This is a genomic window from Streptosporangium sp. G11, from assembly GCF_051192615.1.
Lineage (GTDB): Bacteria > Actinomycetota > Actinomycetes > Streptosporangiales > Streptosporangiaceae > Streptosporangium.
In genome coordinates this window covers 1-56,129 of record NZ_JBPJUQ010000024.1, presented here as the reverse complement: position 1 = coordinate 56,129, position 56,129 = coordinate 1, and the positions used below count along the sequence as shown (strand labels likewise).

Sequence of the window (56,129 nt, the reverse complement as noted above, 5' to 3'; positions counted from 1 at the left end):
CTCGCCGCCCTCCCGCCGAACCTCGCCGTCCTCCCGCCGGGCGCCGCCGTCCTCCCGCTCTCCGCGAGGCGCCCCCGATGGATCTGACGTCGCTGCTCATCCTGGCCGGGCTCGGCGCCTTCCACGGCCTGAACCCGGCCATGGGCTGGCTCTTCGCGGTCGCGCTCGGGCTGCAGGAACGCTCGCGCGACGGGGTGCTGCGCGCGCTGCCGCCCATCGTGCTCGGTCACGCGGGCTCGGTGCTGATCACACTCGGGCTGGTGTCGGCGGCCCGGCTGGCCGCCCCGCCGAAAGCGGTCTCGTACGGCGTGGCCGCCGTGGTGTGCGGGTTCGGCCTCTGGCGGTTGCTGAGGCGGCGCCATCCCCGCTGGGTCGGCATGAAGGTGACGAAGTGGCAGCTGGCCGGGTGGTCGTTCCTGATGGCCACCGCCCACGGAGCCGGGCTGATGGTGCTCCCGGTCACCCTGCACGACGGAAGCGGCGGACACAGCGGGCACGGCGGGCACGGGGGCCACGAAGGACACGACGCCGCCGCGCTCGCCTCGCAGAGCCTGCTGGCGACCGGGGTGCACACGATGTCCATGCTGGTGATGACCACCGTTCTGGCCCTGGTCGTCTACGAGCGGCTGGACGTGGCGGTGCTCCGTAAGGCGTGGTTCAATCTCGACCTCGCCTGGGCCGTCGCCCTCATCGGGGCGGGCGCCTTCGCCGCGCTCACCTGATGCCGCCCGGCACGCGAACCGACCGGCGCGCGAGCCGCGTGAACCGCCCGGCGGCGGCGTACGTTTCAGGAGCATGCGCCGACTGTTACCCGCCCTGCTGGCCGTCGCCGCCCTCTCGGCGTGTGCCATGACCGAGTCCAGCGCGATCACCGCGAAGGGGGTGAAAAGGGAGGTCCCCAAGAACCCGCCGGTCGCGGAGACCGTGCGCGGTCTGACCTCCTTCGGACACGCCCTGTTCACCGCGACCGCGAAACCCGGGGCCAACACCGTCCTGTCGCCCCTGAGCATCGGTTACGCCTTCGGCATGGCGAGGGCGGGAGCCGCCGGAGACACCGCCACCGAACTCGACGAGGTCTTCGGCTTCCCCTCCGGCGGGCCGCACACCTCCCTCAACGCGCTCACCCGGCAGATCGCCACCACCGACGACCCGCCTCCCCTCACCGAACCGGACGCGGAACGGGACGCCCAGGAGCGCACCCCCGAGCCACCGGTCGTGGGCATCGCCAACGAGTTGTTCACCCAGAAGGGGCTGAGCGTCAAGCCCGAGTTCCTGCGTACGCTCGCGGCGCAGTACGGCACGGGCGTGCGCCAGGTGGACTTCGCCGGGAACGCCACGGAGGTCATCGACGCCTGGGCCGAGGAGCGGACCGCCGGGCGGATCAAGAAGGTGTTCGACAACCTGCCCGCGAAGACCAAGCTGGTCATCGCCAACGCCGTCTACCTCAAGGCCGACTGGACGACGCCGTTCACCGACCCACCGGAGGAGGGCGCCACCTTCACCCGCGCGGACGGCACGACGACACGCACGGCCCTGATGCGCCGCGACGACTTCCTCCCGTACGCGGCGGGATCCGGCTGGCAGGCCGTGGAGCTGCGCTACGCCGGAGACGAGCTGGCCATGTGGGTCCTCGTGCCGCGAGCGGGCGGCTCCCCCGGCGACCTGCTCTCCCCCGCCGTGATGGCGGAGGTGGCCACCGGGCTCGGGGAGCGTCCGGTGCGGCTCGCCATGCCCCGATGGGACTTCTCCGCGAGCCTGGACCTGGCGGAGTCGCTCGCGAAACTGGGGCTACGGGAGACCGACTACTCGGGGATCACCGATGGAGTCTTCCTCGAACAGGCGATCCACCGCGCCAACATCACCGTGGACGAGTGGGGTACCGAGGCCGCCGCCGTCACCGGTCTCGCCTTCGCCGTGTCGGCACCGGCCCCGCCGGAGGCCGAGGTCCGCGCCGACCATCCGTTCGCTTTCGCGATCGTCCACCGGCCGACGCTGACCCCGCTGTTCATCGGCCAGGTCGGCGACCCTTCCGCGAGAAACTGAGCCGGACAGCCCCGCGAGGCGGGCTCAGCCGGAGAGGGTGAGCAGGCCGTTGTCCACCACGGCCCGGCCGAAGGCACGCGCCAGCTCGGCCAGGCGGGCAAGCTCGTCGTCGGAGAGCGCGGCGTACGCGGGCAGCGCCAGCTCGTCGGTGCGGTCCTCGATCCGCTGCCTGAGCGCCGCGCCCTCCTCGGTGAGCCCGTCACCGGCCAGCAGGCCGCGCCCGCGCAGCCTCTCCTCGGCCGCGGTCCACTCCTCCTCGGGCCAGTCGCGGCTGTACTTGAGGAACACCGTGGGGACGTGGCCGGTCGCGGCGTGCAGGACCAGCGCGTCCAGCGGGCCGACGTCCTCGGTCAGCAGGGTCGCGACGTGCCCGTCCCCCCGGAACTCGCGAAGCAGCGTCTGGGCGTGCCAGAGCCGCAGAAGCGGCTCGGAGGGCCAGGGCAGCGCGGCGTGCGCGGCGAACAGCGGGCGCCCCTGGGGATGCTCGCACGCCCGCTCCGCGGCGCGGGCGGCGAGTTCCACCGTCTCGGCGAGGGTGTCGATCTCGTGGATCCCGGCCCGGCGCAGGGCCGCTCCGGCGGCTTCGAGACGGGCCTCGAGCAGCTTCTCCGGAGTCGTGACCTGCCACGCGGCGGGGAGCGCACGCCGTACGAGGGCGGGGTGGAAGTTGTAGAAGGTCGCGATGACCAGCTCGGCGGAGGCGGTGCCGAAGGCCGCGGCGCGGGAGGCGAAGTAACCCGCGCGGCTGTCGAGGCCGAGCGCGGCGTAGCGCTCGGTGGCCTCGGGCACGAAATAGATCATCCCGTGGACGGGCTCCAGGCGGCGCCAGGATTGACGGGCAAGCCGAACGTCGGTCATCACGCCTCCGGGAAGTCAACGAAGCGGGTCGTACCGGCCGGTGGCCCTGATCTTCGACCTCGCGCCGGGCGAGGCCGACAACCGACCGGTCGGTATCCGGAAACTTATTCCTACCCGCCAGTAGCCGTCAACGCCGACGCGCCACGAAGACCCCCCAGCCGAGGTATCGCCTGCCGTACTCGACGTGCGAACGACGCGCGCGCTCCAGGAAGTCGCGCACCTCGCCGACCTCGGGGTCGTCGGGGTTGTCGCGCAGCCAGTCGCTGAGCGTCCACCACTGGCTCGCCACGTAGCGGTCCCAGCTGTCCTGGTCGGCGAGGACCATCTCCAGCACCTCGACCCCCGCCGCCTCGAACCGGTCGAACGTCCCCGCCAGCGAGGTGAAGTCGTCCGGGCCGAAGCCGAACGACTCGTACGCCCCGGTGGGCGGCTCGGAGTTCCAGAACGGCTCACCGACGAGGAGGATCCCGTCGTTCTTCAGCGCGGGGAGCATCAGCTTGACCGTTCCCTCCAGCCCGCCGCCGATCCAGGTCGCGCCGAGGCAGGACACGACGTCGAACGCCCCCGCCTCCGCCCGGTAGGCCCCGGCGTCGCCCTTCTCCAGGCGGACGCGGCCGGCCACCCCGAGTTCCTCGGCCCTGGCGCGCGCCGCGTCGAGGAAGACGTCGCTGATGTCGACGCCGACCCCTTCGATCCCGTGGCCGAGCGACCACTGGCAGAGCATCTCCGCCTTGCCGCAGCACAGGTCGAGCAGGCGCGCTCCCGGCCGGAGCCTGGCGACCTCGCCGAGCAGCGCCAGCTTGTCGTGGGTGAACGGGTTGAGGATGCGATGACCGCCCTCGGCGATCTCGTGAAAGCGCAGTGACATGGCCGCCATGCTTGTCCGGCACGGCGCCGCCGGACAACCGGTTATCGCCGGGCGCGGGCCCCGCCTCCGCCGGCTCGCGGGAGCGCGACCCTGCGGGGGCGGGGCCCGCGAGGTCCGGGGGGACTCGGGGCACGCTCATCCCGGACGCGAGACGGCCCGGCCGAGACGGGGTCCGGGGGGTTGCGGCTGACACCGTGTCAGCCCCTATACCTGAGAGCACCATGTTCAGTATCGGAGAGTTCTCCCAGCTCGGCCAGGTGTCGGTGCGCATGCTGCGCCACTACGACGCGATCGGCCTGCTCCGGCCCGCCCATGTCGACCCGGGCAGCGGACACCGCTTCTACCGGGCCGACCAGCTGTCGCGGCTCAACCGCGTCATCGCCCTGAAGGACCTCGGCCTCACCCTGCGCCAGATCGGTTCGATCCTGGACGAGCGGGTCGACGCCGCGGAGCTGTACGGGATGCTGCGGCTGCGCCGCGCCGAGCTGGAGGAGCGGATCGCCGCGGACACGGCCCGGCTCCTCCGAGTGGAAGTACGGCTCACGACAATCGCCAAGGAAGGTCACATGCACCCCGAAGAGGTTCTCCTCAAGCCGATCCCCTCGACACGCGTAGCGGAGCTCACCGCCGTCGCGGCCAGCTACGAGGGCGAGGACATCGGCCCCGTCATCCAGCCGCTCTTCGCCGAGCTGTGCCGGCGTGTCGACGCCGCCGGAGTGAAGGTCGCCGGATACGGCATCGCCCGCTACGAGCCCGAGGCCGACGGCCGGGTGACCGTGCACGCAGGGCTGGAGGTCTCGGCGGAGACGGGCGGCGACCACGACTTCGCGATCGTGGACCTGCCGGAGATCGAGCGGGCCGCCACGATCATCCACCGCGGTTCGATGGAGGAGGTGGGCCCGACGTTCCAGACACTGGCGCACTGGATCGACGAGCACGGCTACCGCGGTGTCGGGCTGGCCAGGGAGGTCTCCATCGACTGCCCCGAGGGCGACTACGACAACTGGGTGACCGAACTGCAGATGACGGTCACGCGGGCGTGACGACACCGCGGCCGACCATACGGACGACCACGCCGCGAGCCGCAGCCACCCGAACACGGTCACCACGAACGGCGGCCACCCGAACGCGATCACCGCAGGCCGCGGCCACCCGAACACGGTCACCGCGATGACCGCGGACGGCGGTCACTGATGAAACGACATCACGAACGGCGGCCGGGCGGGACGGTCGCCACCCGTGGACGACGTCACGCGCCCGTGGTGACCAGGTCGCCGAGGCGGCGGACGTTCTGCTGGAGCCTGCGCCTGAGCATGCGTTCGAGAAGGGGGGCGCGCAGGCGCAGCAGGCCCGGGAGCTTGACCCCGAACCACATGGTCACCTGGCACCGGTCGTCGTCCAGGGGAACGACCGACCTGCCGCCCTCGACGTCGATCCCCGACGTCCCGCGCCAGGCGAACTCCCTCCCGGGCACCACCGAGGTCACCAGACCGCTGATGTAGTAGGCACGTCCGGCGAAATACATGACCTCGTCGGTGGTGGTGCCCGGCACGACCAGTCCCGGCGGGTCGGGCGCCATCGTGGTCACGCCCGCCCGCCACCGGGGGTCCTGACCGAAGTCGGCGACGATCCGCCATATCTCGGCCGCGGGACGGGCTATCTCGACCGACACCCTCAGCTCGATCACAGCCCGTACACGGTCCCCGTCGGCCGCTCGGCCTCCACCCGCGAACGGGCCCGGACGGCGGCGTCGTGCGGGGCGGAGCCGGCACGGACCCGGACGGAATGGCCGCGTAACCCGTACGGCCCCGACCGGCCGGGGACGTCGGCCTCCGTCCAGCGATTACCGGTCATCGCCCCGCTCTTTTCCACTAAGCGAAATTAGTCGATAAACCATACTGAATCTACATTTGTCATGAATACCGACTGAAAGGGAGTTTTCAGAATGGGGCCGACGGCGGTACCCGGACTCCGCGCACCGGCCGTGCGCGGCGACCCGCGATCACGACCGGCCGGAACCGGTGTCCGTGGGTCACAGCCGGCCGGAACCGGTGTCCGGAGGCCCGGTGGAGCGGCGACCCGCGATCACGACCGGTCGAAGTCGGTGGACTCGGGGACGCGGATGGTGATGCCGCCGGGCACGACCTTGGCCTTGAGCTCGGTGACGGTGCCCTTGGCGCCGCCGTCCAGTTCGTAGGTCATGGGACTGCCGAACGTGGCGGTCACCTTGCGCGCCCGGGACATCCGGACGAACGGCGACTCGTCGGACCGCCCCACGCTCATCCTTCCGAGCACGCGGGCCCACTGGATCGGCCCCGTCGCCGTGGTCACACCGATCTCCAGCCATCCGTCGTCGGGACGGGCGTCGTCGAACGCCTCGATGCCGCCGGTGATGGTACCGACGTTGCCCAGCAGCAGGCAGCTCGCCTCGCCCTCGAACCACGTCACGCCGTCGATCTTGACCTCCATCCGCACGAGCTCCCCCCGGACGTGACGCAGTCCCGTCCAGACGTACGCCGCGCGCCCCAGGCGGTCCTTCAGCCCACGGTCGGCGTCCTCGATCATCGCCGCGTCGAAGCCGACCCCGGCCATGACGGCGAAGTGCTCCCCGTTGACCTTCCCGAGATCCAGCTTCCTGCTCTCGCCGTGGAAGGCGATGTGCACGGCCTTGGGCAGGTCCTCGGGAATGCCCAGATTCTGCGCGAAGAGGTTGGCCGTCCCCGCGGGGAGGATGCCGACCGTGACGCCGGAGCCCGCGAGCGCGTCCACGCAACGCTGAACCATGCCGTCGCCACCCCACACCAGGACCAGGTCGGCCCCTTCCTTCAGTGCCTTCTTCGCCTTCTTCGGCGCCTTCTTGCTCTTGGGCACCTCGTACCAGAGCAGCTCGCCGACACCCTCGTCGGCGAGGAGCCTGCGCAGCTCGTCCAGCCCTCCGCCGAATGTCTTCTTCTGGTGGGCGATCACCGCGACCGTGCCGACCTTCTGCTTGCGGGGCAGCATCTGACCTCCTGTAGCACCGCGTCGGGTACGTTCAACAGCACCGCGTCGGATACGTCAACGGCTGCCCCCACCTCGGAGCGACAAACGTCGCCCCCTCGGCCGGGGAACGCGCGCCCGCCACCGCACGCGCCCAGCTCGTGCCGCCTTTCTCCCGTTTCCGGACGCTCATTCGTTCGGCCAATCGGTGATCAACAGATCCGGGAAGTCACTATCGTCACACCCATGGAGCAACTGGCGTTCGCCTCGACCACCCTGGTCACCTTCAAGGACAGGACCTACCGCTGGGTGGACGTGAAGCACTTCCGCGTCACCGCCTGGCAGGACGACGAACCGCTGCTCACCTCGCTGCTCACCCACCAGCTGTACCGGGACGACTATCTGGGCTCCGACCCCGAGAAGGAGGGCGAGGCGGTGCACGGACCCTACCGCCTCGACGCGCTCTCCGCCGCCTCGTTCGAGGAGGTCGACGAGGAGACCGCCCGCGCCACGATCCGCACCTGGGCCGGCAGGTACGCCGACCTCCCCGAGACGGTCGCCCGCGACCTGGAGGCGGAGGTCTATCCGCTGATCCGCGCGGCCACCTCCCGCTACCGCCTCCGCGACCTCGACGAGGCGGCCCGCGACGACGACCTGGGATGGATCCTCGGCGAGTTCCACGAACTCGTCCTGATCAACCGGAACGACGACTCCCTGACCGTCATCGTCGCCTCCGACGACTGACCCGGCCCCTCGTCCGTGGTTTCCGCTCACCCCCGCCCGGATCGCTTCCAGACATCAGGAGCGCCGGCCAGCGGTTTTGTTGCCCACGAGCCCGGCGGATTGGATCCGCACTCCAGGCAAGATTCTGAAACCGCCCAGCCCACGAGGCGCCCCCGAGCGAAGCGAGAAAAGGGGGCGCGGGGGCGAAGCCCTCGCACCGGGGGGCTCGGGGGGTCGTCCCCCCATGTGAACGACGAAGGGGCCCGCCGGAAGCAGGCTTTCTACCTGCGAACAGCGGACCCCAGTCACCGAAGTGGAGCTATGGGGATTCGAACCCCAGACCTCCTCCATGCCATGGAGGCGCGCTACCAGCTGCGCCATAGCCCCTTGCGATGCAGATGAAATCCTAACCGACCCGGGACACCTCTCGCGCCATCATTCCGGTGACGAGCGCGACGGCCGCGGAGCCCACGGCGCTCGCGGTGATGATGCCGAAGGAGATCACGTACGCGTCGCGGGAGGGAACGGAGGTGCCGGCGATGGTGATCGAGGTGAGGAGGGCCGAGGTCGCGGCACCGGAGACGCTGCCGCCGATGGAGCGGACCAGGGAGTTGATGCCGCTGGCGATGCCGCTCTGGTCCATGGGCACGTGCTGCACGGCGAGCGCCCCCAGCGCGGCGTAGCCGATGCCGAACCCCAGACCCTGCACGGCGTTGGAGCCGATCAGATGGAGCACCGAGTCGTTGAAGAAGGTGAACCAGCCGAATCCGGCCGCGCACAGGCCCGCGCCGAGGGCGAGGGAGTAGGCGGGGCCGAGCCGGGTGGAGAGACGGCCCGCCGTGAAGGAGGCGAGCAGCATGGTCACGGTGCTGGGCAGGGCGTAGAGGCCGACGTCGAGGACCGACCCGCCGAAGCCGTACCCGGCGGACGGGGGCGTCTGGATGAAGCTGGAGATCAGGGTGAAGGAGCCGAACATGGCGAAGCCGAGGAGCATCGAGGCCAGGTTGGCCGGCAGGGACCGGCGGCCGACGAGCAGGTGCAGCCGTATCATCGGCGCCCGCAGCCGCATCTGGCTGAAGACCCACGCGGCGCAGAACAGGACCGCGCCCGCGAACAACCCGGCGACGGTCCCCGAGCCCCAGCCCCAGTCGTTGCCCTTGGAGATCGCCAGCAGCAGGCAGACGAGCCAGACGGACAGCAGCGCCGCGCCGACGAGGTCGGGGCGGCCTCCGGCGCCGGTACCGCTGTCGTGGGCGCTGAGCGCGATGAGGACGACCGCGGCCACGCCGAGTCCCGCGGTGATCCAGAAGACCGGGTGGTGGCTGGGGGTTCGGTCGGCGATCAGGCCGGTGACGATCATGCCGAGGCTGCCGCCGACGCCCATGGTGGCGCTGACCACCCCGATGGCCGTCATGACCCTGGCGGGCGGGAAGCTGTCCTTGATCATGCCGATGGCCAGCGGGATCAGCGCGGCCGACGCGCCCTGCAGCGCCCGCCCGGCGATCAGCACGGGAAGGGAGCCGGACAGGGCGCAGACGACCGAGCCCAGGACGAGCAGGCCGACGGTGAACAGGATCATCCGCTTCTTGCCGTACATGTCGCCGAGGCGTGACAGCAGCGGCGTGGCCACCGCGGCGGCGAGCAGCGAGGCGGTGAAGACCCAGGTGACCTCGGCCACCGACACGCCGAAGGTGGTCATCAGCCGGGGCAGCAGCGGGATGACCACGGTCTGCTGGACGGACACGACCATCCCGGCCGTGGAGAGCGCCACCAGGGTCAGCCAGAGATGCCTGCCCTGCCGCTGGGCGCCCGGTTCGGCGAGGATCGTTCCCGTCACTGCTCGCTCCTTCGCTGCCGGCCACCGCCGGCTTCCGCCCTCGCATGGTAGAGGATTGCTGTAAACAGTTGTTTACCAGGTCATGTCACATCAGGGCATCCGTGATACGTCTATGTCCCTATGGCCGTTGAGCGTTTCGAAGAGCACCGCGACCTGCTGACCGGCGTCGCCTACCGGATCCTGGGAAGCGTGACCGACGCCGAGGACGTCGTCCAGGAGGCGTGGCTGCGCTGGTCGGGGGTGGACGTCTCCCGGGTGGAGGACGATCGGGCATACCTGGTCAGGGTGGTGACGCGGCTCTCGATCGACCGGCTGCGGCGGGTGAAGGCGCAGCGTGAGGCCTACGTCGGGTCGTGGCTGCCGGAGCTGATCGTCACCCCGGACGTGGCCGAGCACGCCGAGATGGCCGACTCGGTGGAGCTGGCGCTGCTCGTGGTGCTGGAGACCCTCTCCCCGCTGGAGCGCGCGGTGTTCGTGCTGCGGGAGGCGTTCGGCATGCCGTACGCGGAGATCGGCGAGATGATCGACCGCAGCGAGGCGGCGACCCGGCAGCTCGCCAGGCGCGGCAGGGAGCACGTCCAGGAGGGCAGGCCGAGGTTCGAGGTGGACCGGGGGCTGCGGCGCAGGCTCACCGAGCGGTTCGCCGAGGCGGCCGTGGGCGGGGACCTGGGGGCGCTGACCGCGATCCTCGCCGAGGACGCGTCGCTGATCAGCGATGGCGGAGGCAGGGCAAAGGCCCCGCTGCGGGTCATCACGGGCGCGGCCAGGGTGGCGCGTTTCCTGTCCTCGATCGCGTCCGTGGACCGTCTGCGGGCCTTCATGGAGAGCATCGGCGCCGAACCGGTCTCCGGCTTCGGCGCGGAGATCGCGGAGGTGAACGGCGGGCCCGCCCTGGTGGTGACCGCGGGCGGGCGGCCGATCACGGTGTTCTCGCTGCTCGTCGAGGACGGGCTGATCAGGACCATCTTCCTGGTGGCGAATCCGGAGAAGCTCTCCCGTCTCTGATATCACCCCCGGCGAGAACCCGGTGATGATGTCACGAACGGCGTCCACCGATCCGTCGTACGGGCATGACACGAGAGACGCGGGACATCAGCGGCGGCAACGACATCACCATCGTCGGCGGTGGGCTCGCCGGCCTCACAGCGGCCATCGCGTGCGCCGAGGGCGGCGCGCGGGTCACCCTCCACGAGGCCCACCGGGAGCCGGGCGGCCGGGCCCGCAGCACCGCCGCGCCGTACGTCGCCAACGAGGGCACCCACGTCTTCTACTCCGACGGCCGGCCGTGGCGCTGGCTGGCGGCCAGGGGGCTGGTGCGGCCGTACGCCAGGCTCACACCGGGCATGCTCGCCAGGAGCAGGTTCCGCCACGGCGGCCGGCTGTCGGGCACGCCACCCCGGTCGCTGCTGAAGGCACTCACCAGGCGGCGCCTGCGGGCACCGGTGGACGAGACCTTCGGGACCTGGGCCACCCGCCGGTTCGGCGAGGAGGGCATGCGGGCCGCCTCCGGACTGGTCGGCGTGATCACCTATGACGCGGACCCCGGGCGGCTGTCGGCGGCGTTCGTCTGGGAGCGGGTGCTGCGGGCGACCGCGCCGAGGTATCCGGCGCCGCGCTACGTCATCGGCGGCTGGGGGCGGGTGATCGACCGGATGGCCGTCCACGCGCGCGGCCTGGGCGTGCGGATCGAGACCGGCTCGCGGGTGGACCGCCTGCCCGAGGACACCCCCGTGATCGTGGCGACCTCGCTGGACGCCGCCAGGACACTGCTCGGCGACGAGTCGCTGCGCTGGGAGAGCGGCAGGGCCGTCCTGCTCGACCTCGGCCTCCGCGGCAGCGCCGGCGACCTCTTCCTCGTCTCCGACCTCGACGAGGGGGGCTTCATGGAGCGATACAGCCTGCCGGATCCCTCGCTCGCCCCTGACGGGCACACCCTCTGCCAGCTGCAGATGCCGGTCAGGCCGGGCGAGACGAGGTCGGAGGCGATCACCAGGGTGGAGCGGGTGGCCGACCTCGGGCTTCCCGACTGGCGGGAGCGGACGACCTGGCGGCGGGAGGCCACGTGCAACGGCCGCACCGGCGCCCTGGACTTGCCGGGGGCCACCTGGCGGGACCGGCCCGCGATCGACCGGGGGGACGGCGTCTGGCTGGCCGGCGACGCGGTGGCGGCTCCCGGCCTGCTCAGCGAGGTCTCCTCGCACAGCGCCCTGATCGCGGCGGACGCCGCCCTGCGTGCCCTCTCCGGAGCGGGCCGCTCAAAGCCGCGCCTGACCGCGTAGCCGTGTGACCGCGTGGCCCTTCACCGGCCGCCCGCCTCTCACGAGGGCCCCTGCCCGTCGGGACCCTCGGCCGATCCGGCGTACGGATGACCGGCGGAGCGGCGAACCGGCGGACCTCAGGAAACCCGCGCCCTACGAACCGTCGCCGTGCGGGCCGGTGGCGGTGCGCATGGTCAGCTCGGAACCGTCGGCGGATAGGTCCAGGGTGACGGCGACCGCGCCGAGCTCGGAGGTGCGCGACAGGTGCGTACCCCCGCAGGGGATGGAGACCTCGGCCTCCGGCAAGGCGCAGTGCCAGGTGCGCCGGGCGGTCAGCTCGGGGCCGGGGCTGTCGATCCCGACGGCGGCGTCGGCCGCGATCCACGCCTTGAGACGGTCGCCGACCAGGTGGGCGATCTCCGGGAGCTCCTCGGCCAGCCCTTCGGTGACGAAGCCCTTTCGGCGCAACGACTTGCCCAGCCGGTAGACGTCGAGGCTGCCGCCGGGAAGGATCCGCGAGGAGGTGATGGCGGTCTGGTCGAAGTCGGGGTGGCCCAGCCCGTCGGCGGGCACCTCCTTGCGCCACCGTCCGGCCAGCGCCGCGTTGAGCGCGAGGGCGGCGAGGTGGCAGGCGGTGTGCCCCGCCGAGAGCGCGCGGCGGTTCGCGGCGTCGACCACCAGCTCGACCTCGCCGCCGAGTCCGGCACTACCTGATCCACCACCGTCGGCCCCGGCACCCTCAACCCCGGTGTACCCGCCACCTGTGCGCCCGCCACCGCCGCCCACGACGGGTTCGGCGGTGACGTGGACGACCAGCCAGTGCCAGCCGGGGGTGCCCCGGCGCACCGGGATGTCCGCGCCGAGATGGACGGTCTCCCCGCCCTCCTCCACGGCCCCGGTCACGCAGTCGGTCACCGCGCGCCCGCCGATCGTCCCCGCGTCGGCGGGCTGGTCGGGCCAGGTGTGGTCCAGCGGGTGGAAAGGGGTCTCGGCCACGACGGTCCCGTACCCGTCCGCGACCGGCACGGTGGCGACGACGACCGAACGCCCCCTGACCTGTCCGTCCGGGTAGGTGACGCGCGTCGAGTCCGTGATCGGCATCACCCCATTATGCCGGTACGGCCTGCGCCGCCCCCGATGGGGCGCAGGCCGTACCGGCACGCAAGGTCAGCGCGCGACGGCCCGCTCGTCCTCCAGATAGCCCGGACGGCCCGCGTACCAGCCGGCCATGAGCTGGACGGCGACCACCACGAGCAGCAGCAGGAACGGCAGCGTCCAACCACCGGTCGACTCGTGCATGACGCCGACGACCAGGGGCCCCGCGCCCGCGATGAGGTATCCGGTGCTCTGCCCGAAGGCCGACAGCGCGGCCGTCGCCTCGGAGGTGCGGGTACGCATGGCGAGCATGGTCAGCGCGAGCGGGAACGACCCCATGCCGACGCCGACCAGGCTCGCGAAGACCCATGCCAGGCTGGAGGGCCCGAGCCAGAGGCCGAGGAAACCCGCGGTGTAGAAGACGACGAAGGCGACCACCACGGGCCTCTGGTCGGAGAACCTCGACGCGATCGAGGGCACGACGAGCGAGACCGGGATGCCGATCGCGGTGAAGACGCCCAGCACCAGGCCCGCCTGCCCGGTGGTGTAGCCGCCGTCGGTGAGCATCTTCGGCAGGAAGCCGAACATGATGTAGGCGACCATGCTCTGGGTGCCGAAATAGGCGGCGACCGACCAGGCCAGCCTGCTGCGGAGCAGGGCGCGGGCACCTGTTCCCCCGCTCGCGCCGTGCCGCTCCGGCTCACTGCGCGAAAGCGCAAGCCACGGAATGGCGGCGACGGCGGCGAGCGCCCCCCACACCCCCAGGGCAACGTGCCAGTTGCCGTCGGTGGCCCGTTGGATCGGCACGGTCGCGGCGGCCGCGAGCATCGTGCCCACCGCGAGGGCGGTGGTGTAGACGGTGGTCATGGTCCCGGCCCGGCCGGGGAAGTGACGCTTGATCAGGCTGGGGATGAGCACGTTGCCCACCGCGCCGCCCGACAGCGCCAGCGCGCTGCTGTAGAGGAACACCTCGGCCGAGCCCACCATCGAGCGGATGAGCAGGCCGGTGCCGAGGACGAGGAGGGAGAGGAGCAGAAGACGGTGCTCTCCGACCTGCCTGGCCAGCGCGGGCGTCAGTGCGCCGACCGAGGCGAAGATGAGCACGGGGAGCGTGGTGAGCAGCCCGGCTCCGACGGCGGTCATGCCGAGGCCGGAGGTTATCTGGTCGAGAACCGGTCCGACGCTCGTGACGGCGGTACGCAGGTTCAGCGCCGCGAGAACGATTCCCAGCACGAGTAACCAGGCGAGAGAGCCTGTGGTTCCACCGGTGCGGCCCCTGGTCTGATGGGTGAGCACGCTCATGCTGGTTTCAGTCCTCCTCAGTGGTTTCATCCAATCGTAGGATGATTGGCTGACCCCGACTCTAACAGGAGTGAAACCTCAGTTTGTTCCTGACCAGATGTGGCGGGCCGGAATGACCGCGAATCGCTGACAACATGAAAGCCGGGCCACGTTCCGCTTTACAGAACGTGACCCGGCTCTCTCACGCACCGGCGCGATTTCCCGGCTCCGGTGCCCGGAATCCCGGACGGTTCCGGGCACCGGACGCCCGGGGTGCGCCGGGCGCGCCTGCGTCGGACGCGCGGCCGGGCCGATCGGCACCGGCCGCGCGTCTCGGACGGCATCCACCGCACGGATCCGGCGATGTGCGGTCAGGTACGCGCCCCTGGCGGGCGAGCGTCAGATACGCGGATCCGGGGCGAACGGCGGCTCCTCGCCGGGCCTGCGTCCGGCCGGGGGCAGCGGCTCGCCACCGGGCGGAGGAAGCGCCGAGTCCGGCGGGTAGGGCCGGCCCACCGTGCGCGGAGGTGCGGGCTCGCCGAGACCGTAACCGCCTCCCGTGCCGGTGCCGTGCTGCTCGCCCGGCCTCAGGTCACCGGCGTCACCCGTGCCGGCGGCTTCGCCGTGGCGCTCGTGCGGGCCGGGGACCTCGCCGCGCCACGCGCCGGTCTCGTCGCCGCGCGACTCGATGAAGGTCTTGAAACGCTCCATGTCGCCGCGGACGCGCAGGCGGACGATCTGCAGCCAGTCGCCGACGGTCTCGACGACCCCCTCGGGGTCGTACTCCATCTGCAACGTGACCCGGGTGGTGTCGGGGCCAAGGTGGTGGAAGGTCACCACGCCCGCCTGGTGCGGCCGCTCGACCGACTTCCAGGCGACCCGCTCGTCGGGGTGCTGCTCGGTGATCTCCGCCTCGAACTCCCGGCGGACTCCCGCGATCTCGACGACCCACGCCGTGCGCGTGTCGCTCAACTGCTTGATCGACTCGACGCCTTCCATGAACTCGGGAAAGCTCTCGAACTGGGTCCACTGGTTGTACGCGGTCCGGATCGGGACGTTGACGTCGACGGACTGTTCAATCGAGCTCATGACCGTGCCTCCCTTGTGGTTTGGTCGGTTCGGGAAGCAGACCTGCCCGATGAGGCACGGGCCTAACTAACGGCGCCGCAAAAGCCAGTAAAGGCCCAGGACCGGAAGCACAAGTGGGATGAAAAGGTATCCACTTCCGTAACCCGACCAGACCGTGGCCCGCGGAAAGGCCTCGGGGTCGGCCATGCTGAGCGTGCCCACGACGAGCACCCCGGCCAGCTCGATACCGCAGGCGATCAGCGCCAGGGCCCTGTTCCCCCTGGCCAGCGCCACGGTGAGCACGATGTAGACGGCGGCGGCGAAGGCCGACAGCGAGTACGCCAGCGGGGCCTCCTGGAACCGGGTGGCGATCTGCACGGCGGCACGCGCCCCCGCGGCGAGGGCGAACACCCCGTAGACCGCCACCAGCGCGCGTCCGGGCCCGCTGCCGATCGCCGGCTCGCTCACGGCAGTCCCTGCCAGACCTGGAGCATCCGCCCGACCATGCCGGGGATCGCGAAGCCCGCCACCGCGATCACCGCGGGACCCCAGCGCGAGCGCTCGCCGAACCCCCAGAACGCGGCCACCGGCGGGATCACCAGGCTGCCCGCCAGGTAGCCGATGAGCGTGGCCGTCTCCGCGGGCCCCTCGCCCCTCACCAGCGCGGCGATCACGAACCCGGCCTGGACGAGCAGGCCGAGCTCCAGCACGCCGAGCATGACGAGGAGCGCTCTGCCCATCGCCCTGTTCCTGGCCGTGCTCACGAGGCTGAAGATCCCGATCGCCAGCGACAACAGGATCAGGCCGGTCGCGAGCGGGCCGATCATCGGGACCTCAGGGGATCGAAAAGCATGGGCAGCAGGGTACTGCCCGGCCCCCTCGCCCCCCACGCCGCGCCACGTACTCTGGGGTCGTGGAGAGGATCCTGGTCAGCGCCTGCCTGATGGGGCGGAAGGTCCGTTACGACGGAGCCGCCAAGACGAGCGGCGACGCGCTGCTGGCCGCGTGGCGGCGGGAGGGACGGCTCGTCCCGTTCTGCCCCGAGGTCGAGGGCGGCCTGCCCGTCCCGCGCCCGGCCGCGGAGATCGAGGGCGGCGCCGGGGGCGAGGCGGTGCTGTCCGGGGCGGCCCGGGTGCTGACCGCCGGGGGCGTCGACGTCACGGAGGCCTTCCTCGCCGGTGCGCGGGCGGCGCTCGCCGCCGCGCGGGCCCACGGCGTGAAGGTGGCGATCCTGAAGGAGGGCAGCCCTTCCTGCGGCAGCCTGACCGTCTACGACGGCGCCTTCGGCGGCCGGCGCGTGCCCGGTCACGGGGTCACCACCGCCCTGCTCGAACGGCACGGCGTCGCGGTCTTCGGTGAGGATCGCGTCGCCGAGGCGGCCGCCCGGCTGCGCGAGATCGGCGACCCCGGCGGCCTCGCCGACCCCGACCGGCACCCGGACCCGCCCGGAGAGCACCCCCGCGGCCCCGACGCTCCCGGCGGCCGGCTCTAGTAGACCTCGCTCCTGTTGTTGACGATCTCGTCGAGCAGGGCGGTGGTGTCGGCGTAGCGCTGGGCCGTCGAGCTGTTGACCGGCAGGTCCAGCGTGGCGAAGCCGTACCGGACGGCCTGTCCGACCGTGGTCGTCCCGAGCGCGCGGGTGAGCTTGCTGTCGATCTTCGTCGAGGCGTTGATCTGCCGCGCGGCCAGGTCGAACAGAGTCGCCAGCAGCTGGAACCTGGCGGGACCAGGCTGTGAACCGCCGGCCGAGAGCACCGCGTCGGCCTCGGTGTTGTCGAGCGCCCCGTTCGCGGAGCTGTCGAACTGCTGGTAGGTGGCCTGGACCCGGGCCAGCAACTCGGCTGTGCGGGCCTCGGGGTGGGTCTTCCAGTAGCCGTGCGAGCGCGGGTCACGGGTCGGCGTGACCTCGGTGATCGTCGTGGTGGCCGACGCGGCCACCGGCTCGTAGGTGCAGCCGTTGGCGTTGCCGTACGCCACGGAGGCGTGGTCGGTCAGCTTGTCCCCGGCGACGAACAGCAGGCTGGGCCTGGCCGTGAACTGCACCGACTGGTCACCGCTCGCGGCCAGCTCGCCCAGCGACCACGTCAGCGTCGTCGTCCCGTCGGCGTTGCGGGTGACCCCGGTCGGCTTGGGGCCCGTGCCCTGGTCGAGGGCCTGGCTGTAGTAGACCTCCTTGGGGAGCGTGTCGGTCAGGACGACGCCGGTGGCCTTGCCACTGCCGACGTTGGCGACCTTCAGGTCGACCGTGATCGCCTCGCCCGCGTTGACCGTGGCGGTCGCGCGCTTGTCTAGGGTGAGCTTGGGCGCGTGAACCTTGGTCGAGGCGGTCGCGGAGTTGTTCGCCGTGTTGGCCTCGGCTCCACCGGCGAGGTCCTTCGCGGTCACCTCGGCCTTGTTGGTCAGGACCTTCGCGTCCTCGGTGTCGCAGGGGATCTCATAGGTGAATGCCTCGGTCTTCGTGCCGCCTGCACCGAGCTGCCCGACCTGACGCGTCTGGACGTCGCCGGTCGGCGGGGTGTCCTTCACGCTTGTCTGGGTCGCTGCGCCTGTGCCGATGTTGTCCAGCTTGACCTGATAGGTGAGGGTGTCGCCGGGCTCGGCGTCGGCCTTGTCGACGGTCTTCTCGATGGCCAGGTCGGGGTTGTAGAGGTTGAAGAAGGACATCTCCTGCCGGATCGCGGTGTCGAAGGTCAGTTCCGGCTCCACGTCGCCCCCGGCGCCTCCGCAGGTGGGCGCGCCCGCGGGCCAGGCACTGCAGGCCCAGCCGACGCGGTCGGGGGACTGTGCCCTGAACCTGATCGCGGGCCAGTCGTTGTGGTCCGTGAGCGTGGTCAGGCCGCCCGCGTCGTTGATGTTCACCGGCTGGTTCGTCGTGTCGATGATCGGGACGTTGGTGCCGGCCGTGCGGTTGTCGTTCCAGTTGAGCGGCCCGTTGCCGGCGCCGGCTCGGATCACGGGGTCGCCGCCCGGGTTGGCGACGTTGGGGGCCCACCAGAACGTCCAGTCCGTGCCGTCGCTGATGCCCGCTGTCTCGTTCAGCCCGCCTTCGACCAGCTGGGGCAGCCCGCCGTCGGACAGGTCCAGCCGCACTGCGCCCACCCTCCAGTCGCGGAACTCGTCGACCAGCAGCGGCGGCGCGCTGTTGGGGATGCCCGTCTGGAAGAAGTAGTTCATGACGCTGAGGTAGTTGGGCTTGTTGTTGACGTTCTCGTTGCCGCCGTGCCGCAGGGCCATGGCGTGGAAGAGCTCGTGCAGGATGGTGCCGGCCTGGTCCTGGTCGGTGCCGACATTGGCGTCGACATCGCCCGTGCCCCGGGTGAGCACCTGCACGTCCGTCGTGTGGGCGCTGGTGGTGTCGCACCTGCGGTTGTTGCCGACGTGGATCTGGGTTCCGGTGGTGACGTCGTCTCCGGCCGCGGCCGTCTGCAGCATGCCGTCGCCGTCGTAGTCGGCGGTGAAGTCGGCCACGCACATGGTCCGCCAGTCGCCGAGAGTGACGATGAAGTCCTTGTTGTTGTCACGGACGGGTTCGCAGCACTGGCCGGAGGTTCCGACGGCGTTCAGCAGGCGGTGCGCGAAGATCCCGTAGTGCGCGTAGGGGGCGAGCTCGGCCGGGAAGTTGGCGGTGCGCGCGTTGCGGAAGTCATTGGTGTTCAGGCCCAGCTGGGCCTGTTCGGCCAGTTGCGCGCCCTCCCGGTAGATGAAGTCGATGCCGTCCTGACGCGTCCCCGGATAGGGGCAGGGACTCGTGGCCGCGATGGGCGCGTCCTCCAGGGCGTTCTTGACCAGGGTGATCGCGCCCGCCTTGGGCTCGTGCGAGTGCCTGGTGGCGGGGGCGGCGTCCTCCATGTAGTCGAGCTGCAGGATGACCGTCTTGCGGCACGGGTCGGCGCCGAGCGCGGGCAGATCGACGAGCACGTCACCGGCCGCGTTCCTGATGCCGGACAGCTCGATGAGGTCCGGGATGCCGTCGAGGTCGGTGTCCGGCATCTCGGCGCTGGCGGTGATACCGATCTTGGTGATCCGGCCGTCGTTGTTGCGGGGGATGCCATGGTCGCCGTCGCCCTGGATGCAGGACTGGCCCTTGGCCGTTCGGCCGTCGGACCAGACGCACGGGGTGCCGAAGACGAGCTGGTCGCCCGAGAGTGTGCCCGAGCGCAGGTCGTAGGTGAGGTTCAGCTCCCAGTCCTCGTTGTTGGGGCTGATGTCCATCCGGTCGGAGTTGGCGTTGAAATCGCTGTCGTAGTCCCACATCGCGACCGTGATGTCCACGGTGGGCTTGTCGCCGGGCCAGTTCTCGTAGGTGAAGGTCCAGCCGCCGGGCGCCTCGGGCAGGCCGCGGGGCTCGAACTCGTCGTCCTCGATGCGGGGGCCCGTCACCAGCGGGCCATCGGCGATCTTCACCCTGGGGAAGTAGTCGCCGTCGCCCACCCCTCCGCTGTCCGGGTCCTCGACCTGGAAGAGGTACTCGATCTCGAAGATGATCTTGATGCCGGGGGGCGCCGCCGCCGCAGGAGTGGCGATGAGCGGTATGGAGGCCAGGAACAGCGCCAGCATCGCCGCGAATGACAGACCAGCCTTCGTTCTTAAGCCCATGATGTCCTCCCCTGGAGTGCTGCCAGAAGAGCATCGTTCGTCGTGGGCTGGTCCGGCGCCTGAGTACCCCCGTACCCGAATCTCACTGGTTGCGCATGGTGTCCACGTAGAGGTCCCAGAAGCGCTTGGTGTCGATGTCGAAGACGATCGTGGCCTTCTGCGTGCCGGCCGGGTTGCCGGGCGCCTTGAATTCGCCCAGGTTGTAGCCGAGGGAGCGGCCGTAGTTGGGTCCCATGCCGGTGTCGATGTCGATGTATCGCTCCTCCGACCGCTTGACGAGCGTGCGGTCCAGGAAGACTCCGGCGGCGATGGCGTCCCAGACGAAGGTGCCCTGGCCGCGCTGGACGTCCTTGAACATCTTCTTGATCGGGGTCTCGGCTCCGGCGACGATGCGGTCGTACTGGGCGCGGCCGTAGGCGACCTTGAGCGCGACGTCGTGGGGGACGATGGTCTGCTTCTTGAAGGGCGTGCGAAGGACGATCTTGGCGGCCTCGGGGTCGAACCACCAGTTGAACTCGGCGCCCGGGGTGACGTTGCCCGGGGTGTCGAAGGCCCCGCCCATGTAGATGACCTCCTTGACCAGGGGGACGATCTCCGGGTGGGTCTTGACGGCAAGCGCGATGTTGGTGGCGGGGCCCAGGACGAAGAGGGTGACCTTGCCGGGGTTCTTCTTGACCTGGTCGGCGATGAAGTCGGCGGCGGGGCCGGGGGGGCGGGCTCCGCCGTACGTCTCGACGTCCCAGTGGGACTTGGGGCGCGGGCCTTCCCAGGCGCCGGTCCAGGGGGCCTTGCCGTACAGGTGGTTCTCGCCCTTGAGCCCGTCGAGGCGGCCGGGCATGAGAGGTTCACCGGCGCCGGGGACGACGGGGATGTCCTTGCAGCCGATGAGTTCGAGCTGGCGCAGGGCGTGGGCGGTGCCCTCCTCGACCCAGGTGTTGCCGGTGACGACGGTCAGGCCGAGGATGTCGGCCTTCTTCCTGGCGGTGAGCATGAATGTGGCGACGGCGTCGTCGTTCAGCTGGCCCATGTCCACGTCGAGGATGACCTGCTCGCGCTGTCGAACCCGCCGATCACGGGCTGGGCCGCTCCCGGGGCGGGCTGACCACCAAGCTGCACCTGGCCGTCGAGCAGGGCCAGAAGCTGTTGTCGCTGATCATCACCGCTGGTCAACGTGGAGACTCTCCGCAGTTCCAGCCCGTGCTGGAGCGAATCAGCGTGCCTCGGCTCGGATCGGGACACCCGCGCAAACGCCCCGACAAGGTCCGTGCCGATAAGGCGTACGGCTCCCGCGCCAACCGCGCCTACCTGCGTAGACGCGGTATCAGCTGCACGATCCCGGAGAAGACTGACCAGATCGGCCACCGCAAGAACCGGGGCAGCCGTGGCGGCCGGCCACCCAAGTTCTGTAAGAGCGACTACCGGGAGCGTCATGCCGTGGAATGCGGCATCAACCGGCTCAAACGCCACCGAGCCGTCGCGACCAGGTACGACAAGCTCGCCGTCCGGTACGAGGCTACCGTGACCATCGCCGCCATCAACGAGTGGCTGTGATCAACTTATGAAACAGGCCCTAGTACTCCCACAGGTCGGTGCGGCCCTCCGCGCCGATGCAGAAGACCGCCGAACCGTGCTGCCCCTGGACGAGATCGACCCGGATCCAGCCGGTGGCCGAGGCGACCTTGGCCTCGTAGCCCGCGTTGGGCGCGGCGGCGATCAGGCGGCACACGCCGTTCTCGATGGCGAACGAGACCGAACCGCCCTTGACGTTCACCACGCGCAGGTTCTCGGTGGAGACCGATCGGGTTCTGGTGGCCGTCGCCTTGGGCGCGGCGGACGACGAGGCCGCGGGGGCGGCCTGGGTCGCGGCCGGCCTGGAGGCGGACCTGGACGGGGACGGCCCGGAACGGGAGAGCCCGGCGTCGCGGGTGCGTACCGGCGCCGCAGCGGTCCTCGACGGGGAACGATCCGGTCGCGGCCGGGCGGTGTCCCGCGCCGGCGGGGTGAGACGGAGCGCCGGGGTCCGGCTCGGCGTGGAGGAGGAGCCGGCGGTCGGCGTGCCGATGGCCTGCGGTCCCGTGGGCGCCCCCGAGGGGAGTCGCGAGTCTCCCGTACGGCCGATGGCGGCGTTGAGGGGTTCGATGCTCGCGTCGTCGAAGACCTCGCTGCGGAGCACGTCGCGGACGCCGAACCAGGCGACCGAGATCGCCAGGACGGTGGCCCCGCACCACACCGCTATGAACCCCAGCGTCTGCCGCATGTCGTGAATTATTACGCCATATGTCTCATTGTTCACTACCGTTACATGGCATGGCGACGGTTCTAGTGGTCGAAGACGACGAGTACGTACGATCCGCGATCATCCAGGAACTCAGCAGGCGCCAGCACGCCGTGCGCAGCGCGGGACGTGCGCTCGACGCCCTGAGGGAGATCACCCAGAACCCCCCGGACGCGGTGATCCTCGACCTCGGGCTGCCCGACCTGGACGGGGCGGAGGCGCTCAAGATGGTCCGCAGCGTCTCCAGCGTCCCGGTCATCGTGGCCACGGCCAGGGACAACGAGGCGGAGATCGTCCGCCTGCTCCAGGCGGGAGCCGACGACTACCTGGTCAAACCGTTCTCCGGCGACCACCTGAACGCCCGCCTGGACGCCGTGCTGCGCCGGGCGCGGAGCGCGACCCCACCCCCGGTGCTGTGCGTCGGCGCGCTGTCGGTGGACCTCAACCGGCGCGAGGCCGGGCTGGACGGCGCCCCGCTCACCCTCACCAGGCGCGAGTTCGACCTTCTCGCCTATCTCGCCGCCCGCGCCGACCGGGTGGTCTCCCGCAAGGAACTGCTCACCGAGGTGTGGCAGCAGTCCTACGGGGACGACCAGACGATCGACGTCCACCTGTCGTGGCTGCGGCGCAAGCTCGGCGAGAGCGCCTCCTCCCCCCGCTACCTGCACACCGTACGCGGCGTGGGGGTCATGCTGATCACCCCGCCGTGAGGCGGACCCTGGCCCTGCTCACCGTCGCGGGAACCTCGATGGTCGCCCTGGCCTTCCTGATCCCGCTCGGGCTCATCGTCAGGGAGATCGCCCACGGCCGGGCCATGGCCGAGGCGGAGCGGCAGGCGTCGGCGCTGGTCCCGGTGCTGGCCATCACCGTCGATCCCGACCGGCTGACCCACGCGCTGCTCAGCACCGGCGCGCGGGACCGTATCGCGGTCCACCTGCCCGGTGGCGGTTCGGCCGGTGCCGTCAGGGCCCCCGCCGAGACCGTGGCCGCGGCCTCCCGGCTGACCCGGGCCATCACCGCGGAGATGGACACCGGCTATCTCCTGCTGCGCCCCGTCGCCCTGGACGGCGGCAGGACCGTGGTCATCGAGATCTTCATCCCGTCGGACGACCTCACCCGGGGCGTCGCCTCGTCGTGGGCGGTGCTGAGCGGGGTGGCGGCGGCGCTCGTCGCCGGATCGCTGCTGGTCGGCGACCGGCTGGGCGTGCGCGTGGTGCGCTCGGCCCGGCGGCTGGGCCGGGCGGCGAGCGCCCTGGGCGCCGGGGACCTCAGCGTCCGCATCGAGCCCGAGGGCCCGCCCGAGCTGGTCGCGGCCGGCGAGGCGTTCAACAGCATGGCCGACCGCGTGGTCCAGCTGCTGGCCGCCGAGCGGGAGATGGCCGCCGACCTGTCGCACCGCCTGCGCACCCCCCTCACCGCGCTCCGGCTCAGCCTGGACCACCTGGGGCCCGAGGCCGAGCAGAGCAGGAGCGCGCTGAGCCGCCTGGAGACCGAGGTGGACCAGATCATCGCGGCGGCCAGGCAGCCCTCCCGCGCGCCGGAACTCGTCCACTGCGACGCCGCCGAGGTGCTGCGCGAGCGGCTGACCTTCTGGTCCGCGCTGGCCGAGGACCAGCAGCGCCCCTGGGAGCTGATCGGCGCCTCGGCGCCCGCGCGGGTCCCGGTCGCGGCCACCGAGCTCAGTGCCGTGCTGGACGCCCTGCTCGGCAACGTCTTCCGGCACACCCCCGAGGGCACGGCGTTCACGGTGACCCTGCACCAGGGCTCGGGCACCGTCGGCATGCTGATCGCCGACGCCGGTCCCGGCATCCCCGACCCCGAGGCGGCACTGCGGCGCGGGGCCAGCGGGGCGGGGTCCACCGGGCTCGGCCTGGACATCGCCCGCAGGCTCGCCGAGTCCTCCGGCGGCACACTGCGGATCGACGCCTCCTCCCTCGGGGGCGCCAGGATCCAGCTCTGGTTCCGTACCGACCCGCACGACCGGCCCTCCCGTACCGCCCGGCGTCTGGTCGGCGACCGCTGGCCCCGCAGGAACGCCGCGCGCTGAGGGACGCGCCGGTACGGGGTGTCTCGGGACGTTGGTTAGATCACGCGTAAGCCGACCTTAAGCGAGGCTAAAGCGCGCCGTTTCACCGTTCCGGCTGCTCGATCATGAAGGAAGGCGCGGGCGTCACCCCACGTCCGTGGTTCCCGGCCCGCCCTACCGTGCCGGCCTCGCGTCCAGACGGAGGAGGCGCGGCCGGCGCGGCAAGGTGGGCCGGGAACCCGCCTCCACCGCCTCGCCCGATAATGCCTGGCATGCGCGCGAGCCGTCTCATCTCCCTGCTGATGCTCCTGCAGACCCGGGGCAGGATGACCGCCCAGGAGCTGGCCGCCGAACTGGAGGTCTCGGTCCGGACCATCTACCGCGACGTGGACTCGCTCCACTCCGCGGGCGTGCCGCTGTACGGCGACGCGGGACCCTCCGGCGGTTACCGGCTGCTCGACGGCTACCGCACCCGGCTCACCGGGCTGACCGCGGGCGAGGCGGAGTCGCTGTTCCTGGCGGGGATGCCGGGCCCCGCCGCCGAGCTCGGCCTCGGCTCGGTGGTGGCGGCCGCGGGGCTCAAGCTGATGGCGGCACTCCCGGTGGAGCTCAGGGACAGGGCCGGGCGGATCCGCGAGCGCTTCCACCTCGACACGCCCGGCTGGTACCACGACGCCGACGAGACCCCGCACCTGGCGGCGGTGGCCGACGCCGTCTGGAACGAGCGCCGCCTGGAGATCCGCTACCACCGCTGGAAGGCACCCCAGGACGTGGTCCGCACGCTGGAGCCGTACGGGCTGGTCCTCAAGGCGGGCCTCTGGTATCTCGTCGCGCGCGGCGGCGAATACGTGCGCACCTACCGGGTCTCGCAGATCCTGGAGCTGCACGCGCTCCGGGAGTCGTTCGAGCGGCCCGCCGGTTTCGATCTCGCCGCCCACTGGAACGACGCCCTGGAGGAGTTCGAGGCGCGGCTCCTGCGGGACGAGGCCGTCATCCGGCTCTCGCCGCTCGGCATGGAACGGCTGCCGGACATGGTCCGCCCGGCCGTCCTGCGAGCCGCGAAGGCCACCGCGGAACCCCCGGACCACGAGGGCTGGACGCGGGTCACGGTCCCCGTCGAGTCCCCGCAGCACGCGCTGGCGGATTTTCTGCGCTTCGGCGCGGACCTGGAGGTCGTCGCCCCGGCGGAACTGCGCGACCTCGTCGCGCGGACCGCGCGGGCGGTGGCCGGGATCTACGGCGAGCCCGGGACCGGATGACCGCGGCCGAGCCCCGGAAACGCGAAGATCCCGCCCGATCGAGATGATCGGACGGGATCTCGGCGACGTCCTTCGGACCGTTTAGAGAACGGCCCGACGTGGAGCTATGGGGATTCGAACCCCAGACCTCCTCCATGCCATGGAGGCGCGCTACCAGCTGCGCCATAGCCCCTGGTCACCGCTGCGAGTGCTCTCGTCGCGGCGCTCGGGAAGCATATAAGGACACCGGCGTGTTCACCTAATCGACGACCACACGGCCCGCGCCCGCCACCGGGGCGCAAGCCGCGCCGCTCGAAGGTCACTCCTGGGTGGCCTCGGGGCTGTCGTCGCTACTGATCGGCTCGGGGAGGGTTCCGGCGTTGTGCTCCAGCAGGCGCCAGCCCTTGCGCGCCTCCTCCAGCACCGACCACGAGCAGTTTCCCAGGCCGCCCAGGGCGGGCCAGAGCTCCTGCGGCAGGTTCATGAGCTTGGCGATGCCGAGCCGGATCGCCGCCCCGTGGGAGGCGACGACCAGCAGGCCGTCGGAGTCGATCTCCGCGGCCCAGCGGCGCACGGCCGTGGAGACCCTGTCGGCGACGTCGCCGACCGCCTCGCCGCCCGGTGCCTCCCAGTTGGCGAACTCCCGGGGCCACCCCTTGGAGATCTCCTCGCGGGTGAGCCCCTCCCACTGGCCTCCGCCCCGCTCGCGCAGGTCCTTGTCGACGGTGACGTCCAGGCCGGTGACGCGGCCCAGTGCCGAGGCCGTGTCGAAGGCCCGCTGGAGATCGGAGGAAACGATCATGGTGGGGCGGAGCGCGGCGAGCAGCGAGGCCGCGCGGGTGGCCTGCGCGACCCCGGTCTCGTCAAGCGGGATGTCGCTGTGACCCTGGAAGCGGTGCTCGACGTTCCACAGCGTCTGGCCGTGCCTGAGGCAGACGACGCGACGGCTCACTCAGCTACCGCCCCGCGGGCGCGCTGGGCGGCGACCTGGGTCACGCTGTCCGGCAGCGCGATGGAGGGGCAGTCCTTCCACAGGCGCTCCAGCGCGTAGAAGGTGCGGTCTTCCTCGTGCTGGACGTGCACGACGATGTCGATGTAGTCCAGCAGGACCCAGCGGCCCTCGCGCTCACCCTCGCGGCGGACGGGCTTGACGTCGGCCTCGATCCGCAGCCGGTCTTCGATCTCGTCGACGATGGCGCGGACCTGACGGTCGTTGGTGGCGGAGCAGAGCACGAACGCGTCGGTGATGACGAGCTGCTCGCTCACGTCATAGGCAAGAATGTCATCGGCCAGTTTGTCCGCCGCCGCCTCGGCGGCGAGTCTGACGAGCTGGACGGATCTGTCGGTTGCTGTCACGGTGTGGGTCAGTCCTCCTGCTAGTCGGCGCTGTCACCTATCAGGGTGCCCGATTCGGCGCTCGTTGAAGAGCCACCTGTTGAACAACGCCTATCGTGTGCCACCCGATTCCGCGCCGCAAACGAATTGGCGGCCTGATCAGGGGCGTCTTCCGCGGTCGGGGCCGCGCTTGTCGATCTCGGCGGGACGGGCACGGCCCGTGCCGTTCGGCGATCATGCCGGATGAGCTGCGGATACTCGTCCCACGCAAACTTCTCAAATCATAGCGAATTTCATCGGAACACGTTCTAACTCACGGCGCTCCCGCAGCTCGGCGCGTTCCACGGGATTTTTCGCCACCCACCCGAAGATCAGGAGGACGGCCCGGCGTAGAGATCACGCTTGTTGATGTACTGGACGATGCCGTCGGGGACGAGATACCAGATGGGCTCCCCCGAGGCCACCCGCTGGCGGCACTCCGACGACGAGATGGCCAGCGCCGGGATCTCCACCAGGCTGACCTTGCCCTCCGGCAGGCCCGGGTCGCGCAAGACGTGTCCGGGCCTGGTGGCCCCCACGAAGTGCGCGATGGTGAACAGCTCGTCGACGTCGCGCCAGCTCAGGATCTGGGCGAGGGCGTCGGCGCCGGTGATGAAGTAGAGATCCACGTCGGGCCCCCAGGCGGCGGAGATCTCCCTGAGCGTGTCGATGGTGAAGGTGGGCCCCGGACGGTCGATGTCGACGCGGCTCACCGAGAACCGGGGGTTGGAGGCGGTCGCGATGACCGTCATGAGATAACGGTCCTCGGCGGCCGAGACGATCTTGTCGGCCTTCTGCCACGGCTGCCCCGTCGGCACGAAGACCACCTCGTCGAGATCGAAGTGGTGGGCGACCTCGCTGGCCGCGACCAGGTGGCCGTGGTGGATCGGGTCGAAGGTCCCACCCATGACGCCCAGACGTCGCTTTCCCTTGCCGGTAGGCGCGTTCATCATGAAACGGACCATACGTGCAAGCCGCACACGGCTTTTAACCACCCCCCGCGCGTGGCAGGCGCACCCGACGTAGCATGCCGGACATGACCACCACCCCGGATCGCCACCGCGTGCAGCTTCCCGGCATCAGCTCACGCGCCTACGAACATCCTGCCGATCGGTCCGCGCTGGTCGCCCTCCGGTCGCTCAGCGGGTTCGACACGGTGCTCAAGCAGATGTCCGGCCTGGTCAGCGAGCGCCGCCTGCGCCTGATCTATCTCGCCTCCGCCGTACGCACCAGCGACACCCAGTTCCGAGCGCTGCACGACATGGGCCGCGACGCGGCCTACACGCTCGACCTCCATCGCATTCCCGAGGTCTACGTGCAGCAGAACCCGCTGGTGCAGGCGAAGGCGATCGGCTTCGACGACCCGTTCATCGTCGTCACGACCGGCCTCCTCGACCTGATGGACGAGGAGGAGCAGCGCTTCGTCATCGGCCACGAGACCGCCCACATCCTGTCGGGCCACGCCGTTTACCGCACCATGCTCGACATCCTGACCCGCCTGGCCACGCGCGTGGCCTGGATCCCGCTCGGCTACATCGGCCTGCGCGCGATCGTGGCCGGCCTGGAGGAGTGGCACCGCAAGTCCGAGCTCTCCGCCGACCGTGGCGGCCTGCTCTGCGGCCAGGACTCCGACGCGGCGCTGCGTGCCCTGATGAAGCTCGCCGGCGGCTCGCGCCTGCACGAGATGAACATCGAGGCCTTCCTCGACCAGGCCCGGGAGTACGACACGGCGGGCGACGTCCGTGACGGCCTGCTCAAGGTCCTCAACCTGCTCGGCACCACCCACCCGTTCGCCGTCTCCCGCGTCGCCGAGCTCGACAAGTGGCGCCGCAGCGGCGAGTACGAGAGCATCCTCGCCGGCGAGTACCCCCGCCGCGCCGACGACGCCAACGCCAAGATCTCCGAGGAGGTCAAGGCCGCCGCCCGCTCCTACCGCGACTCCTGGTCGCAGTCCCAGGACCCGTTCATCGGCGTCCTGCGCGACGTGGCCGAAGGCGCCGTCAACGCCGGAGAGCGCATCTTCAATCGCTTCTCACGCCGCGATGGAAATTAACGAAGAGTTCTACCAAAAGGGTCCGGCGACCGTTTCCGGGCCCTTTTCCATATAGGTCACACATAAGTATGTATTGCCCTAATATCGTGCCCCATGAGAATTCGAATGATCATTGCTATGGCCGGAGTGGCCGGGCTGCTTCTCACGGGTACGGCGAACGCCTACCCGGTCAAGGATCCGATCCTGACGAAGAACGCCCTCTACGACACCGGCAAGCTCGCCGCGTCCAAGTGCGCCGAACCGCCGATCAGGAACAACGACCGGACGCTGGCCAAGCGATACATCGCCGCCGTCACCAACTGCCTGAACGCCTCGTGGGGAGCGCATTTCAAGGCCGCGGGGCTGTCGTTCGGCAAGCCGAGGCTCCAGATCGTCAACAAGGTGCCCGCGGGTTACTGCGACACCGAGGTGAGCAAGGATCCGTCACAGGTTTACTACTGCTCCGCGTCGCGGACGATGATGATACAGATCGGCAAGGACTGGCTCACCAGCGCTGACGACCTCTGGCTGCTCCACGTGACGGGCATGCTGTACGGCGCGCATCTGGCGCACCTCACCGGCATCGAGAGGGCGTTCCAAAAGGCCCCGTACGCCAACAAGAACGAGATGAACGAGCAGATCCGCCGCCTCAACCTGCAGGGCGACTGCCTGGGCGGCGTGTTCACCCGGAGCGTCTGGTCCTCCTTCCGCGGGAAGACCGGGGAATGGAACGAGCTGCTGCGCACCCTGAGGGACAACGGTGACGTCAAGGGGCAGCCCCGGACGTTCGGGAAGGGCACCAGTCGCGCCGCCTGGACGAAGCTCGGCTACAGCACCGGCGACCCGGCCTCCTGCAACACCTGGGCCGCCACCCCGGCCAGGGTCTCCTAGCCTCCGCGAATCCCCCGGGGGGCGTCTCCCGAGGCGCCCCCCGGGGACGGAAAGCCCTTACACCAGGAGGGCGATCGCGCGTACGGCCGCGGAGCACAGGGCGACGAACCCGCCCAGCACGGCCAGCGCGCGCAGGCCCTCCTTGCGGAGCTCGACGAGCTCGGTGCCGATCCGCTCGATCTCCCGGCCGAGAATGCCTCCGCAGACGACGCCGAACACGACGCCGGCGACGGCGATCGGGGCGGGATGCACCCACCAGTCGGGCGGCAGCGAGCCTCCGAGGCTCAGCCAGAGCGCGAAACCGGCGAGGGCGCCCGCCGGCAGCCCCGGCCACGCGATGGCGGTCAGCAGCGAGACGACGAAGGTCAGCGGGAAGCCCAGCACGCGCAGGACCGCCCGGGTCCTGGCCGACTTGCGGTTCCTGACCAGCCAGTGCCCGGCCCACAGCGTGCGGGCCAGCGTGGCGAACAACCCGGTGACGGCGAAGGTGGCCGGCGGCCAGATGGCCGTGGCCACGACGCACGGGACGGCCAGCACCGCCAGCAGGAGCAGCGCCGCGTTGCCCGCGGGCAGCGGCCCCGCCCTGCCCTCGCTCTGGAGCTCTCCGGCCGCGCCGCCCTTGCGCTTACCGGTCTGGCGCCGGACGGCCCTGCCGGCAACGGAGGCCCGACGCCCGCCACGCGACGGCTCGGCGGCCGCGGGGACCCGGCCTGCCCGGGAGGCCTCGCCGACCGCGGCGGCCTGACGCCCCCCGCGAGGCGTCTCACCGGTCGCCGCGGCCGATCGCCCGCCTCGGGGCGCCTCGCCGACCGCGGCGGCCGGGCGCCCGCCGCGGGACGTCTCACCGGCCACCGGGAGCGACCGTGCCGCGCGGGCCGCCTCGGCGGCGGGCACCGCCCGCCCGCCGCGCGGCGTGCCGTCCGCACCGGCCGGGGACCTGGGCGCCCGCACCGCTCCGTCCGCCGGGACGGGCGGCCTCCCCCTGCCGGTCTCCGCCCTGGCCGCCCGGCCGCCCCTGGCGGGATCCTCTCCCTTGGCGCCGGACGTGGAACGGCCCTCCTGCTTCCTGGCGGAACCGGGCTTCTCCCCCGTGGGAGCGCCCTGCTTCCTGGCCGCCCCCGCCTCGGACGGGATCACGCGGGCCAGGCGGCCCAGGCGGCCGGTGAGCAGTGCCGCGGTGGGGCGCTTGGCCGGCTCGCGGTGGAGGGCTGCGCGGATCAGGGGCAGCAGGGCGGCCGGGACGCCCTCAAGGTCGGCCTGGCCGTTGAGGATCGCGTACATCTGCGCCTCGACGGTGCCCCCGCCGAAGGTGGGGCGGCCGGTCGCGGCGAAGGCCACCGTGGCCGCCCAGGCGTGCACGTCGGCGGGCTCGCCCACGTGCTCGTCGGCGAACAGCTCGGGGGCGGCGTAGCCGGGGGTGCCAAGGAAGGTGCCGGTCAGGGTGAGCCGGGTGGCGTCCAGGACGTGGGCGATGCCGAAGTCGATGAGGACGGGCTCGTCGTCCCCGCCGACCACCACGTTGGCGGGTTTGAGGTCGCGGTGCACGACCCCGGCCGCGTGGATGATCGACAGGGCGACGGCCAGCCCCTGCGCGACGCTGAGCAGGCCCGCGCCCTCCAGGGGGCCGTCGCGGCGCACCCGCTCCAGGAGGGTGTCTCCCTCGATGTGCTCCATGACCAGGTAGGGCCGGTCACCGTCGAGGTCGGCGTCGACGACGCGGGCGACATAGGGGCTCTCGACCCTGCGGAGGGCGCGGACCTCTCGCTCCAGGCGCACCCGGGCCTCGGAGCCGGCGTCGTGGACGTCGTGGAGCACCTTGAGCGCGACGCTGTCACCCCGGCGGCTGGAGGCGAGGTAGACCTCGCCCATTCCCCCCCGGCCGAGACGTTCCAGCAACGTGTAGGGACCGACCCGCCCGAGACGACCCACGTGACCTCCTGCGTCGGCCACATGGGTCAGGGACCGCTGCGCCTATCGGGTCGCTCACTCCCGCTCGCTTCCCTGCTTTCCAGCCATAGGAGACCACACCATAGCGGGCGAGTGTGACGTTTTCCCGACGGCACGCCGGACACCCTGAAAGATCCGGGACAACGGGACGGCTCCGCGGGCACGGAGCCGTCCGGCCCCGGGCGGGGCGCCTCAGGTCCGGCGCAGAGGCTCGTGGGCCGGGTCTTCCAGCAGGCTGTCGAGTTTCGCGGTGGGTTCGGCCGACAGGTCGCGACGCCTGGTGCGGCGCCAGTTGACGTGCCCGCGACTCTCCAGCAGCAACAGCAGCCGGTCAGCACCAAAAAGAACAAGAGCTATGAAAAGGAACGCAACGACGATTTCCATGAAGTCCAGTCAAACCATAAGCTACCGTGATCACACGGAGCGACACACCATAACGCTCAGCAACCATACGAGGCGCCGAGCGAGATCCCCCGATGAACCTCCGGAGTGCCGGCTACACCATAGACCGCGGGCGCGGCGCCCACGTGCCGAACGGGCGGCCACCCCGGCCCCCGGCCGGACCAGGCCCTGGGGCGCCCCGAGACCGCCGTGTCGCGACACTCGAGAACGCCCCCACCTGGAGGAACTATCGGGAAGCGGCCTCGGGCGAGGCCAGGACCGTGCCCTCGCCGGTGCGCAGGTGGCCCTCTCCGGTGTAGACCCACTTGGTCGAGGTCAGCTCCGGCAGGCCCATGGGACCGCGCGCGTGCAGCTTCTGGGTGGAGATGCCGATCTCCGCGCCGAAGCCGAACTCGCCGCCGTCGGTGAACCGGGTCGAGGCGTTGACCGCCACGGCCGCGGAGTCGACCAGCGCGACGAACCTGCGCGAGGCGCTGACCGATCGCGTGACGATCGCCTCGGTGTGGGCCGAGCCGTACTTCCTGATGTGCGCGACCGCCTCCTCCAGCGAGTCGACCACGGCGGCGGCGATGTCCAGCGAGAGGTACTCCATCCGGAAGTCCTCCTCCCCGGCGGGCACCACGTCGCCGTACGCCGCCACGCGCGCGTCACCGTGCACCGTGACGCCCTCCGCCGCCAGCGCGGCCAGCGCGCGCGGCACGAAGGCGTCGGCCACGGCCGCGTGCACCAGGAGCGTCTCGGCGGAGTTGCACACCGAGGGCCGCTGGACCTTGGAGTTGATCAGGATCTGGATCGCGAGGTCCTGGTCGGCGTCGGCGTCGACGTAGACGTGGCAGTTGCCCACGCCGGTCTCGATCACCGGGACGGTGGACTCCTCCACCACCGAGTTGATCAGCGAGGCGCCGCCGCGCGGGATCAGCACGTCGACCAGGCCGCGGGCCCTCATGAGCTCCTTGACCGAGTCGCGGCTCTGCCCGGGGACCAACTGGACGGCCCCGGCGGGCACCTGGGTGTCCGCCAGCGCCTCCTGCATGATCCTGACGAGGACCGTGTTCGACTCGTACGCGCTGGACGAGCCGCGCAGCAGGGCGGCGTTGCCGCTCTTGAGACAGAGCGCCGCGGCGTCCACGGTCACGTTGGGACGGCCCTCGTAGATGATGCCGATCACGCCGAGCGGGACCCGGAGCTGGCGCAGCTCCAGCCCGTTGGGCAGCGTGTTGCCCCGGATCACCTCGCCGACGGGGTCGGGAAGGTCGGCGACCTGGCGGACCGCCTCGGCGATCGCCTCGATCCTGGCCCCGTCGAGGCGGAGGCGGTCGATCATGTATTCGGAGATCCCGCTCTCCCCGGCCCTCTCCACGTCGATCGCGTTGGCCGCGACGATCTCGGCGGTCCGCGCCACGAGCGCGTCGGCCATCACCCGGAGCGCGGCGTCCTTCGGCGCCCTCGGCAGCGGGGCCAGCTCGGCGGCGGCCTCTTTGGCCGCCAAGGCCACCTTCAGGAAGTCCTCGGACATCTCGCGCTCCAAAAGAACTAGTTGTGGGATTCCAGTATGACGATGTCGTCGCGGTGGATGAGCTCTCGCTCGTACTCGGGCCCCAGGCTGGCCGCCAGCTCCCGGGTGGAGCGACCGAGCAGCTCGGGAATCTCCCCCGCGTCGAAGTTGACCAGGCCGCGCGCGACCACCCGGCCGCGCGGCCCGCACAGGTCCACCGGATCGCCCGCCGCGAACTCGCCCTCGACGGAGGTGACCCCCGCGGGAAGCAGCGACTTGCGGCGGCTCACCACCGCCTCGACGGCGCCGGGGTCCAGGTGGAGGCGGCCGCGGCCCGTCGTGGCGTGGGCCAGCCAGAGCAGGCGGGTGCCGGGGTGGCGTCCGCCGGGGTGGAAGTAGGTGCCGACGTCGGCTCCCGCGAGGGCTTGGGCGGCGTGCGCGGCGGCGGTCAGCACCACGGGCACACCGGCCCCGGTGGCGATCTTGGCGGCCTGGACCTTGGTGATCATGCCTCCGGTGCCGACCGCGCCCCCCTTGCCCAGCTCGACCCCGACGAGGTCCTCGGGCCCGTGGACCTCGGCGAGCCTGCGGGCACCGGGACGGCGCGGATCTCCGTCGTAGAGGGCGTCCACGTCCGACAGCAGCACCAGCGCGTCGGCCCGGGTCAGATGGGCGACCAGCGCGGCGAGCCGGTCGTTGTCGCCGAAGCGGATCTCGTCGGTGGCCACGGTGTCGTTCTCGTTGACCACCGGGACGATGCCCAGCTCCAGCAGCCGGGCCAGCGTGCGCTCGGCGTTGACGTGGTGCGAGCGGCGCATCATGTCGTCGGCGGTCAGCAGCACCTGGCCGACCCGCAGGCCGTACCGGGCGAAGGAGGAGGTGTAGCGGGCCACCAGCACGCCCTGGCCGACCGAGGCGGCGGCCTGCTGAGTGGCGAGGTCGCGCGGCCTGGCGGGCAGGCCCAGCGGGCCGAGACCCGCCGCGATCGCGCCGGAGGAGACCAGCACGATCTGGGTGCCCGCCTTCCGCCGGGCGCCGAGCACGTCGACCAGGGCGTCCACCCGGTCGACGTCGATCATTCCCTGCGGGGTGGTGAGCGAGGACGAACCCACCTTCACGACGAGGCGCGAAGCCGTACGGATCCGTTCGCGCGCAGACTCCACGACACGTCCCTCTCAAAGATGATCACTTGGAAGACCAGGTTATCCGAGCCGCCCATGCCGAGTGCGGGGAACCCCGGGCGACCAGGCCAAGCCACCCGCGACGGTGCTCGACGCGGTGTCCGTGCGCGGCGGCCCCGCCGAGATCCCGCTAGCCGAGCCGGTTGTCCGATCCACGCGGCCCCTGGCGCACGGCCTCCGCGTTGAGCGTCGGCTGCCAGTCGAAGATGTAGCCGCTCTCCATGGAACCGATGATCACCTCGGCTCCGGCCTTCGCACCGGCCTTGGTGAGCTCCTCCTCCACGCCGAGCCGCTCCAGCCGGTCGGCCAGGTAGCCCACGGCCTCGTCGTTGGTGAAGTCGGTCTGGCGGATCCACCGCTCCGGCTTGACCCCGGTGACCTGGAAGGTGCGCTCGTCGACCCTGCGGACGGCGAATCCCGCGTCGCCGTGCTGCTTGGGCCTGATGACCAGGCGGGTCGGCTCCAGGACGGGAGCGGCGGCCCTGGCGGCGGCGACCATCTCCCCCATGGCGTAGGTCAGCTCCTTGAGCCCGTCGTGGGTGGCCGCGGAGATCGTGAAGACCCGCAGGCCCCGCTCCTCGAGCATCGGCCCCACGATGTCGGACAGATCGCGGGCGTCGGGCACGTCGGACTTGTTGAGCACCGCCAGGCGCGGCCGGTCCTCCAGCTTGCCGTACGCCGCCAGCTCGGCCTCGATGGCCTCGTAGTCGCTGATCGGGTCGCGGCCCGGCTCCATCGTGGCGCAGTCGATCACGTGCACGAGCGTGTTGCAGCGCTCGACGTGGCGCAGGAACTCGTGCCCCAGGCCCTTGCCCTGCGAGGCGCCGGGGATCAGGCCGGGCACGTCGGCGACGGTGAAGATGGTCTCGCCCGCGGTGACCACCCCGAGGTTGGGGACCAGGGTGGTGAACGGGTAGTCGGCGATCTTCGGGCGGGCCGCGGAGAGCGCGGCGATGAGGGAGGACTTGCCCGCGCTGGGGAAGCCGACGAGCGCCACGTCGGCGACGCTCTTCATCTCCAGCATGATGTCGGCCTCGTCGCCGGGCTCGCCGAGCAGCGCGAAGCCGGGGGCCTTGCGCTTGGCGGAGGCCAGAGCGGCGTTGCCGAGCCCGCCGTGCCCGCCCTCGGCGATCACGTAGCGGGTGCCCGCGCCGATCAGGTCGATCAGGATCTCGCCGGTGTCGGCGTCCTTGACCACGGTGCCGTCGGGCACCGGGATGATGATGTCGTCGCCGTTGGCGCCGTCACGGTTGGCGCCGTGCCCCTGCTTGCCGTTGTCGGCCTTGCGGTGCGGGCGGCGGTGATACTCAAGGAGGGTCGCCGTGTTGGCGTCGACCTCCAGGATCACGTCACCGCCCCGGCCGCCGTTTCCCCCGTCGGGGCCCCCCAGCGGCTTGAACTTCTCCCGATGGACAGAGGCGCAGCCGTTTCCCCCGTCACCGGCCTTGATGTGCAGGACCACCTGGTCCACAAAGTCCGGCATGTCTACTTTCCTACCTCTATCTGCGGGAACTTCTGGTGAAAACGCGAACAGGGGTGGACCGCTGAATGCGATCCACCCCTGCCGTCAACGTCTGTCGGCGCGAATCTACTCCGCGACCGGGACGATGCTCACTGCGCGGCGCCCGCGCTTGACACCGAACAGAACGTGGCCCGCAGACAGCGCGAACAACGTGTCGTCACTTCCACGGCCGACATTGTCGCCGGGGTGGAAGTGGGTGCCGCGCTGACGAACGATGATCTCGCCGGCATTGACCAGCTGACCGCCGAAGCGCTTCACACCGAGTCGCTGGGCGTTGGAGTCGCGGCCGTTCCGAGTGGACGACGCGCCCTTCTTGTGTGCCATCTCGCAAAACTCCCGAAACTCAGGCCTGGTCGATGCCGGTGATCTTCACCTGGGTGTACCGCTGGCGGTGACCCTGGCGCTTCTTGTACCCCGACTTGTTCTTGTACTTCAGAATCCGGATCTTCGGACCCTTGGTCTCACCGAGAATCTCGGCGGCAACCGTGAACTTGCCCGCCTCGGTGGTCACGTCGCCGTCGTTGACGACGAGGACCGTCGGCAGCGAAACCGTGGAACCGACCTCGCCGGCGACCTTGTCCACTTCAAGGACGTCACCGACGGAGACCTTCTGCTGCCTGCCGCCGCAACGAACGATCGCGTACACCGCGGAACCCTTCTTCTGACTGCTTGCTCGCTGGATGCTGCGCCCCGCATCCGGCTATGGTCATTGATTGACGTACCGGGTAGGCGCGCGAACAGGGCGCGCCATGAGCGCACCGGTTCACCAGAGTACCGGATTGACGGTGTCCTGGTCGAACCGGGCGGAACGTCGAGGTGTGCCGACCTTCGGCCCCGTCCCTGTGCGGGACGGGGTCTAATCGGCCGGCCTGGCCTTGCGGGAGCGTCTCCGCCCCCGGCCAGAAGCCTGTGCTGCCTGACCGTCCTCATGCTGGACTCCGTCAAGCGCATCGGTCACCGTATCACGGCCTGACTGGTCACCGGCCGCCACGGCCTGATTACCGTCCTTGCCGAGCTTGTCCGCGACGGCCTTCTCCACGGCCATCTTGCCCTGGGTGCCGCGCGGCTCCGGCTTGCCCTCGACCGGCTCGGACGAGACGTGCAGGCCACGGCCGTTGCAGCACTCACAGGTGGTGGAGAAGGCCTCCAGGAGGCCCTGGCCGACCCGCTTGCGCGTCATCTGGACCAGGCCCAGGGAGGTCACCTCGGCCACCTGGTGCTTGGTACGGTCGCGGGCCAGGCACTCCAGCAGCCGACGCAGTACCAGGTCCCGGTTGTTCTCCAGCACCATGTCGATGAAGTCGATGACGATGATGCCGCCGATGTCGCGCAACCTGAGCTGGCGGACGATCTCCTCGGCCGCCTCCAGGTTGTTGCGGGTGACGGTCTCCTCCAGGTTGCCGCCCTGGCCGGTGAACTTGCCGGTGTTGACGTCGACCACGGTCATGGCCTCGGTCCTGTCGATCACCAGCGAGCCGCCGCTGGGCAGCCAGACCTTGCGCTCCATCGCCTTGGCGATCTGCTCGTCGATCCGGTAGGCGGCGAAGACGTCACCGCCCTCCTCCCACCTGCTGAGGCGGTCGGCCAGGTGCGGGGCGACGTAGCGGACGTACTCGTCGACCGTCTCCCACACCTCGTCGCCCGCGACGACCAGCGAGGCGAAGTCCTCGTTGAAGACGTCACGGACCACCCGGACGGTCAGGTCGGGCTCGGAGGAGAGCAGCTCGGGCGCGCTGGCCGACTTGGCCTTGCGCTGGATGTTCTCCCACTGCGCCGACAGCCGGGCCACGTCACGGGCCAGCTCGTCCTCCGACGCGCCCTCGGCGGCCGTACGGACGATGACCCCCGCGTTCTCCGGCATGACCTTCTTCAGGATGCTCTTGAGGCGGGTGCGCTCCTTGTCGGGGAGCTTGCGGCTGATGCCGGTCATCGAGCCGTCGGGCACGTAGACCAGGTAACGGCCCGGCAGGCTGATCTGGCTCGTCAGGCGGGCGCCCTTGTGGCCCATCGGGTCCTTGGTGACCTGCACCAGCACCGACTGGCCCGACTTCAGCGCCACCTCGATCCGTTTGGGCTGTCCTTCCAGCCCGGCGGTGTCGAAGTTCACCTCTCCGGCGTACAGGACCGCGTTGCGGCCCTTGCCGATGTCGACGAACGCGGCCTCCATGCTCGGCAGGACGTTCTGCACCTTGCCGAGATAGACGTTGCCCACGTACGACTGGCTCGCCTCGCGGTTGACGTAGTGCTCGACGAGGACGCCGTCCTCCAGCACCGCGATCTGGGTGCGCCCGCCGGTGCGGCGGACCACCATCATGCGCTCGACGGACTCCCTGCGGGCCAGGAACTCCGACTCGGTGATGATCGGCGGACGTCTGCGGCCGAGCTCGCGGCCCTCGCGGCGGCGCTGCTTCTTGGCCTCCAGGCGGGTCGAGCCGCGCACGCTCTGCACCTCGTCCACCGAGGTGCTGCGCCCGGCGCGGGGCGCGCGGATGCGCACCACCGTGTTCGGCGGGTCGTCCGGGACCTCGCCGGGCTCGTCGGTGCCCCTGCGACGCCTGCGGCGGCGCCTGCGCGAGCTGCCGCTCTCGGCGTCGTCGTCCTGCTCGGCCTCCGGCTGCTCCTCGTCGTCCTGCTCGGCCTCGGTCTCCTCGGCCTCGTCGAGGTCGCGCGTCTTGCCGCGGCCCCGGCCGCCCCTGCGGCGCCGGCGCCGGCGACCGCTGGCGTCGTCGTCACCGTCGGAGTCGTCGTCCTCGGGCTCCTCGGCGAGCTCGGCCTTCTCGGCCCTGTCGATCCTGTCGGCCTTCGCCTCGGCGGGCTCGGGCTCCGGCGCGGGGGGCTGGACCGGCGCCGGGCGCGTGGCGGGCTGCGCGGCCCGCTGCGGGTCGGGGGCCTGGAACAGCGGCTGGAACACCGCGGCGGGCGCCTGGAAGGTTACCGAGGGCACCTCGGAACGTTCCTGGGCGGCCAGTCCGAAGGGGTCGGCGAACAGGCCGGGCCGCTCCTCGACGATGTCCTCACCCGCGGGCTCGTCGTCGAGCGGCTCGTCGGCGGGCAGGTCGAGCAGCAGCTCCGCCTCGACCTCTTCGGCGTCGGCGGGGGGCACGTCACGGACGCTCTGCTCGGCCTCGACCGGCTCCACGCGCGGGGCGGCCTTCTTGCGCGTACGCGTGCGCTTGGCGGGGGCGGCGGGCGCCTCCTGGGGCGCGGGCTCGGCGGAAGGCTCGGCCCCGCCGAAAGGCTCGGGAACGGCGAAGGGGTCGGGCACGGCGAGCGCCACGGGGGGCGTCACGGTCTCCGCGACCGGCGCGGGCCCCGTCTCGGCGGACTCGACGATCTCAGCGGGCTCGGCGACCGGCTTCTTCGCACGGCTACGCCGCGTGGTGGTGGTCGCACCGTCCGCCACCGCCGTCTTGCGCCTGCTGGCGCGCTTGGGGGCCGCCGCGGGCTCCGGCTCTCCGTCAGGAGACCCCACCTCGGGCACCGCGGGCACCACGGGCGCCGCGGACTCTGTCACCTGCACGGACGGCGCCGTGACCACGGGGGCCGTCTCGGGCTCCTCCGGCGGAGGCCCGGCGGGCCGGCTCGCGGCCCTGCGGCGGGTCGCCGTTGGCCGTGTCTCTTCTGTTGTCGTGTCCCCGCCAGGGGTGGTGACCCCGGCGTTGGGCTCGTTGTCGAGCATGCGGGCGCTCTCCCGTTCAGCTCCCGGGCGCGTCTCCGCGCCGCGCGGGAGCTCTCGTCTCTCACTGTCCGCCAGGCCTGGGGCCCGGCGCCAAGTCCTATATGTCGCCGCCGACGTGCCTGCCCACCGGTTCCGCTTCGCCGCCGCGCGTGGTGTCGCGGTCCAGGCCGAACGGATCGGCGGGCTCACCGGTGTGAACGTCCAGCGGGCCCTGCGCCAGCCTGGTTACCTCGGGGGGCACCGGCGGCGCGAAGTCAGCCACAAGACGCAGTCCAGTGAGAACGTCGTCGGGTCGAACGGCAGGAGTTTCGTGCCGTACAACCATGCGAAGTATGACACATGGCTGACTGGACGCCTGACCTGCTGTTGTCTCAGTTCCCTCAAATAGCGTGAGGCTCAGCACCGCTTCACGTGTGTCGAAGCGTCGCATCCCCTTCTTCGTAAGGCGTTCGACCTCGACGTGGTCCGTGGCGACGAATTTCTCGACCGCGGCCCCGGCGAGGGCGAGATCGGCTCCCGGAAGCCGCAGCTCCCACGCCGAGCACTCCATCTGGTCGGCCAGGCTCGCGGAGCCCGCCTCGACGACGTCGAGCACGTCGAGACCGGGCGGCAGCGAGGTGTCCAGAGCGGCTCGCAGCCGGTCGGGATCACACTCACGCGTCACGCTGATCTCGAAGTATTCGGCCTCGCTGGCGACCCCGGTGGGGGCGGCCGCTCCCACATAGGAGATCTTCGGGTGGGGCGAGAAGCCCGCGCTGAACGCCACCGGGACGTCGGCTCGCCGGACCGCCCGTTCGAGGGCCCTGGTGATGTCGCGGTGACTGGTGAAGCGCAGGCGGCCACGCTTGGCGTAGCGCACGCGAAGGCGCTGCACCACGGGCGCGGGCGGCGGCCCGTCGGGAGCGGGTTTCAGGGTGGTGTCGTCCTTCCCAAGTCGTGGTCGTCGTTTCCGGGGCGGCGCTCACGCACCGCCCACCTCAGACAACCGTCAGTGGCAGCAGCTTCTTCCCGGTGGGCCCGATCTGGATCTCGGTACCCATCGTGGGACAGACGCCGCAGTCGTAGCACGGGGTCCAGCGGCAGTCCTCGACCTCGACGTCGTTGACCGCGTCCTGCCAGTCCTGCCAGAGCCACTCGCGGTCGAGACCCGCGTCGAGGTGGTCCCAGGGCAGGACCTCGTTCTCCTCGCGCTCGCGCGTGGTGTACCAGTCGACGTCGAGGCCGACCTCTGCGGCGGCGTCCATCCAGCGCTGGTAGGAGAAGTGCTCGCTCCAGCCGTCGAACCGGCCGCCCCCCGCCCACACCGCGCGGATGACCTGGCCGACCCGGCGGTCACCCCGGGAGAGCAGGCCCTCCACGATCGAGGGCTTGCCGTCGTGGTAGCGCAGGCCGATGGCGCGGCCGTACTCCCTGTCACCGCGCAGGGCCTCCTTCAAGGCCCGCAGCCTGCGGTCGACCGTCTCGTGGTCGGCCTGACCGGCCCACTGGAACGGGGTGTGCGGCTTGGGAACGAAGCCGCCGATGGAGACGGTGCAGCGGACGTCGCGCGACCCGGTGGCCTCGCGGCCGGCCTTGATGACCTTCTTGGCCAGGTCCGCGATGCCCTGGACGTCGGCGTCCTCCTCGGTGGGCAGGCCGCACATGAAGTAGAGCTTCACCTGCCGCCAGCCCTGGGTGTACGCGGTGCTGACGGTCCTGATCAGATCTTCCTCGGTGACCATCTTGTTGATCACCTTGCGCATCCGCTCCGAGCCGCCCTCGGGGGCGAACGTCAGGCCGGAGCGGCGGCCGTTGCGGGAGAACTCGTTGGCCAGGTCGATGTTGAAGGCGTCGACCCGGGTCGAGGGCAGCGACAGGGAGGTGTTGGTGCCCTCGTAGCGGTCGGCCAGCCCCTTGGCCACCTCGCCGATCTCGGAGTGGTCGGCCGAGGAGAGCGACAACAGGCCGACCTCGTTGAAGCCGGACGCCTTGACGCCCGCCTCGACCATGTCGCCGATCGTGGTGATCGAGCGTTCCCGCACCGGACGGGTGATCATGCCGGCCTGGCAGAACCGGCACCCGCGGGTGCACCCGCGGAAGATCTCCACGCTGAACCGCTCGTGCACGGTCTCGGCCAGCGGGACCAGCGGCTTCTTGGGGTACGGCCACTCGTCCAGGTCCATGACGGTGTGCTTGTGGATCCGCCACGGCACGCCCGACCTGTTGGGCGCGACGCGCTGGATCCGGCCGTCGGCGTGGTAGTCGACGTCGTAGAACTTCGGCACGTAGACCCCGCCGGACTCGGCCAGCCGCATCAGCAGCCCGTCGCGCCCGCCGGGCGAGCCCTCGGCCTTCCACTCGCGGATGACCTCGGTGATCGCGATGGCGATCTGCTCCCCGTCGCCCAGCACGGCGGCGTCGAGGAAGTCGGCGATCGGCTCGGGGTTGAACGCCGCGTGACCTCCGGCCAGGACGATCGGGTCGTCGTCGCCCCGGTCGGCCGCCTCCAGCGGGATGCCCGCCAGGTCCAGCGCGGTCAGCATGTTCGTGTAGCCGAGCTCGGTCGAGAAGGAGAGTCCGAGCACGTCGAACGCCCGTACGGGCCGGTGCGCGTCGACCGTGAACTGGGGCACGCCCTCGGAGCGCATGAGCGCCTCGAGATCGGGCCAGACCGCGTAGGTCCGCTCGGCCAGCGTCTCCGGCAGCTCGTTGAGGATCTCGTAGAGGATCTGCACGCCCTGGTTGGGCAGGCCGACCTCGTAGGCGTCCGGATACATCAGCGCCCAGCGGACCGTGGCCTCATCCCAGTCCTTGACGGTCGAGTTGAGCTCACCTCCGACGTACTGGATCGGCTTCTGCACCTTGGGCAGGAGCGCTTCCAGGCGGGGAAACAGCGACTCGACAGACATGCCAACAAGAATATCCGCCTAGAGGGGGTGCCACAGGCGGTCGTCGCCCGCTCGCAGCGAGTCGAGCCGGTGGCGCAGCTCCTCACGGGCGGTGCGATCACGGTGCGCGTTGCGCAGAACGGCCGTGAGAGTTTGCAGTTCGCGCATGTCACGCAGCACCGGATAGCCCTCCCACGTGGTCGCGTCGTAACCGTAGGCCTCGCTGAAATTGGTCCGCTGACGTTCGGTCAGCCCGAATCTGCCCCCCTGGAGTGTCGGGATCAGATCGATCTCCCTCGGCCCCGCGCACACCCCGTCCCAGTCGCACAGCAAAAACCCGTCGAGCGTGCGGATCATGTTGCCCCGGTGGGCGTCCGCGTGGACGAGCCCGTACGGCAGGACGAACCCCACCCGCTCGTAGTAGGCCTCGGCCAGCGCCTCGCAGCGGTCGAGCAGCCAGTCGCGGTCGTCGCGGGCCAGCGCGACGCTCGCGCCGATCGCCCGGCGCACCCCCCCGAACGGGTCGTGGGTCGGCAGGTCGAACGGCACGGGCGGCAGATCGTGCAGCCGTCGCAGCAGCGGTCCCAGCTGCGCCGGGTCGGGGGGCGGCCCGATGTGCGGCTCGTGGTGCCAGAACGTCACCAGGAAGCCCTCCGCGGCGACCGGCTGCTTGATCTCCAGCGGCCTGACGGCGGGGAAGCCCTGCTCGGCGAGCCACCGGGTGACCCGGATCGAGGTCACCAGCCGGTCGTATCTGCCCGGCGTGGTCGCCTCGGCCAGCCGCACCACCACCTTCTCTCCCGCGAGGTGGTAGACCGCGTTGGCGAAGTCGCGCATCAGCGTCGCGCCCCCGGTGTCGAGCCCGGTCAGCCTGCATGATTCGGCGAGCGCCACGGCGGCGCGCGGGAGGAGTGAGCCCTCCGCGGCGATGGTCATCGTCCACTTCTCCCGTCCGAGATGGCTTGCCTGGCCCGCTGCGGCAGGCCCACGGCGCAGAAACCCTCGATTTGCCCGGCCATCTGCTCCCCGCCGGGACGTGAGACCAGCAGCGCCCGGCTCGCGCCGAGGGTGGCCGCCAGGCTGCCGATACGCCGGTCGGGCGGGAGGCCGAGGATCGGCGCCATGGCGCCCTCGGCGCCCGCGGTGTCGCCCTCCATCAGGTGGGCGATCGCCAGGTGGGCGCTGGCCATGGCCTCGCACCCGTAGGAGCGGTTCTCCGGCTCCCCCGAGGCGTACAGGGACAGCGACTCGCGGGCCGACTCGATGGCCGGGGCGGAGGCACCGAGCTGCAGCTGGGTCACCGCCGCGTAGTAGTGCTCCTTGGCCGGGCGGAACGCGAACTCCCCGGCGATCTCGTCGTGCAGCTCGTCACCCCCGCCCCCGGCCACGCGGGCGTCGGCCGCCTCGCGCAGCGCCTCCGCGGCCTCACCGCGACGCCCGAGGAGCGCGTACGAGCGAGCCCTCAGCATGTGCAGGCGGACGGCTCCCGAGCCCGCGCGGACATGGGTCAGGCCCTCCTCCGCGTAGCGGGCCGCGTCACCGTGGCGACGGTCCCACAGCGCCACCGACGACTGCATGCCGCGCGCCCACCCCATCAGCGCCACGTGCCCGGCCACCTTGCCGTACGTCCACGCGGCCCGGGCGAGGGTGTCGGCGGGGACGCGGCGGTCCATGTCCATGCTGGCGTTGGCCATCAGCCCGCACAACGCGCCGGTGAGGAAGTACAGCTCCCTGGCCTGCCCGGGGTGGATGCGCCGCTCCAGCGCCCTGCGGGTGCGCTCCTGCAGTTCGCGCATCTCCACGAAGAGCGGCAGCGGGGCCTCGGACACGTAACGCCTGCCGACCCAGATCACCTGGGTGCGCAGTCGCTCGAGCGCCCCGGCGCCCAGCTCGCTCTCCTCGGCCTGCTCGGCGTGCGCGCCGGCCTCGTCGGCCGCCACCGTGATCACGTCGAGGACCGGCGGCGCGGGCGGCACCGAGCGCAGCTCCTCGGGGGTGTAGTCCTGGGCGAAGCCGAGCTGGACCGGCCCGGTCTGGAAGAGCCTGCACAGCAGGTCCGTGTAGTCGCGGTCGGGCCTCGCCCCCGCCTCCCACTCCCGCCAGGAGCGCTCGCTGAGCCCGCGCCGCTTGATCCCCTCCCTGTCGCACATGGCGTGGAAGTGGTCGATGGACTCCTCCACGGTCCACCCGTGGGCGAGCCTGCGGCACTTGAACCTGGTCTGCTGGGGGCAGCAGGTGTGGATCTCGTCCACCATCTGCTGGATCACCGCGGCTGACGGCGGGCCGGAGACACCGGCCAGCGTACGGTTACGGATGATCGTCGCGCACGCCAGCGCCGCACGGTCGCCGCCGCGTGAGACCGGGGTCATCGGCACTCCCTGGGGTGTCTCGGCGCACGCCTCACGAGCCGCCGCCCTGGAAGGGCACGACCGTACCGCCGTTGCGGAGTTGCGCCTGGAAGAGCTGCCCGCACAGGCTGCTCGGGGTCTCGGCGAACCACACCGCCGGTGGGCTGCCCGCCGACACCGCGGCCCAGCGCCCCTTGCTGAACACGATCCGATAGTCGGGAAACGCGGTCCGTAGCAGTTCGAGTGCCCGTTGCCGCTCGGCGAGCTCAGAGATCACGGCTCCTCCGTCATCGCGAGTTCCGTCTTCGTTCCCAGAATGTTCGCTTGACGAACGCCATACCAGTGAGAATCAGGGGTTTACGACATGCGGGCCGCTCTCATGTCGGCGCTGAAACAGCGGCGAAACAGGCGCCGAACCGGTTACTGGAACGGATGCCGGCGCATGTGGATCGCCTGGAGCAGACCGAAGGCGATCATATTGGCGAAGGTGGCGGTACCGCCATAGGAGACGAACGGAAGGGGAAGGCCGGTGATCGGCATGATCCCGATCGTCATCCCGATGTTGACGAACGACTGGAAGGCCAGCCAGCACACGATCGAACCGGCCATCAGCGCGCCGAACCGGTCGTCGCACTCGCGCGCGATCCGCACCCCCCGCAGCAGGATCACCCCGAGCAGCGCCACCACGGTGACCGAGCCGAGGAAACCGAACTCCTCCCCCGCCACCGTGAAGATGAAGTCGGTGTGCTGCTCCGGCACGAAACGGCCGGTGGTCTGGCCACCCCCGAACAGCCCCTTGCCGAACACCTCCCCCGACCCGATCGCGATCAGCGACTGGGTGCTGTTGTAGCCGACGCCGCGCGGGTCGCTGGCCGGGTTGAGGAACGCGGTGAACCGGGCGACCTGGTACGGCTCCAGGACGTCGAGGAACCACACGGCCACCCCCGCGCCGATCACGCTGAGGGTGAGCCCGGCGATCCAGCGCTTACGGACCCCCGCCACGACGATCGTGCCGGCCGTGATCACTCCGATGATCATCGTGGTGCCCAGGTCGGGCTGGAGCATCACCAGGCCCATGGTGAAGGAGGACACCACCAGCGCGATCACGACGTCGAAACCGCGCGGCCGGTCGGTGCCCCGGGCGGGCTGGGCCAGCAGCATGGCGAGCATCAGCACCAGGCCGAGCTTGGCGAACTCCGACGGCTGGAACGCGAAACCACCGCCCAGCATGATCCACGAATGGGCGCCGTTCACGGTGCTGCCGAGCGGCGTGATCACCAGGATCAGCCCGATCAGCGTCGCGCCGTAGATCAGCGGCGCGAAGACCCGCAGCGCCCGGTGGTCCACCATCGCGGCCGTACCGGCCAGCACGGCCCCGATGACGAGGTTGAGGATGTGCTTCTTGACCAGCCCGGTGGACCCGGCCGCCCACGTCCTGGTCGACGACCAGACCAGCATCGTGCCGATCACCGCCAGCGCGGCGATGGCGACCAGCATCAGCCCGTCCATCCGGCCCACCGTGGAGGCCGCCGCCATCGTCCGTCCCACCAGGGACGCCCTGGGCGGGGCGGCCGCCGCCCGGTTCACGCCGCCTCCCCGGCGGACGTCACCGCCGACACCGTCGCGGCGGTCACCACCGGCGTCGTCACAGGCCTCGTCACAAACCTCGTCGCGAACGCCGTCGAGGACATCGTCACCTCCACCGGCACCACGGGCGTCATCGCGACACCGTCCCGTCCTTGGCGATCACCGGGAGCGCCCTCGCCGGACGCCCGCCCGGCAGGATCGAGGGGGACGGCTTCCCGTCGGGCTTGAACCCGTAGATGCCCTCGTAGATCTTCCGTACCGCCGGAGCCGCGGTCTGGCCGCCCATCCCGCCCTGGGACACCATGGCGACGATCACGAACCGCGGTTTGTCCGCCGGGGCGAACGAGGCGAACCAGGACGTGTCAGCCTTGCCGTAGACCTCGGCGGTGCCGGTCTTGCCGCCGATCTTGACCTTGTCCATCGGGAACCCCGCGAAGGCCCCGGCCGCGGTGCCGTCGGAGGCGACCTGGCTCAGCGCCCCCTTGATGTAGGCCCGCTCCTCCCTCGAGATCGGGAGCCTGCCCACCACCGGCACCTTGATCTCCTTGACCTTGGTGCCGTCGGGACGCACCAGCGCCCAGGCCACCCTGGGACTGCGCAGCTTGCCGTCCCCGACCAGCGCCGCGTAGGCCGCCGCCAGCTGCAGCGGCGTCACCAGCACGTCGCCCTGCCCGATGGAGAAGTTGGCGGCGTCACCCGGCCGCCACTGGAATCCCTCCAGGCAGTTCTCGTACGCCAGCCGCTTGAGGAAGGCGGCCCTGCTGGGACTGCTCTTGGCCACCTCCGGATAGCCGGTCTTGGCCCGCCTGCAGTTGTCCTCCTTGGTCACCGCCCAGAGCGCCTTCTTCCACGCCCGGTCGGGGATCCTTCCCGGCGACTCGCCCGGCAGGTCGATGCCCGTGGGGCGACCGAACCCGTAGGCGCGCGCCATGTTCGCCATCGGCTCCTTGGGCCTCCCCTTGGGATTGAGCCCTCCGTCGCGCAGCCACTGCTCGTACGCCGCCCGGTAGAAGATCGTGTCGCAGGACTTCACCAGCGCCGTGTGCAGGTCGAGGACGCCCAGCCCGATGCCGCGGAAGTTGTTGAACGGCCGGTCGCCCACCATGAAGGACCCCGGGCAGTCGTACTTGCCGTGCAGCGGGTAGCCGTCCCTGAGCATCGCCGCCACCGAGGACACCTTGAACGTCGAGCCGGGCGCGAACTCGCCCTTGATCGCCCGCGACACCAGCGGTTTGCCCGCCTTGCCCGACAGCAACCGCTGGTACTCAGCCTCGGAGATGCCCCCGCTCCAGACCGCCGGATCGTACGTCGGCGCGCTGGCCAGCGCGATCACCCGGCTGGTCCTCGCGTCCAGCACCACCGCCGCCGCTCCGTCGGCCTTGGGCGCGCCCTTCATCGCCTCGGCCAGCGCCTTCTCCGCCAGGGTCTGCACCCTGGCGTCGATGCTGGTGATGAGCGTGTCGCCCGGGATCGGCGGTACGTGCCGCTCCACCCCGATGACCTTGCCGAGCCGGTCGACCTGCACCCGCCGCATCCCCGGCGTCCCCCGCAGCGGCACGTCGTAGACCGACTCCAGGCCGTCCCTGCCCACCAGGTCGACCCCGGAGAACGCCGACCTGAGCCCGTCGCGCCTGTCCAGCTCCTCCTGCGTGATCGGCTGCAGGTAGCCGAGCGCCTGCGCGCCCGCGCCCTTGCGCGGATACTCCCGCACGGCCTGCACCTCGGCCGTGACGCCGGGAAACTCCTCCTGACGCTCCAGGATCTGCAGGGCCTCGCGCGTGGTGACGTCGACGTCGATGGGGATCGGCTGGTACGGGGAGCCCGGCCAGCAGGGACGGGCGATCCCGGGGCCGCACGCCCTGATCCGCTCCCGCAGCTCGGTGGGGCGACGGCCCAGCACGGTGGCCAGCCTCTGGAGCACCTCCTGGCCGTTGCCCGCCATCCGGTTCAGGCGCGTACGGTCGACCGAGACCACCAGCGTGGTCCGGTTGCGCACCAGCGGACGCCCCGTCGAGTCGAGGATCTGCCCGCGCACCGCGGGGACGACGACGTCACGCGTGCGCGTCTCGGTCGCGGCCTCCACGTACTCCGTGCCGCGCACCACCTGCACCTGCCAGAGCCGCACGGCGAGCAACGCCAGCATCGACACCACCAACACCTGCACCACGACCAGACGCCCCCGCATCAGGCCCATGTCCGCTCCTCCCCGCACACCCCACAGAAACCCCCTGCCCACGCCCCGCCGCTCCCCCGCCCGCCGACCCCCTCACGACGAGACCCGCCGGAACCCCACCGCGCACGAGGCCGCGCACGTGGCCTCATACGCGGCTCCGCATGACGTGCCGGGGCACCTGGATGGAACGCGGTTCAGGCCCCCGGACGATCCTTCTCACCATCCACACCACGGGGGGAGCGGCGATCAGGTTGTAGACCATCGCCTGCGGCAGCACCTCCGTGAGCATGGACACCCCGGTCCGTGGATCCCCCACCAGGGCACCGGTCACCAGGGCGACGACGGGACCGGCGACCGCGCAGGCCAGCGCCACGAGCGGCCCCGCGCTCGGCCGGCTCTCCACCGCGCGTCCCGCCAGGAAGCCGACGAGGCAGAACACGAGCGCGTTGTGCCCGAGCAGGTGCGCCGCCGGCGGCAGCAGATCGCTGAGAAGGCCGGCGGCGAAGCCCATGACGGCACCCGCGGCGGCCCCGCGCGCCAGCGCGTACCCCACCACCGTGAGCAGCGCCAGATCCGGCGCGGCCTGCCCCGGCAGCGGCAGCCTGTTGACGACGGTCACCTGGACGATCATGACCCCCAGGAACAGCACCACGAAGAGCGCGTTGCGGCCCATCCCGTCAGAGCCCCTCTCGCCGGTCCCGGGGAGCCTCCGCCTCGCGCGGGCCGGGGCTGGGAGCAGGTGAGCGCGACCCGGACCGTCCCGGCGTCGAGACCTCCGTCTTACGCGAACCGGGCGGCGTCGCGGCCTCCGTCTTACGCGGGCCGGGCGGGAGCAGCGCGTCACGCGGGTCGCGGGTCGGCGCCTGCACCACCACCCCGACCACGTCCAGCGCGGTGAGATCGGCGGACGGCCGCGCGTACGCGATGCGGGTCAGCTCACCCGGAGTGGCCTCCACCCGCTCCACCACCCCGATCGGCACCCCCGCCACGTACGGCGCGCCGCGCTGGGAACCGAAGCTCACGATGCGGTGGCCGGGGGTGATCGGCGCGGTCGAGTCGAGCAGCCGGAAGCGGACCAGGCGGCCGTTCTCCCCCACGCCGTGCACCACCCCGATCTCGTTGCTGCCCTCCAGCCGGGCCCCGGCCGCCGAGGCGGGGTCGCTGAGCAGGACCACCGTCGAGGTGGACGGGCCCACCTGCACCACCCGGCCGACCAGGCCGTCGGCGTTCAGCACGGTCATCTCCGGGCGCACCCCGTCGGCGCGCCCCACGTCGAGCTCGACCGCCTCCTCGAACCCGGGGGCGCCGCGCCGGGCGATCACCTGGGTTGGCAGGATCCGGTACCCGCCGGTCCCCGCGACACCCAGCAGCCTGCGAAGCTCCCGGGACCGCCCCCGGTCGAGGCTCTGCGCCGCCAGGTCGTGCCTGAGCCGCTGGTTCTCCGTGCGCAGCCTCTCGATGTGAGCGCGCGCCGAGGGAGCGTCGGCCATCGTCTCGAAGAACTCGCCGACCGGTCGCACGATCCCCGCCCCCGCGCTCTCCGCGGCGCCGAACAGCGTCGTGCCGACCGTCCTGAGCGGGCCGAACGGGGACTCCGTGACCGAACGGTGGTCGATGGTCACGAGCACGAGCGCGGCGGCCAGCAGCAGCCCCAGGTTGACCCGTGCCCGGCGGGTGTCCTTCATCAGTGCCGCGGCTCGGGAACCAGGACCTGCTGCAGGGCGTCGAAGTCCTCGACGCACTTGCCCGAGCCGAGCGCGACGGAGTCGAGGGCGTTGTCGACGAGGTGGATCGGCATGCCGGTCTCGGTCTTCAGCCGCTCGTCCATGCCCTTCAGGAGCGCCCCGCCCCCGGTGAGGGCGATCCCGCGGTCCATCAGGTCTCCGGAAAGCTCGGGCGGACACTTGTCGAGCGTGGTCTTCACCGCGTCGACGATCACGTTCAGCGGCTCCTCGATGGCCTTGCGGATCTCCGCGGCCGACACCACGATCGTCTTGGGCAGGCCGCTGACCAGGTCGCGGCCACGGATCTCGGCGTGACTCTCCTCGGGGAGCATGCACGCGGAACCGATCGCCATCTTGATCTCCTCGGAGGTGCGCTCGCCGAGCATGAGCGAGTGCTCCTTCTTGGCGAAGGCGATGATCGCCTGGTCGAGCTCGTCGCCGCCCACCCTGATCGACTGGCTGGTGACCACGCCGCCCATCGAGATGATCGCCACCTCGGTGGTGCCGCCGCCTATGTCGATCACCATGTTGCCGGTGGGCTCGTGCACGGGGAGCCCGGCACCGATCGCGGCGGCCATGGGCTCCTCGACGATGTAGACCCTGCGCGCGCCCGCCTGGTAACCGGCCTCCTTGACCGCCCGCTGCTCGACCCCGGTGATCCCGCTGGGCACGGCGATGATGATGCGCGGCTTGGCGAAGTGGCGGCGTTTGTGCACCCGCTGGATGAAATAGCGCAGCATGCGCTCGGTGACGTCGAAGTCGGCGATGACACCGTCCTTGAGCGGACGGATGGCCACGATGTTGCCGGGAGTGCGGCCTATCATCCGCTTGGCCTCGATACCAACGGCCACGATCTTCCCCGTCGCGGTGTTGATCGCCACGACGGACGGCTCGTTGAGCACGATCCCGCGGCCTCGCACGTATACGAGGGTGTTCGCGGTGCCGAGGTCGACCGCCATGTCACGGCCCAGAAAAGCAAGATTGCTGCCCATGAGGAAGGCCGGCCTCCTTCCGTCAGGTCGTCGGCGAAAACTACGGAACGCACTCGAATCGTAACGTGACGTACCCACCATTGAGCGCAATGAGGCGGCCTGCCGCAGCAAAATCTTGGGTTAGCCGAACAGGCCGGGCCCCGCCGCCCACAAGGACGACGAGGCCCGGCAAACACGGCGAAAGCGTGCGTTCAGAAGCGATCCGGGAAGAAGATCTTGATCTCCCTTGCGGCGGACTCGGGGGAGTCGGAGCCGTGGACGACGTTCTCGCCGATCTCCAGGGCGTGGTCGCCGCGGATGGTGCCGGGCGCGGACTTGACGGGGTCGGTGAGGCCGGCGAGACCCCGGAAGGCCTCGATGGCACGCGGCCCCTCAAGCACCATCGCGACCAGCGGGCCGGAGGTGATGAACTCCACCAGCTCGCCGAAGAACGGCCGCTCGGAGTGCTCGGCGTAGTGCACCTTGGCGGTGTCGACGTCCAGGGTGCGCAGCTCCAGCGCCGCGACCTTCAGACCCTTGCGCTCGACACGGGCGATCACATCGCCGATGAGACCACGCGCCACACCGTCGGGCTTGATCAGGACAAGGGTGCGCTCGGACACTGAAGTTCTCCTTTGAACATGTATGGGTCGCGGACTGCGGTAAACGCGCGAAGTTTACCGTCCTTCGCGCGATTCCCCGTGGTCGGCGAGGTCACTGAAGGGCGGGACCGCTCCCCGGGCCGTCCTCGGGCGAGGGCGCGGGCGGCGGCACCACCACGGGCGGCGCCACGACCTTCTCCTGCTCGGTCTCCGGCTCCGGCTCGGGGTCGCGCTCGGGGACACGGTCGGGCTCGTGCCGGGGCCTGGGCCTCCCACCCTTGCCCGTCCCCTGCCCGCCTCCCGTGGCGGCCATGGACCCGGTCGCGGCCATGGGCCCGGCCTCGGGATCCGGGCGGACCTGCGGCTGCGGACCGGCCTCGGCGCGTGGCCGCACCACCTCATGTCTCGCCTGCCCGCTCTGCTCGGACTGCCTGCCCTGTTCGGGCCGCCCTGCCTGTTCGGTACGCCCGGACGGTCCGGCCTGTTTGGGAGGTCCTGACGCCGTGGCGGCCGGCCACGCGCCTCCCGCGAGATCGACCTCCCTCGTGGGAGGAGGAACCAGCCCGGAGGCGAGACCCGCCCCGGGCGAGACCTCGGCCGTACCGGCCAGGGTGTCCCGCGGGTCCCGCGTGTTCGCCGGGGCGCCGGGCAGGACGCGCGCCAGGACGGCACCGAGCACGATCACCACGAGCACCAGGCCGCCCCCGATCAGTGCCCACAGGTGCAGGGCCTCCACGAAGCCGTCGACCAGCGCCTGCGGGGTCGTGGCCTCCTCCAGGCGGGTGACCTGGACGCCACTGCCCAGCAGGAAGCCCACCAGCACCGCGGGGAAGAACAGTGACAGCGCCAGAAGCGTGGCCCCCTCGCCGCAGGAGCGCAGCGCGCCGGTGAGCGCCACCGAGGCACCGCCCGCGAGCAGCGCGAACGGGAGGATCAACGGGAGCCCGCCCGGGGCGGGAAGGAACAGTCGCACGGCGCACAGGCCCGCGACCATCACCACGAGCCCGCCCGCGGTGACCATGGGCATGGCCGCGCCACCCAGCCGGTTCACCAGCGCGGCGGACAGGAGACCCGCCAGCGCGGCGATCACGAAGGCCGGCCACAGCCCGGACAGTCCCGGACCTCCCAGCCCGCCGAGCTCGACGTAGGTGATCTGGGCGGCGGTCGGCAGGACGACGACGCCGACCGCGACCATCGCGTAGGCCGACGCCCGGCCGGCGGCGCCCTTCGAGGCACCGGCGGAGGCCAGGACGAGCAGGACGAGGACGGACGCCAGCGCCGCGCGGATCACCAGGTCCGGCGACCAGTCGAACGTGCTGCCCAGGGCGAGGGCCGCGACGCCCGCGGCGGGCACGACCACCCACAGCGTGCGCCCGCGTTCCGCGACGACCGGCACGGGGCCGGCGGCGCTCTCGCCTTCCTTCAGCCACAGGACCAGATAGAGCGCGGCGAGCGCGAGCGCGACCCCGGTGAGCATCGGGTACGGCTGGAGGGTCACGCGCCAGGAGTCGACCTGGTCAAGGGGCCAGAGCGCGAGCGCCTGGGCGGCCAGGAGGCTCGCCGTCAGCGCGGCGGCCCATACGGCCCTGAGGAGCGCCGAACGCCCCCAGACGGCCATCAGGGTGGCCGGGACCAGCATGCCCGCACCGACTCCGTGCAGGACCCGCAGGACCCCCACCAGCGCCGTGGACCCGGCGTACCCGCCGGCGGCGTCGGCGAAGGCGAGCAGGGTCAGCCCCGCGACCATCATCGGGGCCGCCCTCATCCGGTGCACGGCCACCGCCGCCACCGGCACGGTCAGGACCATCGCGGGAAGCGCCAGCCCGTGCGCCCTGATCATCGCTATCTGCGAGATGTCCGGCGGCAGGAGGGCGGCGACCACCGAGATGGTGTTGGGAATGGCGACGATCGCCAGCGGCAGCACTACCGCGACGAGCAGTCCGAGGACGACGTCGAGCATCAGGGAGACCCGGAGTGCGCGCACCAGGCCCGTGGGCCTGGCGGACACCACCCGAGTCGGCTGGATGGGAGGGACGGCCATGTTGGCCGACTTTAGCGAGAAGTCACGCCCTCGACACGGCGAGCGACGAATATCGCCGTGATCCACAGCGCGGCGAAGATCGCCCCGAGGAGGAACATGGTCGAGACCATGAAGCCGGAGGCGATGGCGAGCACCTGGATCACACTTCCCGCGACGTAGGCGAAAGGCCGCTTGAGCAGGCCGATCACCACCACGCAGAGGAGCGCCAGGCCGAGGCCGACGGTGGCCGCGACGGCCGGTTCGACACCCTGCGTGTTGATGGCCACCGGCGTGAACAGACCAACGACTATGGCCTCCATGCCGAGCACGCTGGCGCAGAGGCGCCTCATCCCCGGAGTGACCGTGATCATTTTCCGCTCCTCCAGAGTCGCCTCGGCCGTACCCCGCCCGCCGTGCTCGGCCGGCTCATTCCGTCTTGTCCGCTCACTGCGTTCCGCCTACTCGCCGCGACTTGCCGCTCGGCACGCCTTCCCTGCTCAGCATGTTTTCGTCCACTCACCGCGTCCTGCTCGCTCAGCGCGTTTTCCCCGCCCGACGGGCTCTGTCCGCTTGTCGCGCCTCGTCCGCTTCACTGCGCCTCGTCCGCCTTGAGCAGGAGCCGCGCGTCACCTGCGGTCACCACCGATCCGGTGATCAGCACCCCGGCCCCGCTGAACTCGCCCAGGGCGTCGACCATGCCGATCGCCCGGTCGATCGCGCTGTCCAGCCTCTCGACCTGGTGCACCCGGTCAAGGCCGAAGATCTCCTCGGCCAGCGCCGCGAGATCGTCCACGTCCATGGACCTCGGTGAGGAGTTTCTCGTCACCACGATCTCGTCCATCATCGGTTCCAGCAGCCCCAGGATGCCCTCGACATCCTTGTCCTCGAACACCGCCACCACGCCGATGAGCTTCGCGAAGTCGAAGGACTCCTGCACGGCGTCCAGGCTGGCCCGCATCCCCGCCGGATTGTGCGCGGCGTCGACGACCACCGTGGGCCCCCGGCGGACCACCTCGAGCCTGCCGGGCGAGCGCACCTGCAGGAACGCCTGCCGCACCAGCTCCGCGTCGAGAGGCTCGTCCCCACCGGTCAGCGCCTCCGCGGCGGCCAGCGCGCAGGCGGCGTTGCTCGCCTGGTGGGCGCCGTACAGGGGGAGCAGAACGTCCTCGTACGTGCCCTTGAGCCCCTTGAGCTGGAGCAGTTGCCCGCCGATGGCGAGTTCCCTGCTCAGCACGCCGAACTCCAGCCCCTCACGTGCCACGGTGGCACCGACGTCGGCCGCCTGCCTCATCAGCACCGAGGCCGCGGAAAGCTCCTGCTGCGCGAGCACGGCGTTCGCCCCCGGCTTGATGATGCCGGCCTTCTCTCCGGCGATCGTCTCGACGTCGGGCCCGAGATAGTCGACGTGGTCGAGGGAGATGGGCGTGATGACCGCCACGGCACCGTCGGCGACGTTGGTGGCGTCGGTGATGCCTCCCATCCCCGTCTCGATGACCGCGACGTCCACGGGAGCGTCGGCGAAGGCCGCGAACGCCATCGCGGTGAGGGTCTCGAAGAAGGAGAGCCGCCGCCCCTGGGCGTCCACCATCGCCAGGTAGGGCGCGATGTCCTCGTACACCTCGACGAAGCGCTCCTCGCTGAGCGGGGCTCCGTCCACACTGATGCGCTCGCGCATGGAGACGAGGTGGGGGCTGGTGAACCGGCCGACCCGCAGGTTGCGCTCGCGCAGGAGTGCTTCGATCATCCGGGTCGTGCTCGACTTGCCGTTCGTACCGGCCACGTGCACGACGGGGTAGGAGTGCTGCGGAGAGCCGAGCAGATCCACGAGCGCGGCGATCCTGTCGAGGCTGGGCTCGAAGTTCCACTCGACGCCACGCTGCATGATCGCTTGTTCAACCGCTCGATAGTCCACGTCTCCAGACTACTGACGTCCTGGGCGGGTTCCGGACAGGCCCGTAAAGGCTGGTGCAACGCGGACCCCGCAACACATAAAACTCCACAAGGCGGAAAAACCAAACACGGCGGTCGCGTCGGAACGGAACCCGTTGAAGACGAAATCCATGACGCGGAAAAAGCCTGTGAAAATACGAAAGGCCCCCACCACTGGTGGGGGCCCTTCGAAAAGATTGTCCGGCGGTGACCTACTCTCCCACACCGTCCCCGGTGCAG

At 71.0% G+C, this 56,129-nt stretch carries 53 protein-coding genes, 2 tRNA genes and 1 pseudogene; 13 read left to right on the top strand and 43 right to left on the bottom strand.

Translation table 11 applies throughout. The annotated features are described in order from the left end of the window. Positions 1-77: 77 nt before the first annotated feature. Entirely contained in the window at positions 78-722 is a 645-nt protein-coding gene (locus tag ACSDR0_RS22725; protein ID WP_435290879.1) for a hypothetical protein, read from the top strand. 73 nt (positions 723-795) lie between these two features. Next, the gene (locus tag ACSDR0_RS22720; RefSeq protein ID WP_435290878.1) at positions 796-2,043 is read left to right on the top strand and encodes a serpin family protein; all 1,248 of its coding nucleotides are present in this window, start codon (positions 796-798) and stop codon (positions 2,041-2,043) included. 24 nt (positions 2,044-2,067) lie between these two features. Here the strand turns inward: ACSDR0_RS22720 and ACSDR0_RS22715 are convergent, their stop codons facing one another. After that, positions 2,068-2,901 carry an SCO6745 family protein gene (locus ACSDR0_RS22715; RefSeq protein ID WP_435290877.1) on the bottom strand — a complete coding sequence of 278 codons (834 nt, stop codon included), beginning with the start codon at positions 2,899-2,901 and terminating at the stop codon, positions 2,068-2,070. 127 nt (positions 2,902-3,028) lie between these two features. Then, positions 3,029-3,769: an SAM-dependent methyltransferase gene (locus ACSDR0_RS22710; RefSeq protein WP_435290876.1), complete on the bottom strand. Its 741-nt coding sequence runs from the start codon at positions 3,767-3,769 to the stop codon at positions 3,029-3,031. A 221-nt stretch (positions 3,770-3,990) separates the two neighbouring features. Between ACSDR0_RS22710 and ACSDR0_RS22705 the strand changes: the two genes are divergently transcribed. Next, on the top strand, positions 3,991-4,812 hold the full coding sequence (locus ACSDR0_RS22705; protein WP_435290875.1) for a MerR family transcriptional regulator: 822 nt from the start codon (positions 3,991-3,993) through the stop codon (positions 4,810-4,812). Between the two features lie 206 nt (positions 4,813-5,018). Here ACSDR0_RS22705 and ACSDR0_RS22700 read toward each other — a convergent pair whose 3' ends face one another. The 3 genes from ACSDR0_RS22700 to ACSDR0_RS22690 form a co-directional block, all read right to left on the bottom strand. After that, on the bottom strand, positions 5,019-5,456 hold the full coding sequence (locus tag ACSDR0_RS22700) for an SRPBCC family protein (protein ID WP_435290874.1): 438 nt from the start codon (positions 5,454-5,456) through the stop codon (positions 5,019-5,021). Further along, positions 5,453-5,623 carry a hypothetical protein gene (locus ACSDR0_RS22695; protein WP_435290873.1) on the bottom strand — a complete coding sequence of 57 codons (171 nt, stop codon included), beginning with the start codon at positions 5,621-5,623 and terminating at the stop codon, positions 5,453-5,455. The genes ACSDR0_RS22700 and ACSDR0_RS22695 overlap by 4 nt, the downstream gene beginning before the upstream one ends. A gap of 231 nt (positions 5,624-5,854) precedes the next feature. After that, entirely contained in the window at positions 5,855-6,772 is a 918-nt protein-coding gene (locus tag ACSDR0_RS22690; protein WP_435290872.1) for a diacylglycerol/lipid kinase family protein, read from the bottom strand. Between the two features lie 222 nt (positions 6,773-6,994). Here ACSDR0_RS22690 and ACSDR0_RS22685 point away from each other — a divergent pair, with 222 nt between their 5' ends. Beyond that, positions 6,995-7,492: a hypothetical protein gene (locus tag ACSDR0_RS22685; protein ID WP_435290871.1), complete on the top strand. Its 498-nt coding sequence runs from the start codon at positions 6,995-6,997 to the stop codon at positions 7,490-7,492. A 293-nt stretch (positions 7,493-7,785) separates the two neighbouring features. Here ACSDR0_RS22685 and ACSDR0_RS22680 read toward each other — a convergent pair. Further along, a tRNA-Ala gene (locus ACSDR0_RS22680) sits at positions 7,786-7,858 on the bottom strand. 19 nt (positions 7,859-7,877) lie between these two features. Beyond that, positions 7,878-9,308, bottom strand: coding sequence for an MFS transporter (locus tag ACSDR0_RS22675; RefSeq protein ID WP_435290870.1), 1,431 nt, complete (start codon positions 9,306-9,308; stop codon positions 7,878-7,880). Between the two features lie 120 nt (positions 9,309-9,428). Between ACSDR0_RS22675 and sigJ the strand changes: the two genes are divergently transcribed. Both sigJ and ACSDR0_RS22665 read left to right on the top strand, forming a co-directional pair. Beyond that, positions 9,429-10,313: an RNA polymerase sigma factor SigJ gene (gene sigJ, locus ACSDR0_RS22670; RefSeq protein ID WP_435290869.1), complete on the top strand. Its 885-nt coding sequence runs from the start codon at positions 9,429-9,431 to the stop codon at positions 10,311-10,313. 65 nt (positions 10,314-10,378) lie between these two features. Then, positions 10,379-11,587, top strand: a complete 1,209-nt coding sequence (locus ACSDR0_RS22665) for a phytoene desaturase family protein (RefSeq protein WP_435290868.1) — start codon at positions 10,379-10,381, stop codon at positions 11,585-11,587. Positions 11,588-11,719: 132 nt separating this feature from the next. Here the strand turns inward: ACSDR0_RS22665 and ACSDR0_RS22660 are convergent, their stop codons facing one another. From ACSDR0_RS22660 to ACSDR0_RS22640, 5 genes are all read right to left on the bottom strand, one after another. After that, on the bottom strand, positions 11,720-12,667 hold the full coding sequence (locus ACSDR0_RS22660) for a metal-dependent hydrolase (protein ID WP_435290867.1): 948 nt from the start codon (positions 12,665-12,667) through the stop codon (positions 11,720-11,722). 66 nt (positions 12,668-12,733) lie between these two features. Then, the gene (locus ACSDR0_RS22655; protein WP_435290866.1) at positions 12,734-13,963 is read right to left on the bottom strand and encodes a CynX/NimT family MFS transporter; all 1,230 of its coding nucleotides are present in this window, start codon (positions 13,961-13,963) and stop codon (positions 12,734-12,736) included. Between the two features lie 378 nt (positions 13,964-14,341). Beyond that, positions 14,342-15,031, bottom strand: a complete 690-nt coding sequence (locus ACSDR0_RS22650) for an SRPBCC family protein (RefSeq protein ID WP_435290865.1) — start codon at positions 15,029-15,031, stop codon at positions 14,342-14,344. A 66-nt stretch (positions 15,032-15,097) separates the two neighbouring features. Further along, entirely contained in the window at positions 15,098-15,478 is a 381-nt protein-coding gene (locus ACSDR0_RS22645) for a hypothetical protein (RefSeq protein WP_435290864.1), read from the bottom strand. Beyond that, positions 15,475-15,837 carry a hypothetical protein gene (locus ACSDR0_RS22640; RefSeq protein ID WP_435290863.1) on the bottom strand — a complete coding sequence of 121 codons (363 nt, stop codon included), beginning with the start codon at positions 15,835-15,837 and terminating at the stop codon, positions 15,475-15,477. The genes ACSDR0_RS22645 and ACSDR0_RS22640 overlap by 4 nt, the downstream gene beginning before the upstream one ends. A gap of 86 nt (positions 15,838-15,923) precedes the next feature. On the opposite strand from ACSDR0_RS22640, the gene ACSDR0_RS22635 reads away from it, so the two are divergent. Then, positions 15,924-16,502, top strand: a complete 579-nt coding sequence (locus tag ACSDR0_RS22635) for a DUF523 domain-containing protein (protein ID WP_435290862.1) — start codon at positions 15,924-15,926, stop codon at positions 16,500-16,502. On the opposite strand, the gene ACSDR0_RS22630 is transcribed toward ACSDR0_RS22635, so the two are convergent. Further along, positions 16,499-19,606, bottom strand: a complete 3,108-nt coding sequence (locus tag ACSDR0_RS22630) for a CARDB domain-containing protein (RefSeq protein WP_435290861.1) — start codon at positions 19,604-19,606, stop codon at positions 16,499-16,501. The two genes, ACSDR0_RS22635 and ACSDR0_RS22630, sit on opposite strands and share 4 nt — an antisense overlap. Before the next feature lie 82 nt (positions 19,607-19,688). After that, entirely contained in the window at positions 19,689-20,633 is a 945-nt protein-coding gene (locus ACSDR0_RS22625) for a nucleoside hydrolase (RefSeq protein ID WP_435290860.1), read from the bottom strand. Positions 20,634-20,674: 41 nt separating this feature from the next. Here ACSDR0_RS22625 and ACSDR0_RS22620 point away from each other — a divergent pair. Then, positions 20,675-21,157, top strand: a pseudogene (locus tag ACSDR0_RS22620) (IS5 family transposase); the annotation flags it as partial. Between the two features lie 19 nt (positions 21,158-21,176). Here the strand turns inward: ACSDR0_RS22620 and ACSDR0_RS22615 are convergent. Then, complete coding sequence (locus ACSDR0_RS22615; protein ID WP_435290859.1) at positions 21,177-21,863, bottom strand: hypothetical protein; 687 nt, start codon at positions 21,861-21,863, stop codon at positions 21,177-21,179. Positions 21,864-21,913: 50 nt separating this feature from the next. Here ACSDR0_RS22615 and ACSDR0_RS22610 point away from each other — a divergent pair, with 50 nt between their 5' ends. The 3 genes from ACSDR0_RS22610 to ACSDR0_RS22600 all read left to right on the top strand — a co-directional run bounded on the left by ACSDR0_RS22610 (position 21,914) and on the right by ACSDR0_RS22600 (position 25,166). After that, positions 21,914-22,591, top strand: a complete 678-nt coding sequence (locus tag ACSDR0_RS22610; protein WP_435290858.1) for a response regulator transcription factor — start codon at positions 21,914-21,916, stop codon at positions 22,589-22,591. Beyond that, positions 22,588-23,928, top strand: coding sequence for a sensor histidine kinase (locus tag ACSDR0_RS22605; RefSeq protein WP_435290857.1), 1,341 nt, complete (start codon positions 22,588-22,590; stop codon positions 23,926-23,928). The genes ACSDR0_RS22610 and ACSDR0_RS22605 overlap by 4 nt, the downstream gene beginning before the upstream one ends. 251 nt (positions 23,929-24,179) lie before the next feature. Beyond that, complete coding sequence (locus ACSDR0_RS22600) at positions 24,180-25,166, top strand: helix-turn-helix transcriptional regulator (protein WP_435290856.1); 987 nt, start codon at positions 24,180-24,182, stop codon at positions 25,164-25,166. Positions 25,167-25,265: 99 nt separating this feature from the next. On the opposite strand, the gene ACSDR0_RS22595 is transcribed toward ACSDR0_RS22600, so the two are convergent. From ACSDR0_RS22595 to nadD, 4 genes are all read right to left on the bottom strand, one after another. Next, positions 25,266-25,338, bottom strand: a tRNA-Ala gene (locus ACSDR0_RS22595). Between the two features lie 126 nt (positions 25,339-25,464). Beyond that, on the bottom strand, positions 25,465-26,097 hold the full coding sequence (locus ACSDR0_RS22590; RefSeq protein ID WP_435290855.1) for a histidine phosphatase family protein: 633 nt from the start codon (positions 26,095-26,097) through the stop codon (positions 25,465-25,467). Next, positions 26,094-26,501 carry a ribosome silencing factor gene (rsfS, locus tag ACSDR0_RS22585; protein WP_435290854.1) on the bottom strand — a complete coding sequence of 136 codons (408 nt, stop codon included), beginning with the start codon at positions 26,499-26,501 and terminating at the stop codon, positions 26,094-26,096. Before rsfS ends, ACSDR0_RS22590 begins: the two co-directional genes overlap by 4 nt. Positions 26,502-26,851: 350 nt before the next feature. Further along, positions 26,852-27,472 (bottom strand): nicotinate-nucleotide adenylyltransferase, encoded by a 621-nt coding sequence (gene nadD / locus ACSDR0_RS22580; protein WP_435290853.1) that lies wholly within the window; start codon positions 27,470-27,472, stop codon positions 26,852-26,854. Between the two features lie 74 nt (positions 27,473-27,546). Between nadD and ACSDR0_RS22575 the strand changes: the two genes are divergently transcribed. Next, positions 27,547-28,572: a M48 family metallopeptidase gene (locus ACSDR0_RS22575; RefSeq protein ID WP_435290852.1), complete on the top strand. Its 1,026-nt coding sequence runs from the start codon at positions 27,547-27,549 to the stop codon at positions 28,570-28,572. A 93-nt stretch (positions 28,573-28,665) separates the two neighbouring features. Beyond that, positions 28,666-29,442: a neutral zinc metallopeptidase gene (locus tag ACSDR0_RS22570; protein WP_435290851.1), complete on the top strand. Its 777-nt coding sequence runs from the start codon at positions 28,666-28,668 to the stop codon at positions 29,440-29,442. A gap of 57 nt (positions 29,443-29,499) precedes the next feature. Here the strand turns inward: ACSDR0_RS22570 and ACSDR0_RS22565 are convergent, their stop codons facing one another. The 24 genes from ACSDR0_RS22565 to ACSDR0_RS22450 all read right to left on the bottom strand — a co-directional run. Then, positions 29,500-31,371 carry a protein kinase domain-containing protein gene (locus ACSDR0_RS22565; protein ID WP_435290850.1) on the bottom strand — a complete coding sequence of 624 codons (1,872 nt, stop codon included), beginning with the start codon at positions 31,369-31,371 and terminating at the stop codon, positions 29,500-29,502. Between the two features lie 210 nt (positions 31,372-31,581). Beyond that, positions 31,582-31,773, bottom strand: coding sequence for a hypothetical protein (locus ACSDR0_RS22560; RefSeq protein WP_435290849.1), 192 nt, complete (start codon positions 31,771-31,773; stop codon positions 31,582-31,584). Between the two features lie 244 nt (positions 31,774-32,017). Then, positions 32,018-33,307 carry a glutamate-5-semialdehyde dehydrogenase gene (locus tag ACSDR0_RS22555; protein ID WP_435290848.1) on the bottom strand — a complete coding sequence of 430 codons (1,290 nt, stop codon included), beginning with the start codon at positions 33,305-33,307 and terminating at the stop codon, positions 32,018-32,020. 17 nt (positions 33,308-33,324) lie between these two features. Then, positions 33,325-34,449, bottom strand: coding sequence for a glutamate 5-kinase (gene proB, locus ACSDR0_RS22550; RefSeq protein ID WP_435290847.1), 1,125 nt, complete (start codon positions 34,447-34,449; stop codon positions 33,325-33,327). A gap of 148 nt (positions 34,450-34,597) precedes the next feature. Next, positions 34,598-35,950 carry a GTPase ObgE gene (gene obgE / locus ACSDR0_RS22545; protein ID WP_435290846.1) on the bottom strand — a complete coding sequence of 451 codons (1,353 nt, stop codon included), beginning with the start codon at positions 35,948-35,950 and terminating at the stop codon, positions 34,598-34,600. A 105-nt stretch (positions 35,951-36,055) separates the two neighbouring features. Further along, positions 36,056-36,313, bottom strand: coding sequence for a 50S ribosomal protein L27 (gene rpmA, locus ACSDR0_RS22540; RefSeq protein WP_389917512.1), 258 nt, complete (start codon positions 36,311-36,313; stop codon positions 36,056-36,058). A 19-nt stretch (positions 36,314-36,332) separates the two neighbouring features. Beyond that, complete coding sequence (gene rplU, locus ACSDR0_RS22535) at positions 36,333-36,635, bottom strand: 50S ribosomal protein L21 (protein ID WP_030924785.1); 303 nt, start codon at positions 36,633-36,635, stop codon at positions 36,333-36,335. Positions 36,636-36,845: 210 nt separating this feature from the next. After that, the gene (locus ACSDR0_RS22530; RefSeq protein WP_435290845.1) at positions 36,846-39,668 is read right to left on the bottom strand and encodes an Rne/Rng family ribonuclease; all 2,823 of its coding nucleotides are present in this window, start codon (positions 39,666-39,668) and stop codon (positions 36,846-36,848) included. Positions 39,669-39,765: 97 nt separating this feature from the next. Then, entirely contained in the window at positions 39,766-40,545 is a 780-nt protein-coding gene (locus ACSDR0_RS22525; RefSeq protein WP_435290844.1) for a TIGR03936 family radical SAM-associated protein, read from the bottom strand. A 100-nt stretch (positions 40,546-40,645) separates the two neighbouring features. Then, a complete protein-coding gene (locus tag ACSDR0_RS22520; protein WP_435290843.1) occupies positions 40,646-42,556 on the bottom strand; it encodes a TIGR03960 family B12-binding radical SAM protein in 1,911 nt (636 codons plus the stop codon). 18 nt (positions 42,557-42,574) lie between these two features. Further along, entirely contained in the window at positions 42,575-43,471 is an 897-nt protein-coding gene (locus tag ACSDR0_RS22515; protein ID WP_435290842.1) for a phosphotransferase family protein, read from the bottom strand. After that, on the bottom strand, positions 43,468-44,904 hold the full coding sequence (locus ACSDR0_RS22510; RefSeq protein WP_435290841.1) for a hypothetical protein: 1,437 nt from the start codon (positions 44,902-44,904) through the stop codon (positions 43,468-43,470). Before ACSDR0_RS22510 ends, ACSDR0_RS22515 begins: the two co-directional genes overlap by 4 nt. A 31-nt stretch (positions 44,905-44,935) precedes the next feature. Beyond that, on the bottom strand, positions 44,936-45,160 hold the full coding sequence (locus ACSDR0_RS22505) for a hypothetical protein (protein ID WP_435290840.1): 225 nt from the start codon (positions 45,158-45,160) through the stop codon (positions 44,936-44,938). A 143-nt stretch (positions 45,161-45,303) separates the two neighbouring features. Further along, positions 45,304-46,470 (bottom strand): rod shape-determining protein RodA, encoded by a 1,167-nt coding sequence (gene rodA, locus ACSDR0_RS22500; protein ID WP_435290839.1) that lies wholly within the window; start codon positions 46,468-46,470, stop codon positions 45,304-45,306. Then, positions 46,467-46,604, bottom strand: a complete 138-nt coding sequence (locus ACSDR0_RS22495) for a hypothetical protein (RefSeq protein ID WP_435290838.1) — start codon at positions 46,602-46,604, stop codon at positions 46,467-46,469. The genes rodA and ACSDR0_RS22495 overlap by 4 nt, the downstream gene beginning before the upstream one ends. After that, complete coding sequence (gene mrdA / locus ACSDR0_RS22490) at positions 46,601-48,664, bottom strand: penicillin-binding protein 2 (RefSeq protein WP_435290837.1); 2,064 nt, start codon at positions 48,662-48,664, stop codon at positions 46,601-46,603. Before mrdA ends, ACSDR0_RS22495 begins: the two co-directional genes overlap by 4 nt. Before the next feature lie 124 nt (positions 48,665-48,788). Next, the gene (gene mreD, locus ACSDR0_RS22485) at positions 48,789-49,316 is read right to left on the bottom strand and encodes a rod shape-determining protein MreD (RefSeq protein ID WP_435290836.1); all 528 of its coding nucleotides are present in this window, start codon (positions 49,314-49,316) and stop codon (positions 48,789-48,791) included. A 4-nt stretch (positions 49,317-49,320) separates the two neighbouring features. Further along, positions 49,321-50,328: a rod shape-determining protein MreC gene (gene mreC, locus ACSDR0_RS22480; RefSeq protein ID WP_435290835.1), complete on the bottom strand. Its 1,008-nt coding sequence runs from the start codon at positions 50,326-50,328 to the stop codon at positions 49,321-49,323. Next, entirely contained in the window at positions 50,328-51,359 is a 1,032-nt protein-coding gene (locus tag ACSDR0_RS22475; protein WP_435290834.1) for a rod shape-determining protein, read from the bottom strand. Before ACSDR0_RS22475 ends, mreC begins: the two co-directional genes overlap by 1 nt. A 191-nt stretch (positions 51,360-51,550) precedes the next feature. After that, a complete protein-coding gene (ndk, locus tag ACSDR0_RS22470; protein WP_435290833.1) occupies positions 51,551-51,961 on the bottom strand; it encodes a nucleoside-diphosphate kinase in 411 nt (136 codons plus the stop codon). 91 nt (positions 51,962-52,052) lie between these two features. Then, entirely contained in the window at positions 52,053-53,981 is a 1,929-nt protein-coding gene (locus tag ACSDR0_RS22465; RefSeq protein ID WP_435290832.1) for a hypothetical protein, read from the bottom strand. An 11-nt stretch (positions 53,982-53,992) separates the two neighbouring features. Further along, positions 53,993-54,331, bottom strand: a complete 339-nt coding sequence (locus ACSDR0_RS22460) for a DUF4233 domain-containing protein (RefSeq protein ID WP_435290831.1) — start codon at positions 54,329-54,331, stop codon at positions 53,993-53,995. Positions 54,332-54,549: 218 nt separating this feature from the next. Beyond that, positions 54,550-55,842: a bifunctional folylpolyglutamate synthase/dihydrofolate synthase gene (locus tag ACSDR0_RS22455; RefSeq protein ID WP_435290937.1), complete on the bottom strand. Its 1,293-nt coding sequence runs from the start codon at positions 55,840-55,842 to the stop codon at positions 54,550-54,552. A gap of 39 nt (positions 55,843-55,881) precedes the next feature. Further along, positions 55,882-56,129: hypothetical protein (locus tag ACSDR0_RS22450; RefSeq protein WP_435290830.1), on the bottom strand; the 248-nt coding region annotated here is incomplete at its 5' end.

What these genes read in the sequence shown, in the direction of transcription:
- ACSDR0_RS22710 (WP_435290876.1), bottom strand. Translation starts at nt 3,769, where the DNA reads ATGTCACTGCGCTTTCACGAGATCGCCGAGGGCGGTCATCGCATCCTC.
- ACSDR0_RS22465 (WP_435290832.1), bottom strand. Translation starts at nt 53,981, where the DNA reads ATGGCCGTCCCTCCCATCCAGCCGACTCGGGTGGTGTCCGCCAGGCCC.
- ACSDR0_RS22455 (WP_435290937.1), bottom strand. Translation starts at nt 55,842, where the DNA reads ATGCAGCGTGGCGTCGAGTGGAACTTCGAGCCCAGCCTCGACAGGATC.
- mreC (WP_435290835.1), bottom strand. Translation starts at nt 50,328, where the DNA reads ATGAAGGACACCCGCCGGGCACGGGTCAACCTGGGGCTGCTGCTGGCC.
- obgE (WP_435290846.1), bottom strand. Translation starts at nt 35,950, where the DNA reads ATGCCGGACTTTGTGGACCAGGTGGTCCTGCACATCAAGGCCGGTGAC.
- ACSDR0_RS22515 (WP_435290842.1), bottom strand. Translation starts at nt 43,471, where the DNA reads ATGACCATCGCCGCGGAGGGCTCACTCCTCCCGCGCGCCGCCGTGGCG.
- ACSDR0_RS22655 (WP_435290866.1), bottom strand. Translation starts at nt 13,963, where the DNA reads ATGAGCGTGCTCACCCATCAGACCAGGGGCCGCACCGGTGGAACCACA.
- ACSDR0_RS22685 (WP_435290871.1), top strand. Translation starts at nt 6,995, where the DNA reads ATGGAGCAACTGGCGTTCGCCTCGACCACCCTGGTCACCTTCAAGGAC.
- nadD (WP_435290853.1), bottom strand. Translation starts at nt 27,472, where the DNA reads ATGATGAACGCGCCTACCGGCAAGGGAAAGCGACGTCTGGGCGTCATG.
- ACSDR0_RS22560 (WP_435290849.1), bottom strand. Translation starts at nt 31,773, where the DNA reads ATGGAAATCGTCGTTGCGTTCCTTTTCATAGCTCTTGTTCTTTTTGGT.
- ACSDR0_RS22510 (WP_435290841.1), bottom strand. Translation starts at nt 44,904, where the DNA reads ATGACCCCGGTCTCACGCGGCGGCGACCGTGCGGCGCTGGCGTGCGCG.
- ACSDR0_RS22475 (WP_435290834.1), bottom strand. Translation starts at nt 51,359, where the DNA reads ATGGGCAGCAATCTTGCTTTTCTGGGCCGTGACATGGCGGTCGACCTC.
- ACSDR0_RS22640 (WP_435290863.1), bottom strand. Translation starts at nt 15,837, where the DNA reads ATGATCGGCCCGCTCGCGACCGGCCTGATCCTGTTGTCGCTGGCGATC.
- ACSDR0_RS22555 (WP_435290848.1), bottom strand. Translation starts at nt 33,307, where the DNA reads ATGTCCGAGGACTTCCTGAAGGTGGCCTTGGCGGCCAAAGAGGCCGCC.
- ACSDR0_RS22725 (WP_435290879.1), top strand. Translation starts at nt 78, where the DNA reads ATGGATCTGACGTCGCTGCTCATCCTGGCCGGGCTCGGCGCCTTCCAC.
- mrdA (WP_435290837.1), bottom strand. Translation starts at nt 48,664, where the DNA reads ATGGGCCTGATGCGGGGGCGTCTGGTCGTGGTGCAGGTGTTGGTGGTG.
- ACSDR0_RS22630 (WP_435290861.1), bottom strand. Translation starts at nt 19,606, where the DNA reads ATGGGCTTAAGAACGAAGGCTGGTCTGTCATTCGCGGCGATGCTGGCG.
- ACSDR0_RS22715 (WP_435290877.1), bottom strand. Translation starts at nt 2,901, where the DNA reads ATGACCGACGTTCGGCTTGCCCGTCAATCCTGGCGCCGCCTGGAGCCC.
- ACSDR0_RS22570 (WP_435290851.1), top strand. Translation starts at nt 28,666, where the DNA reads ATGAGAATTCGAATGATCATTGCTATGGCCGGAGTGGCCGGGCTGCTT.
- ACSDR0_RS22600 (WP_435290856.1), top strand. Translation starts at nt 24,180, where the DNA reads ATGCGCGCGAGCCGTCTCATCTCCCTGCTGATGCTCCTGCAGACCCGG.
- ACSDR0_RS22610 (WP_435290858.1), top strand. Translation starts at nt 21,914, where the DNA reads ATGGCGACGGTTCTAGTGGTCGAAGACGACGAGTACGTACGATCCGCG.
- ACSDR0_RS22495 (WP_435290838.1), bottom strand. Translation starts at nt 46,604, where the DNA reads ATGACGCCCGTGGTGCCGGTGGAGGTGACGATGTCCTCGACGGCGTTC.
- ACSDR0_RS22705 (WP_435290875.1), top strand. Translation starts at nt 3,991, where the DNA reads ATGTTCAGTATCGGAGAGTTCTCCCAGCTCGGCCAGGTGTCGGTGCGC.
- ACSDR0_RS22695 (WP_435290873.1), bottom strand. Translation starts at nt 5,623, where the DNA reads ATGACCGGTAATCGCTGGACGGAGGCCGACGTCCCCGGCCGGTCGGGG.
- ACSDR0_RS22615 (WP_435290859.1), bottom strand. Translation starts at nt 21,863, where the DNA reads ATGCGGCAGACGCTGGGGTTCATAGCGGTGTGGTGCGGGGCCACCGTC.
- rpmA (WP_389917512.1), bottom strand. Translation starts at nt 36,313, where the DNA reads ATGGCACACAAGAAGGGCGCGTCGTCCACTCGGAACGGCCGCGACTCC.
- ACSDR0_RS22665 (WP_435290868.1), top strand. Translation starts at nt 10,379, where the DNA reads ATGACACGAGAGACGCGGGACATCAGCGGCGGCAACGACATCACCATC.
- sigJ (WP_435290869.1), top strand. Translation starts at nt 9,429, where the DNA reads ATGGCCGTTGAGCGTTTCGAAGAGCACCGCGACCTGCTGACCGGCGTC.
- ACSDR0_RS22530 (WP_435290845.1), bottom strand. Translation starts at nt 39,668, where the DNA reads ATGCTCGACAACGAGCCCAACGCCGGGGTCACCACCCCTGGCGGGGAC.
- ACSDR0_RS22720 (WP_435290878.1), top strand. Translation starts at nt 796, where the DNA reads ATGCGCCGACTGTTACCCGCCCTGCTGGCCGTCGCCGCCCTCTCGGCG.
- ACSDR0_RS22575 (WP_435290852.1), top strand. Translation starts at nt 27,547, where the DNA reads ATGCCGGACATGACCACCACCCCGGATCGCCACCGCGTGCAGCTTCCC.
- ACSDR0_RS22660 (WP_435290867.1), bottom strand. Translation starts at nt 12,667, where the DNA reads ATGCCGATCACGGACTCGACGCGCGTCACCTACCCGGACGGACAGGTC.
- ACSDR0_RS22690 (WP_435290872.1), bottom strand. Translation starts at nt 6,772, where the DNA reads ATGCTGCCCCGCAAGCAGAAGGTCGGCACGGTCGCGGTGATCGCCCAC.
- mreD (WP_435290836.1), bottom strand. Translation starts at nt 49,316, where the DNA reads ATGGGCCGCAACGCGCTCTTCGTGGTGCTGTTCCTGGGGGTCATGATC.
- ACSDR0_RS22460 (WP_435290831.1), bottom strand. Translation starts at nt 54,331, where the DNA reads ATGATCACGGTCACTCCGGGGATGAGGCGCCTCTGCGCCAGCGTGCTC.
- ACSDR0_RS22650 (WP_435290865.1), bottom strand. Translation starts at nt 15,031, where the DNA reads ATGAGCTCGATTGAACAGTCCGTCGACGTCAACGTCCCGATCCGGACC.
- ACSDR0_RS22625 (WP_435290860.1), bottom strand. Translation starts at nt 20,633, where the DNA reads ATGGGCCAGCTGAACGACGACGCCGTCGCCACATTCATGCTCACCGCC.
- ACSDR0_RS22520 (WP_435290843.1), bottom strand. Translation starts at nt 42,556, where the DNA reads ATGTCTGTCGAGTCGCTGTTTCCCCGCCTGGAAGCGCTCCTGCCCAAG.